Genomic DNA, 56133 nt, shown 5'->3' on the forward strand with positions numbered 1-56133 from the left:
CGGCGCCTACGACCTGCCGTGGCCGGCGTCGGCCATCGGCGGCATGCTCCCCATCGAGCGGAGCGCGGCCCAGCTCGCCGCCTTCGTCGACCGGGTACGCACCGCGACCGGCGCGGCGAAGGTCGACCTCATCGGCCACTCCCAGGGCAACTTCATCGGCAATTACTTCGTCAAACGGCTCGCGGGCTCCGGCAAGGTGGACAAGATGGTCGGGCTGGCCCCGCCGTGGCTCGGCTCCAACGCCGGCGGCATGGCGGACCTCAACGAGTTCGGCACGCGGCTGGGTCTCGGCCCGCTACTCGACGCGGTGGCCGGGTCGCCGTGCATGGCCTGCCGCCAGGTGCTGCAAGGCTCCGAGTTCGTCCGTGCGCTGAACGCGGACGGCGTCTATCACCCCGACGTGACCTACACCAACATCGCGACCGCGCTGGACGAACTGGTGGTCCCGTACACCGCCGGACTGGTCACCGGGCCACGAGTGACGAATATCGTGGTTCAGGACGGGTGCGCGGCGGACTACTCTGGGCATACGGGCATAGCGGGCAGTCAGAGGGCCGCGACCTACGTGCTCAACGCGCTCGATCCCGCGCATCAACGCCCGGTGCCCTGCGGTTTCGTCGACCCGTACGCGGGGTAGGCGGCCGAAGTCGTACGTGTGCGGCGGAGACCGGCCGGCGGACGGTTTGTTCGCTGAGGGCAAAACCCGGCCGGAAACGAATCCCGCGACGCCCACGTTATGAGTGAATGACCGTGCTGTCGCCGGTCGGCAATAGGGTGGACCGGCGGCGGTGGCATCCCCCGCCAACTAGAGTGGAGGCGGGGGCCGCAACCCCCGGGCTTCATGGCAGGCTGACGCCCACGGTTGTTGTACACAGCACACTGCGGCGTCTGTTGCCAGAATGTCGGAGCAGGAGAGTGAGGGAGCGATGTTCGAGAGGTTCACCGACCGCGCGAGGCGTGTCGTTGTCCTGGCCCAGGAAGAGGCCCGGATGCTCAACCACAACTACATCGGCACCGAGCACATCCTGCTGGGGCTGATTCACGAGGGTGAGGGCGTCGCGGCCAAGTCGCTGGAGTCGCTCGGCATTTCGCTGGAAGGCGTGCGCAGCCAGGTGGAGGAGATCATCGGCCAGGGCCAGCAGGCCCCGTCCGGGCACATCCCGTTCACCCCGCGCGCCAAGAAGGTGCTGGAGCTGAGCCTTCGCGAGGCGCTGCAGCTCGGTCACAACTACATCGGCACCGAGCACATCCTGCTCGGCCTCATCCGTGAGGGCGAGGGCGTGGCGGCGCAGGTGCTGGTGAAGCTGGGCGCCGATCTCAACCGGGTGCGCCAGCAGGTCATCCAGTTGCTGTCCGGGTACCAGGGCAAGGAGCCGGTGGAATCCGGTTCGCGCGGCGAGGCAGGCACCCCGTCCACCTCGCTGGTGCTCGACCAGTTCGGTCGCAACCTGACGCAGGCAGCGCTGGAGGGCAAGCTCGACCCGGTCATCGGCCGCTCGAAGGAGATCGAGCGCGTCATGCAGGTGCTCAGCCGCCGTACCAAGAACAACCCGGTGCTGATCGGCGAGCCCGGCGTCGGCAAGACCGCCGTCGTCGAGGGGCTCGCGCAGGCCATCGTCAACGGCGAGGTCCCCGAGACGCTGAAGGACAAGCAGCTCTACACCCTCGACCTGGGTTCTCTGGTCGCGGGCAGCCGCTACCGCGGTGACTTCGAAGAGCGCCTGAAGAAGGTGCTCAAGGAGATCAACACCCGCGGCGACATCATCCTGTTCATCGACGAGCTGCACACGCTGGTCGGTGCGGGCGCCGCCGAGGGCGCCATCGACGCGGCCTCGATCCTGAAGCCGAAGCTGGCCCGCGGCGAGCTGCAGACCATCGGCGCGACCACCCTCGACGAGTACCGCAAGTACATCGAGAAGGACGCCGCCCTGGAGCGCCGGTTCCAGCCGGTGCAGGTGGGCGAGCCGACCGTCGAGCACACCATCAATATCCTCAAGGGCCTGCGCGACCGCTACGAGGCGCACCACCGCGTCTCCATCACCGACGGCGCGCTGGTGGCTGCCGCCACCTTGGCCGACCGCTACATCAACGACCGGTTCCTGCCGGACAAGGCGATCGACCTGATCGACGAGGCGGGCGCGCGGATGCGCATCCGCCGGATGACCGCGCCGCCGGACCTGCGCGAATTCGACGACAAGATCGCCGAGGCGCGCCGGGAGAAGGAGTCCGCGATCGACGCGCAGGACTTCGAGAAGGCCGCGCGGCTGCGCGACAAGGAGAAGCAGCTCGTCGCCAAGCGGGCGGAGCGGGAGAAGCAGTGGCGCTCCGGCGACCTGGACGTCGTGGCCGAGGTCGACGACGAGCAGATCGCCGAGGTGCTGGCGAACTGGACCGGTATCCCGGTGTTCAAGCTCACCGAGGAGGAGACCACCCGTCTGCTCCGCATGGAGGACGAGCTGCACAAGCGGATCATCGGCCAAGAGGACGCGGTCAAGGCCGTCTCCAAGGCCATCCGCCGCACCCGTGCGGGCCTGAAGGACCCGAAGCGCCCGTCCGGCTCGTTCATCTTCGCCGGCCCGTCCGGCGTCGGTAAGACCGAGCTGTCCAAGGCGCTGGCGAACTTCCTGTTCGGCGACGACGACGCGCTCATCCAGATCGACATGGGCGAGTTCCACGACCGCTTCACCGCCTCGCGGCTGTTCGGTGCCCCTCCGGGCTATGTCGGCTACGAGGAGGGCGGTCAGCTCACCGAGAAGGTGCGCCGCAAGCCGTTCTCGGTCGTGCTGTTCGACGAGATCGAGAAGGCCCACCAGGAGATCTACAACACCCTGTTGCAGGTGCTGGAGGACGGCCGCCTCACCGACGGCCAGGGCCGGACCGTGGACTTCAAGAACACGGTGCTGATCTTCACCTCGAACCTCGGCACCTCGGACATCTCGAAGGCCGTCGGCCTGGGCTTCTCGCAGTCCAACAACGAGGGCTCGAACTACGAGCGGATGAAGCTCAAGGTCAACGACGAGCTGAAGAAGCACTTCCGCCCCGAGTTCCTCAACCGCATCGACGACGTGATCGTCTTCCACCAGCTCACCAACGAGCAGATCGTCGAGATGGTGGACCTGATGATCGGCCGCGTCGCCACGCAGCTGAAGAACAAGGACATGGCGATCGAGCTCACCCCGAACGCCAAGAACCTGCTGGCCAAGCGTGGTTTCGATCCCGTGCTCGGTGCCCGGCCGCTGCGCCGCACCATCCAGCGCGAGATCGAGGACCAGCTGTCGGAGAAGATCCTCTTCGGCGAGATCGGTCCGGGCCAGACCATTCAGGTCGACGTCGAGGGCTGGGACGGCGAGGGCTCCGGCGAGGACGCCAAGTTCACCTTCACCGGCAAGGCGAAGCTGACCAAGGCGCAGTCCGAAGAGAAGCCCGAAGTCGTGCTGACCGGCGCGGCGGAAGGCTCCACCGAGGCTGCCTCGGGCGAGTAAGTCGCAATCGAAAAGCCCGTGCCCACCGTATGGCGGTGGGCACGGGCTTTTTGGTGTTCCCGTAGCAGCTCGGGTCAGCAACCCCGCGCGGCGAAATGGGCGAGGATCGGTGCGAAGTCGTTGGCGAGTTCGCCGGGCACGATCACCTCGTCGATGCCGTACTTCTCCCGGCGGTGCTCGAGGATCTCGGCGGCGGCCGACGGCTCCGCCGGAAGCATGCCCGCCGCGCCCGCGGCGCTCAGTTCGTCGGCGTTCCGTCCGAGCTTCGTCGCCGTCCAGAGCGGGAGCCGCTGCCCGATGCCGACCACCTGATGGGAGAAGCGCAGAGTGCGGTCGGTGCCGTCACGCGCGGTGCGGACCAGGTCGGCCAACGCGGACTCGGTGGCGGCAGGCCCTGCGGCGAGCAGGATACGGTCGGCGAATTCCGCCGCGGTCGCCAGCATTCTGGGGCCGTTGGCGGCGATCACGACCGGTGGCGCGGGAGTCACTCCAGCACGTACGGCGGCGATGGTGGCGACCAGATGCGCGCGGCGTTGCGCGGCCGAGCCCCAGGAGGCTCCGAGCCACTGCGCTTCGGCGGCCGCGTCCGGTCGTCCCGAGCCGATCCCGAGTTCGAAGCGCCCGTCCGACAGCAGTTGCAGGGCCGCGGTCTCCCTGACGGTGGCGGCGGGGGTGCGCAGCGGCGCGGCGAGGACGTTGGGGCGCAATCGAATGCTCGTGGTGACGGCAGCCGCCGCGGCGAGGGCCGGGAACGGTGAGGGAGTGAACCGGGTGTCGGGCAGCAGAAGGGTCCGGTAACCCTGCTGTTCGCCGGCGGCCGCCTCGCGCGCCCAGTCGGCTCCCGAGCGCGGGGTGAGGACGATTCCGAAGGTCATGGTCATGGGTGGGGTCTCCCGATCGTGAAAGGCCGGCGCTCGCGCGACGCCGGTGGCGGACGGCAGGCTGGTCGGCTAGCGCTTGCCGCTGTGCCGCGGTTCGCTCAGGACGGCGAGCCTGCTGCGGTACTGCTCCTCGGTGATCTCGCCGCGGGCGTACGCGGTGCGCAACGCGCCGACACCGCTCGCATGTCCGATGAACCGCCGCCGGACGAGCACCACCAGTACCGTCACGGCGGTCAGCCAGAACAGCAGAGGAAGGATCCAGAAGAACGGCCAGGGGTGCCACGCCCCGTCGTAGGCGTCGGCCAGGAAACTCACGGCTTCGGGTCGAGTGAAAATGTTCATGCGAAAAGACTGCGCCGAGGGGCGAGTCGGGGGCATCGGTCGCGCGTCGTCACTCGGAATACGCTCGGATACGTACGCTCGAACTGCTGTCCGCTCCTGGCGCAGTGATTTACCAGTTATTTGCTAAAGAGCGTTATACCTGGAAAATGCGGTTCGCTGCAGAATTGCCATGGGTCGATATCCTTCCGTCGGCGTGCCGACGCCCTACCAATTCCGGCCTCGTTCGCGTCCTGCCGAACACCGCGAGGCGGAAGAACAGCGGACGTGGAGCGCGAGGTGCCCATCCAGGAAATCATTGATGAATAAACTTGGTCGGCGCGTGCGGCCGCCCTCGCCGACCGGCCCTCTTCCGGTTGTCCCGATTCGGAGTGTTCAGTGCGGCGGCGACACCGCAGGCAAGACCATGGCGAAAGGGGCTCGACGAGCAATTCCCACGGCCGCGCCGGTGCGCTGATGTTCCTCACTGCCAGCCCGGGCGGACCAGCCCGGATTCGTAGGCCAGCACCACCAACTGGGTGCGGTCCCTGGCGTGCAGTTTGGTGAGAATCCGGCTGACGTGGGTGCGGGCGGTCGCGGGACTCATGTAGAGGCGTTCGCCGATTTCGGCATTGGTCAGCCCCTCGGCGACCAGTGTCATCACTTCGCGTTCGCGGTCGGTGAGTTCGGCCAGGGTGGCGGGTGGCGGGGTTTTGGCGCGTGCGGAGAACTCCGCGATCAGTCTGCGGGTCACGCCGGGGGAGAGCAAAGCGTCGCCCGCGGCGACGACGCGGACGGCTCGAACGAGATCGGCCGGTTCGGTGTGCTTGACCAGGAATCCGGTCGCGCCGGAGCGCATGGCCTCGAAGACGTACTCGTCGAGCTCGAAGGTGGTCAGCACGACCACGCGTACCTCGGTCAGCCGTGGGTCCTCGGCGATCATGCGGGTGGCGGCCAAACCGTCCAGGATGGGCATGCGGATGTCCATCAAGACCACGTCGGGGCGCAACTCGCGGGCCATCCGCACGGCCTGCTCGCCGTTGTCCGCCTCGCCGACCACCTCGATGCCGTCCTGGGCGTCCAGCAGCGCGACGAAACCGCCGCGCACCAGCGCCTGGTCATCGGCCACCAGCACCCGGATGCCGCCGCAGGGAGTGGTCGCCGTGCTCGGCCGGGCCGGATCGTCGTGGTCGTGCATCGGGTCTCCTCCGCCGTGGGGCCGCCTCGATCCCGTCAGTGCCGCGCGCGACCGGCCGAAGTGCTGGGGCGTCCGGTCGTATCGGCGGCTCGGCCCGGAGTCGTACGCGACTCGGCTTCGCTCGGACCGGACGTGCCGGGGGCGGCCGAGCGTGAGGTCCCGGCACCTGTCGGCGACGTTTGCGGCCCCTCCGCCTCCGGTCCGGCTGCCGATGCCGCCGCGCCGCGTAGCCGGGCGCTGGCCGGCGCGGCCTCCCGGTCCGTCGCCTCCACAGCCGCGTCGTTCCGGCTCCGGGCGTCTGACGCCGGGGTGTTCCGGGCTTGCGCGTTCGACGCTGCGGTGTTCTGGGCTTGCCCTGGTGAGGCCGGATTGTTTCGACCCTGCGCTGGTGATGCCGGGTTGTTTGTGCCCCGGGCTGCTGCCGGGTTCTGCTGGGCCTGCGCGTTCGATTCCGGGATCGTTCCGGCCTCCGTTGATGCTCCCGGGTTGTGCTGAAGCCGCGCGTTCGATGCCGCGTGGTTTCCGGCCTGCGCTGGTGCTGCCGGGGTGCTACGAGCCTGGACTCCTGACGCCGCGTCGGTCTCGGTCGGCGCTGCGGGTGGAACCGAGGCGGTCTCGGTAGCGCCGGGTTCCGGTGTCCGCGTGGGCAGCCGGGCCGCCACCCGGAACCCGCCGCTGGGGCGGGGGCCCGCGGTGAGGGCGCCACCGAGGGCGTGGGTGCGCTCGCGCATGCCGATGATGCCGTTGCCGCCGCCGGTGCCGGAGCGGGTGGGGGCGCTGGTCGGGCGGCTGTTGTCGACGGTGATGTCGACCGAGTCCGGGGTGTAGCGCACGGTCACGGTGGCCTCGGCGCCGGGTGCGTGGCGCAGCACGTTGGTGAGCGACTCCTGGATGATCCGCGCCGCCGCCACGTCGATCATGCTGGGCAGTTGCTGCGGCGTGCCGAGCACTCGCGTGCCGACGGTCAGCCCGGTGGTACGAGGGCGCTGCAACAAGTCGTCCAAGTCGCTGATGCTCGGCGCGGGCGCGCGCGGTGCAGGCGGCGGCTCGGGCTCTGCCGTCCGGCGCCCGGTCTCCTCCGCGTCGACCACGGGCGACTGCTCACCGGGGTCGGTGGGCTCGCTGCCGGAGCGGATCGTGTGCAGGAGCGCGTGTACCTCGGCGAGGGCGTCGCGACTGGCGTTCTTGATCGCCGTGAGCGCCGTCTCCGCCTGTTCCGGGCGTTTGTCGAGCAGTTCCAGCGCCACCGAGGACTGCACGTTGATCATCGAAAGGCTGTGGGCGAGCACGTCGTGCAGTTCGCGGGCGATAGCGAGCCGTTCTTCGCTGGCACGCCGCTCGCGCTGCGCTTCCTCGTCCCGGCGCGCGGCGTCGGCGCGCTGCCTGCGCGCGATCACTACGGCCTTGCGCTGCCGGATGCCCTCGGCCGCCAGCAGCAGCACCGACAGCCACGCCATCAGCGCGAAGACCTGCCACAGGTCGGCGGGGCGGCCCAGCAGCGCGGGCAGCGGCCAGACCAGCGCCAGATACCCGAGCGGGACGAGCGGATAGGTCCACCACCGCGATCCGCGGCTCGCGGCGGTCAGGAAGGCGACGACCAGGGAGACGAAGATCGGGCCGTACCCGTAGCCGCGCAGGAAGTACGCGATACACACGGCGAGCACGACGACCAGCACCGCCACGGGCTGCGCGCGCCGCCGGATCAATGCCACCGGCCCGGCCAGCAACAGCAGGTAACCGAGCGCGTCGAGGGAGTGCACTCCGGTCTGCCGCATATTCGCAAACGTGCCTCCGACCACTTGAACCGCGGCGACGACGAGTGCGACGCCCCAGTCCCAGCCGACCGAACCCCGATCCGTAATCCCTGCCACCCGCACCCACGTAGCCTATGCGGCCCGGCCGTGATTCGACGTCCGCATGGGAACGTATTTCGCCGCAATAGCGTCGATTCCGAGGTTCGCGGTCGGTTCGGTCTCGCCGAAGCGACCCCCGCTCCAGCTGATTCGGCGGCGTCCGCGCAGCTGCCAGCGAGGGTCGTCGTTCCAGCTACGTATGCCGATCGTCGCCCGGCGACGGATGTCGGCACCGGGGCGGCGGCGGATTCTCGAGGCATGACAGATTCGATCGTGGTCACCCGAGGGTTGACCAAGCGCTATGGGGAGCACACCGCTGTCGACGATGTGAGCATGAGCGTCGCGGCAGGCGAGATCTACGGTTTCCTCGGCCCGAACGGCGCGGGCAAGACCACCACTCTGCGCATGCTGGCCGGTTTGATCCGTCCGAGCGAAGGCACGGCAACGGTCGCGGGGCATCGCCCCGGCGATCCCGCGGTGGTCCGCCGGATCGGCGTGCTCATCGAGGGCCCCGGCTTCTACCCTTATCTTTCCGGCCGCGACAACCTGCGCGTGCTCGCTGAGTACCGCGGGTTCGGGCGACCGGAGGTCGAGGACGCGCTCGAGCGGGTCGGGCTCGCGAGTCGCGCCGAGGACAAGTACCGGACGTATTCGCTGGGTATGAAACAGCGCCTCGGCGTGGGCGCCGCTCTGCTCGGCGACCCGGACCTGCTCGTTCTGGACGAGCCGACGAATGGCCTCGACCCCGCCGGTATGGCCGAAATGCGGGAGCTCATCACGACCTCGGCCGCCGAGGGCCGCACGGTGCTGCTGTCGAGCCACATGCTCAGCGAAGTGCAGGCGGTCTGCGATCGGGTGGGCGTGATCGCCCAGGGCAGGCTGCTCGCCGAAGCGACCGTCGCGGAGTTGCGCGGGAACTCGTCGCTGCTGTTGCGGGCCGAGCCCGCGGAGGTGGCCTTGCCCGCGGTGCGGCGGCTGGTCGGTGAACGGTCGGCGCTGCTGACCGCGAACGGCATCCGGATCGATTCGGACACCGTTACCGCGCCCGCCGTGGCGCGTGCGGTCGTGGCGGCGGGCGCGGATCTGCTGGAGCTGCGGGCCGACGAGAAGTCCCTGGAGGAAGTGTTCTTCGAGATGACGCGATGGGAGGCCGCACGATGAACGGCAGCGCGATCCGCGATCTGGTCGCGAGCACGAGGGCCGAATTGCTGCGGCTGCGGAAGTGGCCGGCCTTCTGGATCGTTCTGGGCTCGTGGATTCTGCTGAATCTCACCTTCGCCTATCTGTTCAACTACCTGGCCTACACGTCCGGGGAATCGAGCCGGATGTCCAACGGACTGCCGCGCGAGGCACTGCTGCAGCAGATGCTGCCCGCCGCGGTGCCCGAAGTGTTCACCCAAGGCATGGCCATGTTCGGTGGCGCGCTGATGCTGATCCTCGGCGCGCTGACCGTCGGCAGTGGATACGGCTGGGGCACCTGGAAGACCGTATTCACCCAGGGGCCTTCACGCACGCAAGCGGTCGCCGCGGTGGTGGTGAGTCTCGGGGCCGTGGTGGTGGCGTTGGTGTGCGCGGCGTTCGTCGCCGACCTCTCGGTGGCCGCGCTGATCGCGGCGTCCCAGTCGCAGCCGCTCACTTTGCCCACGCCGGACCGATCACTGCTCGGAATCCTCACCGGAGTCGCCATTCTGGGCATGTGGACGCTGGCGGGGGCGCTGATCGGCGCGATCGCCCGTGGGCCCGCGCTGGCAGTGGGCCTCGGGCTGGTCTGGGTGCTGGTGGTGGAGAACCTGCTGCGCGGCGTCGCGGGCATCTTCACGCCGATCGAGGTGTTCACCGATCATTTGCCCGGCACGGCCGCCGGATCGCTGGCGGGGGCGATGCGCACCGTGGACGGATCCGCCACGCCCGGTGTGTTGCACGTGCTCTCGCGGACCGAATCGCTGGTCGTGCTGCTCGTCTACCTGACGCTGTTCGCGGGCGGCACGATCTGGCTGATGCGCCAACGCGATCTGGCGTGAATCACCACGCGGGGCGGCGAAGCCGTCGGCAGGCGTCAGCCACCGGCGGTTTCGTTCTTCGCAACTCGACGGTCGTTCTCACCTCTGCGCGAGCACTGTTTCGGCGATCACCCGGAGCGCGTGGGTGATCTGTGCGGAGGTCAGGCCGCGCTCGCGTTGCTGTCGATAGACCTCGGCCGCCAGTGGTGCGAGGAGCGGGTCGACCAGCGCATCCGGTTCGCGAATTCCCGCCGCCGCCACCAAAGCTCGCACATGCGCGTACCAGAATCCGTAGGCCCCGGTCACGAAACGTGCGCCGCCGATCTCCGCGCCGAGCACCAGATGAGCGTGCGACTCGAGCAATTCGACCATCGCGGCGTAGAACGCGGCCAGCCTCTGGGCGGGGGAAGCTCCGGGGCCGAGCGGTGGAGGACCGGAAAGCAGTTTCGCTTGTAGCGCTCGCTCGTGTTCGTCGAGCAGGGCCACCGCGACCGAGTTGGTGTCCGGATAGCGCCGGTACAGGGTGCCGCGGCCGACGCCCGCGGCCTTCGCGATGTCGTCCATCGTCACCGTGCGCGGGTCCCGGGTGGCGAACAACTCGGCGGCGGCGGCGAGCACTTTGGCTCGGTTGCGCGCCGCGTCCGCGCGTTCCGGGGCCGCCGACCGGCCCGGACCGACGTCGGCGAGCAGGTCGGATCGGGGTTGCATGTCGTGACTGTAGCCGATCGTGCAATAACTGGACAAGATGTCCACTTGACTCGTATCGTGGGCCCTGCCTGAATCGGACATGTTGTCCACTTATTGGAGGTTGACCATGAGCACGCTGTTGCACCTCGACGCCAGCGCCCGGCGGCAGTCGATCAGCCGGGTATTGAGCGCCGCATTCGCGGACGCCTGGCGCGCGGGGCATCCGGACGGCGACTACCGCTACCGCGACCTCGCCGCCGAGCCGGTCCCGTTCATCGGCGAGGCGTGGACCGAGCTGTGTGACGCCGTCCTCGCCCTGCCGAGCACGGATCCGGCACAGCTCGGTGCGTTGGTGCGCACCCCCGAGCAGGCCGCCGCATGGAAGGTGGTCGAGCCGTTGCTGACCGAGTTGCTCGCGGCGGATGTGATCCTGATCGGCACCCCCATGTACAACTACTCGGTCCCCGCCTCGCTGAAAGCGTGGCTGGACCAGGTGACTTTCCCGCGCATGTCGCTGGGCCACCGTCGGTTCGTCGTGACGAGCGCGCGCGGCGGCGCTTACTCGCCCGGCGCTCCGAAAGCGGCCTACGACTACCAGGAGCGCTTCCTGCGTGACTTCTTCGCCGGCCATTTCGCCGTATCGGACGCCGTTTTCGTGCACGCGGAACTCGCCAATTCCCGCCAGGACCCGGCGCTGGCGCACCTGCGTGCCGAGCACGACGCGTCCTACACCCGCGCTTTGTCCGCCGTCAGCGCGCTGGCCGGGGAGTACTGACATGAACTGGGTAGTCCTCGCCGCCGCCGGATTGGTGGAGATCGCCTGGTCGCAGAGCATCAAGCCGACCGAGAATTTCACCAGGATCGTCCCCACCCTGGTCTGTTTCGTGCTCGGCGCGACCGCGGTCTACCTGCTGTCGCGCGCCATGCAGACGTTGCCGGTCGGCACTGCCTACGCGGTGTTCACCGGCATCGGCGCGCTCGGCGCGATCACCCTCGGCATCGCCCTCCACAAGGACCCGCTCGGCGTCGGCCGCTTGCTGGCGCTCGCGTTGATCCTCGGCGGCATCGTGCTGGCCAGGATCACGAATCCGGAGTAGCGCTCGGCCGCGCGGATTCGCTTGAGCGTCCGCGGTTTACCGCCGAGCTGCCCAGCGTGTCCGAGCGCCGCGCCGCGGCGAACGCGATCGGTGAACCGGTGGGCCGGGTCGAGTCGGCCGGGGTAGGTTCGTCCTGAATCGTCAAACGATCATCGGCGAAAGGACCGTGATGCCCACACGTACCGCGCGTACTGACTGGACCGGCACCCTGCAGGAGGGTTCGGGACAGGTCGAACTGGCCAGCTCTGGGGTCGGTAAGTACGACGTGTCGTTTCCCAAGCGTTCCGCCGAGGAGGCCGACGGCACGACCAGCCCGGAAGAGCTGATCGCGGCCGCGCACTCCTCCTGCTACGCGATGGCGCTGTCGGCGCAGATCGGCAACGCGGGCGGCACCCCGGAGAACCTGGACGTCACCGCCGACGTGACCCTCGGCCCCGACCCGGCGGGCGGCTTCCGGATCACCGGAATCAAGCTGACCGTCCGCGGGCGGGTCTCGGGCATCGACGCCGACGCCTTCCAGGCCGCCGCCGAGGCCGCCAAGGCGGGCTGCCCGGTCAGCAAGGCCCTCGCCGGCGTCGACCACATCACTCTCGACGCGGCTCTCGCGTAGCGCGCCGGGTGCCCCGCACCCGCCACGGGCGCGGGGCACGAAGCGTGTGCGGGATCAGCGCTTGCGGAAATAGCGGCGCGCGGGGCGGGCGTAGAGCGCGGGAATAGCGATCAGCACCGCGAGGACGTGGACGGTGCGCAGGGCGGCGACCAGCAGCGACGCGGGTGTGGCATCCCGGAAGAGGTCGCGCAGTTCGTTCGCCGACATGGCCGCGGCGAGCGGCTCGATGATCAGCGACAACAGGCCGAAGACACCGATACCGACGGTGAGCAGCAGGCGGGCCCAACGGTCCCCGTGGGTCATGCGCACCGCGACAGCGAGCACCAGTAGATAGATCGCGGTGCGTAGCCCCAGCCCGGTCGCGACGCCGGCCGGGTCGGCCGTGAGGGCCCGCGCGATCGCCTCGGCGATGCCCGCGACCAAAGCCACGACCAGTGCGACGAACGCGACACGGACGGCGGGCGGTGGTCCAGCGGGGTGGACGCGCGATGGCGCGGGCCAGACGGAAAAGGCAGTGCCGGTCATGGGACCGACACTGCCTCAGCGCTTCCGGAGGGGAATCACTCCGCGGTAGCGGCCGCGACCCGTACCGGAGTATCGGTGCGTGTCGCGAACTCGGTGAGTGCCGCGAAACCGAGGGCCAGGCAGGCCCACAGGGTCGCGGTCTCGGCCAGCGACGCCACCCGGAACTGCCACAGCAAAGTGGCCGGGAAGTCCGCGCTGACCTCGTTCACCCCGGGCAGCAGGACGTAGCCGAGCGCGGTCACCAGGACGAACGCCGCTAGACCACCGATCAACCGGAACGTGGGAAGTTGTGCGCGCAGCGCCGTGAACACGGCCACCGCCGCGCCGACGGCCACGAGGCCGAGCACCACCGCGGCCACCCACAGCAGGGTGCGCTCGTTGATGGTGTCCGGGTCGCCCACCGCCGGTGGGTTGGCCGGGTACTTGAAGAAGGGCACCGCGACGATCGCGGCCCAGCCCGCCACGCCGAGCGTCAAGGCGAGCCGTGGCCCGGTCAGCGTGGTGTAGCGCCGCGCGAAATGCGCGACCGAGGCGTAGATGGCGCCGAGCGCGAGCCCGGCCAGCCCGAGTGCGAGAAATTGCCCGAACTTCTGTCCGCCGCGGCTCACCAACGGTTCTTCCCCGTCACCGTGGGAATGTCCGCCCGCCGATTCGGCATGCTCGCCGTGCGAGTGCCCGCTGGGCGATTCGGCTTGTTCGCTGTGCGCGTGTTCGGCGCCGGAGCGGGCTTCCTCGATGGCGATGGCGGCGTCCACTTCGGGTTCGCCGACGAAGTATCCGACTGTGGCGGCCAGCAGTCCGGCGATCAGACCGGCCAGCAGGCCGCGCAGCAGCAGGGTTCGGAGCGAACCGATCAGTGGCACGGAAGCCCCAGCAGGTGGCGTCCGTCGTGCATCAGCTCATGCAGGTACATCCCGCTGCGCGAGATGACGCCCTGGTCGAAACCGACCAGGTACAGCGTGAGCAGTGCGAGAAGAACGACACCGACCGTGACCAGCACGGTGGCCAGGGAATCGGTTGCCCGGCTGGGTGAATGCGCGATGGCCATTCGAGTCCTCCTTGGGATACGCGTCCCGTCGGGTGGTGGCGCGACGGTGCCGGTGTCTGGCTTTCCGGCACCGGACTCGGTGCGTGGAACACAGTGGCGCGACCGCTCCGGAATCTCACCGGAATTACCGCGTCACCCTCGCGTTTGTCCTTCGAACTGTGACACCTGCACGGCCCCGGCGTCAACCGGGTCCGGCACGGGCGTACCACGGCGCCGGGCGAGTCGCCGGGCAGGCGGGCCTGCCCGGCGGTAGGTCACCGGCTCAATTCGCGGGCTTCGCGTCGACGTCGAGCACGACCTCGAACTCGAGCAGGGAAGCACCCGTTGAGACCGGCTTCTGCCGCTCGCCCGCGTGCGCCTCGCGCGCGGGCCCGTCCCGCCAAGCCGCGAAGGACTCTTCCGAATCCCATTGGGTCACCACGAAATAGCGCTTCTCGCCGGCCACCGGGCGCAGCAGCTGGAAGCCGAGGAAGCCGGGGGAATTCTCGACCGCGTGCGCACGGTGGGCGAACCGCTTCTCCAGCTCGGGACCCGCGCCCTCGGGAACCTCGATCGCGTTGATCTTCACAACAGCCATGCGTCCAAGCTAGCGGCTGCTGCCGAGCAGACGCTCGGTGACTCGTATTGTCGAGGCGATGTTGTACGACGAAGGCGGAGCAGGCGCGCCGATCCTGTTGCTGCACGGACTGATGGGCAGCGCGCGCACGTGGCGCGATCAGCTGGGCTGGCTGCGCGAATACGGCCACGTCTACACCTTCGACGCCGCCGGGCACGGCAGGCCGGCGCCCGAGCGGCTGACGACCGAGGCCTTCGTCGCCGATCTGGCCGCGGGCACCGCCGCGATCGCCGAACCGATGGTGGTGATCGGGCATTCGATGGGCGCGCTGCACGGTTGGGTGTTCGCCGCGACCCACCCCGAGCGGGTGCGCGCGCTCGTGATCGAGGACATCGCGCCGGACTTCACCGGCCGCACCGCCGCGCACTGGGCCGCGATGATCGAGGCCTGGCCGCAGCCGTTTCCCGACGACGAGGCGGTGCTGTCCTTCTTCGGACCGGTCGCCGGGCGGTATTTCCTGAATTCGTTCGAGCGCGGCCCGGACGGATACCGGCTGCACGGCTCGGTCGCCACCTTCCGCGATATCTCCGAGGAGTGGGGAACGCGCGACTTCTGGCGGCACTGGCACGCGGTGCGGGTCCCCGCCCTGCTGCTGGAGGGCGAGCACAGCATCACCCCGCCGGGGCAGATGCGGCGGATGGCCGCCGCCCACCCTGGCGCCGACTACGTCCTGGTCCCTGGTGCGGGCCACCTCGTCCACGACGACCAACCCGAGCGCTATCGCGCAGAGGTCGAGCACTTCCTGCGGCGGGTGCTGGGCAGCTAGGCAATCCGGCGATTCCGTCGGGACCCGAGCCGATCCCGGTTCAGCCGAGCGCCTCCGGATGCCCGCCCTCGCCCGCCAAGGCGAACAAGCCTTCGGGCGTCTGCTCGATCAGACCGTCCACCAGCAGCGAATCCAGCGCGCGGTCGCGCTGCCCCGGGTCGCGGGTCCAGGCCAGATCGAGGCGCATCCGCTCCACCGGCCCGCTGGCGTGACGCAGCACGTCCAGCAGGCGCCCGCGCGCTTGGCGGTCGGTGCCCTCGTACTTCTGGGTGCGGCGGACGACGTCGCTGACCGGACGGCCCGCGGCCACCCACGCGCAGCTCGGCAACGGGCAGCGCGAGCAATCCGGAGTGCGGGCAGTGCACACGGTCGCGCCGAGTTCCATCAGGGCGGCGGAGAACACCGCCGCGCGATCGATCTGAAGCGGGAGCAGCGCTTCGGTCTCGAGGAGGTCCCGCGACGACGGGTTGCGCGCTTCCGCGCGCCCGTGCACCGCCCTGGCAACCACCCGGCGGACATTCGTGTCCACCACCGGTACCCGCTGACCGTAGGCGAAACAGGCGACGGCGCGCGCGGTGTAGGCCCCGATCCCGGGCAGCCCGAGCAGCACCTCCACGTCGGCGGGCACCTCGTCACCGTGCTCGGCCGCCAGCACCCTGGCGCACTCGTGCAGCCGCAGCGCGCGCCGCGGATAGCCGAGCTTGCCCCAGGCGCGCAGCACTTCGGCCTGCGACGAGGCGGCCATCGCCGAGGGGACCGGCCAGCGCGCCACCCACTCCCGCCAGATGGGTTCCACCCGCACGACCGGCGTCTGCTGCAGCATGATCTCGCTCATCAGAATCTGCCACGCGGTGACGCCGTCGCGGCGCCACGGCAGATCGCGCGCGGTCGCTCCGTACCAGTCCAGCAACGTGTCCGCGTCGATGCCCTTCGGTGCGCCGTTCCGCACTGTCCTCACTGTCCCCGTCCTACGGCCGCCAGGCGGTATTTGCCCACCCGTAACCGACCTAACTCGCTGGTAGCGCAACCATCCTGCACAATGGTCGGTATGCCGGATTCCAACCCGATCAGTGCCTGGAAGTCCCTGCGTGAAGGCAACGACCGCTTCGTCAGTGGTGCGCTGCTGCATCCTAGCCAGGGTGCCGCGGACCGGGCCAAGCTTGTCAGCGGCCAGCATCCGCACGCGATCTTGTTCGGTTGCGGTGACTCCCGAGTCGCCGCCGAATTGATCTTCGACCAAGGTCTCGGCGACATGTTCGTGGTGCGCACCGCGGGCCATGTGGTCGACAGCTCGGTGCTCGGCTCGATCGAGTACGGGGTGCAGGTGCTCAACGTGCCGCTCATCGTAGTGCTCGGGCACGACAGCTGCGGAGCCGTGAAGGCCACCATCGACGCGCTCGACGGCGGCGAGGTCCCCGGCGGGTTCATCCGCAGTGTGGTCGAGCGGGTCACCCCGTCCATCCTGGTCGGACGCCGCGAAGGACTGTCCACCGTCGACGAGATCGAGGCCAGGCACGTGGTGGAGACCAGCCGGCTGCTCATGCAGCGGTCGATGATCATCTCGCAGGCGGTCGCGACCGGCGCGTGCGCCATCGCCTCCGTGACCTACAAGCTGGCCGAGGGCAAAGTGCAGCTGCACCGGGTGGTCGGCAACATCGGCGAGGAGGCCTGAGGCCGCGATCGGCCCAGCGTGCCGGCGGAATGTACTCGCCGCCCGCAGGTGCGGGCGGCCGACACGCCGTGCCCCTGAGACGATGCGCCCGACCCTGCCCTTACCGTTGAGGCGTGCTGGAACCGAATGGACCGCTGCCACCGGAGATCTACTGGCGTCGACGCGTGTTCGCCATCGGGATCATGGTGGTCGCCCTGGCGCTGCTGATCTGGGTCGTGCTCGCGGTCGCCCGCGGCGGCGACTCGCCCGGTGACGCCCGGGCCGCCGCATCCAGCACCACGGTCGCGGCCAAGCCCGCCGACGCGGCGGCCAAGCCGTCCGGCGAGTCCGGCGCGCCGAAATCCTCCGCGGCGGCCACCGGCGTCGCGGCGGGTCCATGCCCGGACCAATCGCTGGCGATCAAGGTGACCGTCGAGCAGCCCACCTACAAGACGGGTGAGCAGCCGGTGTTCGGGATCGTCATCACCAACATCTCGGCGGTGCCGTGCACCCGCGACATGGGCTCCGGACTGCAGCAGGTTTCGGTGCACACGCTCGACGGCCAGCGGCGCCTGTGGTCGAGCACCGACTGCTATCCGGACGGCCAGCCCGACGTCCGCACGATGAGCCGCGGTGAGCAGGCGGCGTTCACGGTGACCTGGTCGGGCACCACGTCCCAGCCCAGCTGCGCGGGCGAACGCGTCCAAGTTCCCCCGGGGGCGTACAGCGTCGTCGCGCAACTCGGGTCGGTGCGCAGCATGGCCGAACCGTTCAACATCGCGTAGGACGCGGCGGTCAGCTGGCGGCCTCTTCGGGGGCAGCGCGTAGCTTGCGCAGGCCCGCTATGCGGATGGCGGAGCGGAGGTCGGTGACCTCGTGGATCTTCATGGTGCTTTTCACCGGCGCGAGACCGGGCGGGACCAGGGCGGTGGTGAAGCCGAGACGTTCGGCCTCGGCCAGCCTGCGGTTGAGGCCGGTCACTTTGCGGACCTCGCCCGCGAGCCCGACCTCGCCGAGGATCACCCAGCCCGGCGGAATCGGGACGTCGGACTCGGCGCTGGCGATGGCGAGCGCGATGGCGAGGTCGGCGGACGGCTCGATCAGGCGCATGCCGCCGACCGTCGCGGCGTAGACGTCGCTCTTGCCGAGAAACACCCTGCCCCGGCTCTGCAGGACGGCCAGGACCATGGCGACCCGGTTGTAGTCCAGGCCGCTCACCGCGCGGCGCGGCTGCGGGATCTCGGTCTTCACGGTCAGGCCCTGTACCTCGCCGACCAGCGGGCGCTTGCCGTCCATCGCGACGGTCACCGCCGTGCCCGGCACGGAATCCGTCCGATGGTGCAGGAACAGGCCGGACGGGTCGTCGACGCAGGCGATGCCGTCCTCGTGCAACTCGAAACATCCCACCTCGTCGGCGCTGCCGAAGCGGTTCTTGATGCCGCGCACCATGCGCAGTGTGGAGTTCTTGTCGCCTTCGAACTGCAGCACCACGTCGACCAGGTGCTCGAGCGTGCGCGGCCCCGCGACATTGCCGTCCTTGGTGACGTGCCCGACCAGCAGCACCGCGATCCCGCTCGCCTTGGCCAGCGAGGTCAGCGCGGCGGTCACCTCTCGGACCTGAGTGACGCCGCCGATCACGCCGTCCACCGCCGGGGCCAGCATCGTCTGCACCGAGTCGACCACCAGCAGCGTCGGCCGCACCTGCTCGACGTGCCCGAGCACGATCGACAGGTCCGATTCCGCGGCCAGATAGACCCGGTCGTGCACCGCGCCGGTGCGATCGGCCCGCAACCGGACCTGCCCCGCCGACTCCTCGGCGGTGACGTACAACGACTTCTCCTCGCGCTGGGCGGCCCAGCGATGCGCCACCTCGAGCAGCAGCGTCGACTTGCCTACCCCGGGCTCGCCGGACAGCAACACCACCGAGCCGGGCACCACCCCGCCGCCGAGCACCCGGTCCAGCTCGCTGACGCCGGTCGGCCGCGCCCGGGTGATCTTGGAATCGATCTGTGAGATCGGTGCGGCAGCGGTACTGGGCAACATCGCCTTCCGCCCGGGAGCCCCGACCGCCCCCGCCCCGGCGACTACCTCGTCGACGGTGCCCCAGGCCCCGCACTCAGGGCACTTGCCCACCCACTTGGCGACCTCATGGGAACAGGCGGAGCAGCGAAAGGTCGGCTTGGTCTTTGCCACAGGGGCACCATACGCATCACCCCCGACAATCTGGTTTTCCCGCACCTACGGCGCGAACACGCCGCGCCGCAGGTGCGGGAAATCGAACACCGCTCAGTGACCGCCGGTGTGCTCGGCTTCGGCCGGGCCGGACTTGTCGGACTCGTGGCGCTCGGTGTGCTGTCCGGCGTCGACCGGGACCTGGACCTGCACGGTGCCGTTCTGCTTGAAGTTGAACGAGACGTTGTAGGTGAGGCCCGGGGTGACGTCCCGGGTGAGGCCGGTGATCTCGATCAGGATGGGGTTGGCCTCCGGGTCGTCGGAGGCGGCCGGGGAGCCGTGCTCGCCCGCGCCGTGCGAATCGGCGGTGGTGGTCGGCGCGGCGGAGCGCGACGCGGAGGTGGGCGCGGCGGCGCTCGTGGTCGGCGCGGCGCTGGTGGTGGACGCGGCTTCGCGCTTGACCGGCTGGCCGGCCGCGACGACGGTCTGCTGCGGGGCGAGCTCGACGACGGACTTACCAGAGGCCGGGGTGATCTTGACGGTGCCGAGGTCGGTGGTGATGCTGGTCAGCTCGTCCTTGACGGATTCGCCGTTGTTGATGATGGACAGCGCGATGAGCGCCTTGCCGCCCTTGGCGTTGTTGTACGCGCCGCCTTCGGTCGGGTACACGATGTGCACATTGCGCAGCGCGATGCGGCCGACGTCGGCGTGGTTGCCGTTCACGGCGGCGACCTGCTCCGCGGTCTGCGAGATCTGGCCCGCGCCGCACCCGGACAGCGCGAGCGCCGCTCCGGCGGCGAGTGCGGCAACCGTCACCATGCGACGTCGCGCCCCCTTCGGGGCGGTCACAGCTTTCAGGGCAGTCACGGGTTGTCCCTCCATGTCGACCGGGCTCTGGCTCCGCGCGGGAGCGTAGTAACTAGGCAGCGTAGTAGTTCCCTCGGCGGACCGGGCGCGGGGGCTGTGTGGAACGCGGGCGCCCGCGTCCGATGCGCGCCAGGGACGTGCCGCGGGGCACTGGACACCCGTGCCGACACCCGCCGGTTCGGTAACGGTTCGGTCGAGCTTCGGAGGTTGCCGCGAAGGTGCCGGCGCGCGGGCGGCGAGCGGCGCGGAACAAGCCGGGAGATAACCCCTTCTGGCACAACGTAATGCACACCGCCTGGCATCTGTCAAGCCCCACGGTCGCCTCGTTGTGGCCCTGACCTGCACAGTTGATCGCGCCGTTATCGAGTCGCATGTTAAACTGTGAACATCGAAAGGGGCACGGGACACATGATTTTTAAGGTCGGAGACACCGTCGTTTACCCCCACCACGGAGCGGCGCTGATCGAAGCAATCGAGACTCGCACCATCAAGGGTGAGCAAAAAGAGTATCTGGTCCTGAAGGTCGCCCAAGGCGATCTCACTGTTCGGGTTCCCGCGGAGAACGCCGAATACGTCGGCGTGCGTGACGTCGTGGGTCAGGAGGGTCTCGATCGGGTCTTCCAGGTGCTTCGCGCGCCGCATACGGAGGAGCCGACCAACTGGTCCCGCCGCTACAAGGCCAACCTGGAGAAGCTCGCCTCCGGCGATGTGAACAAGGTGGCCGAGGTCGTCCGCGATCTGTGGCGCCGGGAACAGGACCGCGGCCTGTCCGCGGGTGAGAAGCGCATGCTCGCCAAGGCCCGGCAGATTCTTGTCGGTGAGCTCGCGCTGGCCGAAGGCACCGATGACGGCAAGGCCGAGACCCTGCTCGACGAGGTCCTCGCAGCGGCTTCCTGACCGTGAACAAATTCGACAACGGTGTCCGTTCCACCGACGGACCCGTCGTTGCTCTGGTGCCTGCCGCCGGTCGTGGCGTGCGTCTGGGTGAATCCACACCCAAGGCGTTCGTCCCGGTCGGCGGCACGCCCATGGTCCGGCTCGCCGTCGAAGGCTTGATCGCCTCCGGCGCGGTCGACCGGATCATCGTGATGGTTCCCACCGAACTCGTCGACAGCGCCGTTGCCCTGCTGCCGCCCACGAGTTCGGTTCAGGTGGTCGTCGGCGGCGCCGAACGCATCGACTCGGTGCGGGCGGGTATCGCCGCGGCGCCCGACGCCGCCTTCTTCCTGGTGCACGATGCCGCCCGAGCCCTCACGCCGCCCGAACTCATCGCTCGGGTCGCGGCGGAACTGCGCGCGGGCCGTCCCGCGGTGGTTCCGGGACTCCCGGTGGCCGACACCATCAAGTCCGTCGACGCGGCCGGTGCGGTGACCGGTACTCCGGACCGCGCGCGGTTGCGCGCCATCCAGACGCCGCAGGGTTTCGCGGCCGATCTGCTGCGCTCCGCCTACGCGCCCGAGGGCATCCAGGCCACCGACGACGCGGGGCTGGTCGAGCGGCTCGGCGTCGCGGTCCACACCATTCCCGGCGATCCGCTGGCCTTCAAGATCACCACCCCGCTCGACCTCCGGCTCGCGGGCGCGGTGCTCGACGGCGCGGGCCTGGGACAGGCGGTGGCGCCGTGACCATGCGCGTCGGCATCGGCAGTGACGTCCATCCGGTCGAAGCGGGCAGGCCCTGCTGGATGGCCGGTCTGCTGTTCGACGGCGACGACGGCTGCGCCGGTCACTCGGACGGCGACGTCGCCGCGCACGCGTTGTGCGACGCGCTGCTGTCCGCGGCGGGTCTCGGCGATGTCGGCGCGGTCTTCGGCACCGGGCGCCCGGAATGGGCGGGCGTCTCCGGCGCGGCGATGCTGAAGGAAGTGCGCAGGCTACTGGACGAAGCGGGCTTCGAAGTGGTCAACGCCGCGGTGCAGGTGATCGGCAACCGACCCAAGATCGGGCCCCGGCGCGCCGAAGCGCAGCAGGTGCTCGGCGAGCTGCTCGCGGCCCCGGTCTCGGTGTCCGGCACCACCACCGACGGGCTCGGCCTCACCGGTCGCGGCGAGGGTGTCGCCGCCGTGGCGACGGCACTGCTGCAAGCCTGTCGTTGATCCAGCTCCGACGGACCCGAGCCGGTCCGTGAACGACCTTATACACCAGCTAGGATCGACTGCCGTGACGCTGCGCCTCTTTGACACCGACACGCGGACCGTGCGCGATTTCGCACCCTTGGTCCCCGGCCGTGCCTCGGTGTACCTCTGTGGCGCCACCGTGCAGGGTCAGCCGCACATCGGCCATGTGCGCAGCGGAGTCGCGTTCGACGTGCTGCGACGCTGGCTGCTGGCGCACGACTTCGACGTCTGGTTCATCCGCAACGTCACCGATATCGAGGACAAGATCCTCACCAAGGCCGCCGAGGCGGACCGCCCGTGGTGGGAGTGGGCCGCCACGCACGAGCGCGCCTTCGATCGCGCCTACGAACAGCTCGGTGTGCTGCCGCCGTCCGCGGAGCCGCGCGCGACCGGCCACATCACCCAGATGGTCGAGATGATGCAGCGGCTGATCGATCGCGGGCACGCCTACGCCTCGGCGGGCAACGTCTACTTCGACGTCGTCAGCTACCCCGATTACGGCAAGCTGTCCGGGCACCGGCTCGACGACGTGCACCAGGGCGAGAGCGCGGGTGAGGGCAAACGCGATCCGCGCGACTTCACCCTGTGGAAAGCGGCCAAGCCGGGCGAGCCGACCTGGCCGTCGCCGTGGGGTCCCGGCCGCCCGGGGTGGCACCTGGAGTGCTCCGCGATGGCCGGGTTCTACCTCGGCGCCGAATTCGACATCCATTGCGGCGGTATGGATCTCGTGTTCCCGCACCACGAGAACGAGATCGCCCAGTCGAAGGGGGCCGGTGACGGCTTCGCCAGGTACTGGCTGCACAACGGCTGGGTGACCATGGGCGGGGAGAAGATGTCCAAGTCGTTGGGCAACGTGCTCTCCGTGCCGAACGTGCTCGAGCAGGTGCGCGCCGTCGAGCTGCGGTTCTATCTGGGCAGCGCGCACTACCGCTCGATGCTGGAGTACTCGGACAAGGCGCTGCACGATGCGGCGCAGTCCTACCAGCGCATCGAGGCGTTCGTGAACCGCGTGATGGACCGAGCCGGTGAGATTCCGGTGGGCAAGTGGACCGACGCGTTCGCCGCCGCCCTCGACGACGATCTCGCGGTGCCGAAGGCGCTGGCGGAGATTCATCGCGTAGTGCACGAGGGCAACAAGGCGTTGGAGGCCGGCGCGATCGACTCGGCGCGTGACTCGGCCGGTCAGGTGCGGGCCATGCTCGCCGTTCTCGGGGTCGACCCGCTGGACCCGCACTGGTACGCCCCGAGCGATTCCTCGGCCGCGCTCGGCGCCCTCGACGTGCTGGTGCGCGCGGAACTCGACCGCCGCCAGGAAGCGCGCGCCACGAAGGACTGGGCGACCGCCGACGCCGTGCGCGATCGCCTGCAGTCGGCGGGCATCGAGGTCACCGACACCGCCAACGGTCCCGAATGGGCGCTCGGCGCTCCGCAATCCGGAAAGGCCCAGTGATGGCAGGCAATTCGCAGCGCCGCGGTGCGGTACGCAAGAGCGGCACCAAGAAGGGCGCCGTGGTCGGCTCCGGCGGCAAGCGCAGGCGCGGATTGGAGGGGCGCGGCGCCACCCCGCCCGCCGAGATGCGGACCAAGCATCCCGCCGCCAAGCGCGCGGCCGCGAAAGCCAAGGCCGCGCAAGCTCACACGACCCCGCGCGGCGGCGCGGGCCGCCCCGCCGGCCGGAAGGCCGACGACGGTCCGGAACTGGTGCTCGGGCGCAATCCGGTGGTCGAGTGCCTGCGCGCGGGCGTGCCCGCGACGGCGCTCTACGTCGCGGTCGGCACCGAGAACGACGAGCGGTTGACCGAGAGCGTGCGGCTCGCCGCGGACACCGGCATCTCCATCCTGGAGGTCCCGCGCACCGACCTGGACCGGTTGAGCGCCAACGGATTGCATCAGGGCGTCGCGCTTCAGGTGCCGCCGTATCGCTACGCCCACCCGGACGACCTGCTGGATCGGGCACGCGGTTCCGCGCAGCCCGCCCTGCTGGTCGCGCTGGACAACATCTCCGACCCGCGCAACCTCGGCGCGGTGGTGCGTTCGGTGGCGGCCTTCGGCGGCCACGGCGTCCTGATTCCGCAGCGGCGCAGCGCGAGCGTCACCGCGGTGGCCTGGCGTACCAGCGCGGGCGCCGCCGCGCGGCTTCCGGTCGCCCGCGCGACGAATCTCACACGCACTCTGAAGGATTGGGCTTCCCAGGGCGTACAGATCGTCGGCTTGGACGCCGGAGGCAACACCTCGCTGGACGATTTCGACGGCCGCGAGCCCACCGTGATCGTGGTCGGTTCGGAGGGCAAAGGGCTGTCCCGCCTGGTCCGGGAGTCCTGCGACGCCATCCTGTCGATTCCGATGGCGGGGCCGGTGGAATCGCTGAACGCGTCGGTGGCCGCCGGTGTGGTGCTCTCCGAAGTCGCCCGCCAGCGCCGCGCCTGAGCGTCTCGTACGCCTAAAAACCCGGAGAGGCGGCCCCGCCCAGTAGAATTCGGCTGGTGGTGATACCCAATCAGCCCATTGGCGCGCCGGTCGAGCATCCGAACGCGACGGCGGTGTTGTTTCTCGGCGCGGCGAGCGTCCTCTGCTGCGGGGTGCTCGGGCCGGTGGCGTGGGCGCTGGGGCGGCGTGCGCTCGACCAGATCGAGGAATCCGGCGGCGCGTACGGTGGCCGGGCCCAGGTGCTGGTCGGCTACGTCCTCGGCGTCGTCGGCACCGTCCTGATGATCATCTTCGCCGTGCTGTTCCTGTTGATCCTGATCGGCGGTAATGCTTGAGCGATGCCGAGGGCCGCGCAGGGCCGCCGTACCGGCGGGGCCTAGTCCAGACTCGGCCGCTCACGCTCCGCGGCATCCCAGGCGGGCCACTCCGAGCTGACGCTGCCCGACCAGCTGGGCTGCCTGCGATCCCGGAACGCGGCCATGGCCTCGCCGCCGTCGATGCTCTTGCTCGCGTGCTGATTGAGTTCGCTTTCCCATTGGCCGACCACGGCCGGGCTCATCCCCAGCCCTTCCCAGAGCAGCCGCTTGGACAGTGCCACCGGTAGCGGCGCCGAGCCGTTCGCGATGTCGTGCGCGACGGCCAGCGCGGTGGGTAGCACCTCGCCCGCGGGCAGTGAGCCGTTGGCCAGGCCCATCGCCTTCGCCTCGTCACCGTCGAACGTGCGACCGGTCAGCATGATGTCGGCGGCGTTGGCCATGCCGACGAGCCTGGGTAGCGTCCAGTGCGCGTAGCCGTCGGCGAGGACGCCGCGGCGCACCTGATTCAGCCCGTACACCGCGTCGCGCGCCAGATACCGCAGGTCGCACTGCAGTGCCAGGGCCAGGCCGATGCCGACCGCGTGGCCGTTCACGGCGGCGATCACCGGTTTGCGCACCCGCCAGGGCGGGGGGTCGATGGTGGCGCTGACCTCGCCCACCCGGTTGGATAGGTCCGCGCCCGCGCAGAACGCGGGCGGGGTGCCGGTGACGACCACGGCGCGAATGGCGTCTTCCGCATCGCAGCGCTGCAACGCCGCGCCCAATTCGGCGGCCATCGTGGGCGTGAAGGCGTTCTGCTGGGCGGGCCGGTTGAGCGTGAGCACGGCGACGCCTCGTGAGACATCGACGTGCAGTTCCGAACTCATGCCACAGGATGTTAGCCGACGGACGCGGAGCTGACCCGGGGCCGAAAGTCCTCCGCTATCCGCGCAGCACCTTGCGCCCGATGGCGTACTTGTGCACCTCGGTCGGCCCGTCGTAGAGCCGGAAGGCGCGCATGTCCCGGAAAATCATCTCGACGACCGTCTCGTCGCTGATGCCGATGCCGCCGAGCACCTGCACGCAGCGGTCGGCGACCTTGAACAGTTCCTCGGATACGAACGACTTGGCGATCGAACTCTCGTGCCGCGCCTTCTCGCCGTTGTCCATCAGCCAGCACGCGTGCCAGATGGTCAGCCTGCACTGGTGCAGCGCGATCTCGTTGTCGGCGAGCATGAACGACACACCCTCGTGTTCGCCGATCGGTTTGCCGAACGCGGTGCGGGTGCGCGCGTGCTCGATCGCGATGCTCTGGGCGCGTTCGGCGGCGCCGAGCCAGCGCATGCAGTGGGTCAGGCGGGCCGGGGCGAGCCGGAGCTGGGCATAGCGCAGCGCCTGGCCCGCCTCGCCCAGCAGCGCCTCCCTGGGCAGCACCAGATTGTCGAAGCGGACCACACCGTGCCCGGCGACGTAGTTGCGGTCCATCGTGTTCATGGTGCGTTCGATGACGATGCCGGGCTGGTCGCCCTCGGCCAGGAACAGCGTGGGGCCCTCGGGTAGGTGCGGGTTGGCGGCCAGGCGAGCCATGATGATCCAGGTCTTCGCGCCGTTCGCGCCGGTGATCAGCCATTTGCGGCCGTTGATGGTGAAGTTCTCGCCGTCGAAGGTCGCCGCGGTGGCCAGCTGGGCCGGGTCGGAGCCTGCGCCGTCGGGCTCGGTCATGGCGAAGACCGAACGCTGGTGGCCCGCGACCACGGGGGCCAGGTAGCGCTGGACCTGGTCGGGGTCGGCCACCTTGGACAGCAGGAACATGTTGCCCTCGTCGGGCGCCGCGCAGTTCATGGCGACCGGGCCGAGCGTGGACCAGCCCGCCGCCTCGTAGATCACCGCCTGCTCGATGTGGGTCAGGCCGCGCCCGCCGAGCGATTCGGGCGCCTGCACGGTGAGCAGCTTCTCGGCGCGGGCGAGTTCGACGAGTTCCTGCCGCAACTCGTCGGTCGGGCCGTGCGCGGTCAGGCGGGGGTCCCGCTCGTAGGGGACGATCTTGTCGATGACGAAGCGGCGTACTCGGTCGCGTTCGGCGGCGAGGTCGGCGGGAATCGCGAAGTCGATCATCGTTGGTCACCATTCGTTCGGGGGCGCGATGGGTCGAGCATACGAAAGCATCCAGCGACGACTGAAGGCGACTGCCATCAATGGTGTCCCGTTTCTGGGGTTGCGCTCTGAGCTGCGCTGATAATCGCTGGGATGTGGTCTCGGACCGGTGCAAGAACTCACCATTGCCGCCGTCTCTCCCAGCTGCCGATCACGCGGGCAGCGGTGGGCGCGTCGGAGGACAGGCAGGCGGTATCCGAGCGGCATCAGTCCGAGAATGGCGGCTCGAAATGGGCCGATGGACATGGCGGATCGCCGCTTTCGGGCGGCGCCGCCGGGAGGCGCCGCGATGCGCCGCGATGCGCCAGAAGGTGCCGGGAGGTGCCGGGAGGCACTGCGATGCGCCGGGAGGCGCTGCTATGCGCCGGGAGGTGCCGCAAGAGTCGCGATGCGCCAGAAGGTGTCGTGAGGTGCCGCGATGCGCCAGAAGATGTCGGGAGGCGCTGCGATGCGCCGGGGAGCGCGGGATGGGCAGCGGAACCGAGTTCGAGAGGCGCAGCGGATCTCAGCGGGCGCGGGCGAGGCGGCGGTTGCGGCTGCCGAGCACGCGGCAGGCGAGGTAGATCAGGAACGAGATGGTCGTCACGAAGGTCGAAACGGGGACGCCCGGCGCGAGCGAAAGCAGGATGCCGCCGACAGCGGCGACTTCCGCGAACACCACCGCGAGCGCCGTCGCGCGGACCGGGTCCGCGGTGAGCTGGGCGGCCGCGGCGGCCGGGGTGATCAGCAAGGCGAGGACCAGCAGTGCGCCGACGATCTGCACGCCGAACGCCGCCGTGATGCCGAGCAGCACGGCGAACACGATGGACAGCGCCCGCACCGGAACACCGCGCGCCACGGCCACTTCTGGATCGGAACTGGCGAACAGCAGCGGCCGGTAGACGACCGCGAGCACCGCGATGACCGCGGCGGTGCAGACGGCGAGCAGGCCGAGGCCGTTGTTGCCGACGCTGACCACCTGGCCGGTCAACAGCGAGAATTTCGATCCCGCGCGGTCGGGACCCAGCCACAGGAACAGCACCGAGAGACCCAGCCCGAACGAGAGCACCACGGCGATCACCGAATCGCGCTCGCGTGCCCGGGTGCCGAGCAGGCCGAACAACACCGCCGCGACCACCGACCCCGCGATGGCCCCCAGACCGACCCCCACACCCGCCAGCAGCGCGGCGGCGGCGCCGGTCAGGGACAACTCGCTGGTGCCGTGCACGGCGAACGACATCTGCCTGCTGATGATGAGCGGGCCGATCACTCCCGACAGCAGCCCGAGCAGGGCAGCGGCGACCAGCGCCTGCTGGACGAATCCGTAGGACAGCAGGTTCGCGGTGGTGCCGAAGTCGAGCATCTTGCCGAGGACGCCGGAGAGCTTGTCGGTCACGAGCGCACTCCACTCTCGTCCGGGTCGGCGGCCGACGGGGTCGTGTGGTCGCCGTTGCCGTCCGCAGCAGGCGCGTGGTGCGCCGAGGCTGACGCGACCGAGGTCTTGGCGTGGCCGGGAACCGTGCGGCCCGGCGCTACGTCATCGGTTGCCGCATTGCGGGCGGCAACGTCGCCGTTAGGGCCATCGGGTGCCGCGTGAGGCGGTGGTTTCGCGGCGGTCGACCGGCCCGGTGTCGATTCGGCAGCGGCGGAGCCGTTCGATGCCGGTTCGCCGGTTCTCGGATCGTTCGATGGCGAGGTGCCGGTCGCGGTGTGATGGTCCGACGACCGGACGGAAGCCGGGTGCGCAGCGGGCATGATGCTCGGTCGTTGAGCGGGGGGAGCGCCGTTGGTCATCGGGTCGGGGGCTGCCGACGGTCGGTCGGTTGCTTGTGAGTCGGGCCCGGTCGTGTGGCCCGTCTTCATCGACTCGTCCGCTTCGCTCGATATCGCTGACCCATCCGGCGCGGTGTCGCCGTGCGCGAATTCGTCGCCCGCCGGGCCGTGACAGTGCCCGCCCGCGGTGCCGAGCGCGTCCATCGTGTCGCCGGTGCCGACGACCACCAGACGCCCGCGTACCCGCAGGACGTCCACCTGGGTGCGGTACAGCTCCGACAGCACCGCCGAGGTCATCACCTGCTCCGGCGTGCCGATCCGGAATCTGCCGTCGACCAGGTAGAGCACTCGATCCACCAGGGGCAGAATCGGATTGATCTCGTGCGTCACGAAGAGCACGGCGGTGTCGTGGGTGCGCCTGCGGCGATCGATCAGTTCGGCGACCAGGCGCTGATTCGCCAGGTCGAGGCTGAGCAACGGCTCGTCGCACAGCAGCACCTTCGGATCGCCGACGAGTGCCTGGGCCACCCGCAGGCGTTGCTGCTCGCCGCCGGACATCGATTCCAGCGGCGCGTGGGCGAAGCGCTCCGCTCCGACGTCGGCGATGGCCGCGGCCACCTTGCGCTTGCGCTCGGCGCGGGAGCGCAGACCGAGCCCCCAGCGATGGCCGTCGACGCCGAGCCCGACGAGATCGACGCCGCGCAACTGCACCCCGGCGTCGATCGTCTTCTGCTGCGGCACGTAGCCGATGTCGTGATTGCCCGCGCGCGCGGGCGAGCCCGCGATCCGCGCCGTGCCGGAACTCAAGCCGACCTGGCCCAGCAGCACCTTCAGCAGCGAGGTCTTGCCCGATCCGTTCGGCCCGAGTATCGCGACGAATTCGCCCGGCGCGACGGTGAGATCCAGTCCGTCCCAGAGGGTTCGGTCGCCGAATGAGAGGCGGGCGGCCTCCAGCCGCACCGCGGCCGAGTCGTCGTCGCTGGTCGGTCGCCGCCGGTCCACCCCGTCGGTGTGCTCGGTCAGCGCGGCTCCCTCGGTCATCTGCTCAGCCCAGCGCGGCGGCCAGCGCCTGCGCGTTCTTGGTCTGCCACTGAATGTAATCCACGCCGTCGGGCAGGGTCTCGGTCACCTCGACGATGGAGACGCCCGCGTTCTGCGCGGTGGCGCGCAGGTCTTTGGTGATCTTGTCCTCGGTCTGCACGTTGTAGATCAGCGCGCGGACCCGCTTGCCGCTGAGTAGGTCCTGGGTGGCCGCGACGGCCGCGGGCGCCGGGTCGGTCTCCTGCTCGATCGCTTCCTGGAACGCGTGCGGAGTGAGGTCCTCGGCGCCTGCGGCGGCCACGAGGTAGTGCGCGAGGGGTTCGGTCTGCAGCACCGGCGTCTTGGGATGGTCGGCGGCGAGCTTGCCGGTGATGTCGGTGACGGCGGCGAGCCGGGCCTTGAACGTCGCGGCGCGCTCGGCATAGGCCGCGGCCTTGCCCGGGTCCAGTTCGGCGAGCTGGGCGGCGATCCGGTCGGCGACCACGTCGACGGTGCGCACGTCGTACCAGACGTGCTCGTTGTCGTCACTCTGGTCGGCCCGCACGGAGAACGCGTCCACGGTGCGCTTGTTCGTGCCCGCCACCGCCTTCTCCGCGAACTGGTCGTAGCCGCCGCCGTTGTAGACCACGAGGTCGGCATCGCTGAGCGCGGCCGACTCGACGGCGGAGGTCTCGTGCGAGTGCGGATCGGCGGACGGATCGGTGATCAAGGACCGGACGGCGGCGTCGGGGCCCGCGACGGCGGCGGCGATATCGCCCCAGACGTCGGTGGAGGCCACCACGGTGGGCCGTCCGTCGTCGTTCGATCCGCCGCAGGCGGTCAGCGTCAGGGCGGAGACGACGACCCCCACGGTGATGCCTGCGCAGGTTCTCGCAAATCCGGTTCTCACGTGGGGGTACTCCTGGCAGTGCTCTAGATCATAATGGAAATCGTTCCCGTTAACTCTAGCAGGGGACGTCGACCCGCGGGCCGAGACGCCCCTGGAAAGAGCGGAATGCGAAGGGCCCGGGAACGATTTCTCGTTCGCGGGCCCTCGGCTGGATGCGCGGTGTCAGACCAGCGCGGCCTCCACCGGCTGCCCGAGCAGCTGGGCGCAGCGCAACAGGCCGAGATGGCTGTAGGCCTGCGGGTGGTTGCCCAGCGAGCGCTCGGCCACCGGGTCGTACTCCTCGCTGAGCAGCCCGGTCGGGCCCGCCACGTCGACCAGCTGGGCGAACAGCGCCTCGGCGTCGGAGCGCTTCCCGATCAGCAGGTACGCCTCGACCAGCCATGCCGCGCACAGGTGGAATCCGCCCTCGCCGCCGGGCAGCCCGTCGTCGTGGTGGTAGCGGTACACCGTCGAGCCGCTGCGCAGCTCGGCTTCGGTCGCCACGACGGTCGCCGCGAAGCGCGGGTCGGATGGGTCGATCAGGCCGCTCAAACCGATGTGCAGCGTCGCCGCGTCCAGGTCGGTGCCGTCGTAGGCCGCAGTGTAGGACTGCACCTCGTCGTTCCAGCCCTTGGCCTTCACCTCGTCGGCGATGGTGTCGCGCAGCACCGACCAGGCCGGATCGACTTCGCGGTCGAACTTCTGCGCCAGCGTCAGCGCCCGGTCGACGGTCAGCCAGCCCATCACCTTCGAGTACACGTGGTGGCGAGGGTTGCCGCGGATCTCCCAGATGCCGTGGTCGGGCTCCTGCCAACGCCGCTGCACCGCCGCGACCATGGCGCAGACCAGCTCCCAGTCGGCGTCGGGCAGCACGCCCGCCGGGTCGGTGATGCCGCGCAGCTCCCTGGCGTGCGCCAGGGTGGCGATGAGGTCGACGATCGGGCCGAAGACGTCCAGCTGCACCTGCATGTTGGCCGCGTTGCCGACGCGCACCGGGCGTGAGCCCGCGTAGCCGGGCAGCTGGTCGATCGAGGCCTCCGGCGGCAGCGTCTCGCCGTACAGCGTGTACAGCGGGTGCAGGCGCTCGGGGCCGGGCAGCGTCTCCAGTACCCGGTGCACCCAGCCGAGGTAGTTCTCGGCCTCGGTGAGCGAGCCCAGCGAGACGAGTGCCTGCGCGGTCAGCGCCGCGTCGCGCAGCCAGCAGTAGCGGTAGTCCCAGTTGCGCACGCCGCCGATGTCCTCGGGCAGCGACGTGGTCGCGGCCGCGAGGATCGAACCGGATGGCGCGTGCACCAGGCCGCGCAGGGTGAGCGCGGAGCGCTTCATCAGATCCGGCTTGAGCGGGGGCAGCGTGAGCGTCGTGGCCCACTCCGACCAGTACCGCTCCGCCGCCCGCCGCCGCTCCGTCTCACTGGTCGGAGCCGGATCCAGATCGGCGGTGCCGCAGCGCAACTCCAGCACGACGGGACCCTTGGACGGATCGACCACGGCCCGGGCGGATTCGTGGGTTCCGTCCGAGACGATCTCCCAGTGCACGCCGGGGGAGCGCAGCACGATCGGGTCGTTGGTGCCGTACACCCGCAGCCCGCCCTCCTGTGCCTCGAGGTTCACCGGCACCTGGCCGAACTCCGGCCGGGGGGCGAAGGTGATCACGGCCTTCGCGTCGCCGGTGATCACCCGGGTGAGGTCGGTGCGGGTGGGCGCCACATCGTGCGGCAGGTAGTCGGTGACCTGCAACTTTGCCCAGCGGGTTTCGACGGTCATCGTGCCGTCGACGTAGCGCTGCGAGAGCGGCAGGCCCGGCCGTTCGGGCTCGATGGTGAAGTGGCCGCCCTGGGGGCCGCCGAGCAGGTGCGCGAACACCGCGGCGGAGTCCGGTTCGGGGTGGCAGAACCACGTCACCGTGGCATCCGGGGTGAGCAGCGCGACCGAGCGCGGGCTGGCCAGCATGGTCAGCCGCTCGATGCGCGGCGCGCTCGCGCCCGCCAGCCAGGTCCGGCGCTCCTCCAGCAGGTAGGCCAGCGCGCGGGCCACGGCCTCCGTGCTGTCCACCCGGAACTTGGCCAGGCTCTCGCCGTCGCCGACCTTGATGCCGACATCGGGACCCGACAGCACCCGGAACGCCTTCTCGTCGGTGACGTCGTCACCGAAGAACACCGCGGCCGAGGCCCCCGCCTGATGCCGGACGGTGTCCAGAGCGGTGCCCTTGTCGGTCTGCACCACGGCCAGTTCGATGACCGCCTTGCCCTCGGTGACCTGCACGCCGAACCAGCAGGCCGGGCCGAGCCGGACCTGCGACAGCGCGCGATGGCCGATCTCCGGGCTGGCGTTGCGCACGTGCAGCGCGACGCTGGCCGGCTTGATCTCCACGGTGACGCCCGGATTGTCCGAGGCGACCTGGTTCAGGGCGGTCTGCACCTCTTGGAGCAGATGCTTGGCGTCGTTGTCGATCGCGTGCACGAAGCCCACGTCGAATTCCGAGCCGTGGCTGCCGATCAGTTGCACCTCGACCGGCAGGCGCGACAGCGCCGCGAGATCTCGCAGCGCGCGGCCGGAGATCACGGCGGCGGTGGTCCCGGTCAGGCCGGCGAGGGCTCGTAACGCGCTCACCGATTCCCGATGGGGAAAGGCTTTGGCCGGGTCGGACACGATGGGCGCGAGTGTCCCGTCGTAGTCCGATGCGACCAGCAGCCGGGGCACGCGCGCGACCGTCGACAGTGCACGGCGAAGTTCCAGTGGCAGATCCTGTGCGCTCACGCATCCAACCTAGTGATCGGAGGAGTTTTTTCAGGGGGCGGGCAAAACAATACTGGGTTGAATTTGCCGCACAGCAACACACCGGTCCGCGTGCGCACCATAACGCACGAGCTGAACCGGTGTCCGGTAGATCTGCCCAGCTGACGCCAACGGGATCCGAATAGGTGAGCTTCGTCGCAGCACAGGGGCCATCCGAGCCCGGCGCGGTGACCGGGCGCCGAAATCGCTCGCGGTGCGCTGAGAGATCCGCCTAGAGCTTACTGGTTGCGCTCGCCCAGCAGCAGGTCGACGGTCAGTTCCAGGCGTTCGGTGACGTCGGTGGCCGACGCGCGCCGGGTCAGCCAGGCGACCAGATTCGACAGCCACACGTCGCTGATCACGCGGGCGATGGCCAGCTGGCGCTCGGTGGGCTCACCGTCGTTCATGGCGCGGGCGAAGACGCGATCCATCACCTTGCCGACGCGGTCCACCTCGGCGGCGGCCGAGGCGTCGGCGAACATGAACGCCCTGGTCATGGCCTCGGTGAGGAGCGGGTCGCGCTGCATCATCCGGGTGATCTGGGTGAGCAGCAGATGCATGCGCTCCTGGGGAGACTGCCCGGCAAGCGGCTTGCGTTTGCCCTCGATCTGCTCGAACTCGCGCGACAGCGCCGAGACCAGCAGGTGCACCTTCGACGGAAAGTAGCGGTACAGCGTGCCGACGGCGACGTCGGCGCGTTCGGCCACCGCGCGCATCTGGACCGCGTCGTAACCGCCCTTGGACGCGAGCGCCAAGGTCGCGTCCAGGATCCGCTTGCGTCGTTCGCGCTGCGCCGCCGAGCTCAGCTCGTCCTCGCTGAGCGTGGTGACCGTGGCCGCGGGCCGGGCCGCGCTCGGGTCGGCTGGCTGCGATCGGGACGGACTGGCCATTGATGAAAGTCCTTTCCGGAAACGTCGTTTCGTCGGCTGCGTGCGCGCTGTGGCCGCGGCGGTGATGGTCTCTTGACTTCCGCCCGGCTAGGATATTAGAACATGTTCTAGGTGTGGGAGTCACGCCGGAAAGGCGGTATGGAGTGTGACCATCGCCACCACTGACGAGCATAAAGCCGTCCAGGAGTCGATGCGCGGATGGGCGGCGTCGGTCCGTCCAATTGCAACAATGCGGACCGGTGCGGCCGACTTCTGGCGCGCCTACTGGCCCGCGCTGGCCGAGATCGGGATCTTCCGGGTCGCGGTGGCCGAGGACGCGGGCGGTGCGGGCGGGTCGGTCGCCGATCTGGCGGTGCTGGTGGAGCAGGCGGCGCACGACCTGGTCGGCGGCCCCGTGCTCGCAACGGCTTTGGCCAATCTGATCACCGCCGGGCAGCTCGACGAGGACCTGCCGTGCGGGGTCGCGCTCGACTTCGTCGTCGGCTCGACGGTGAGCGTACCCGCCGCAAGCGATGGCGTGTTGCTCACGGGTACCTGGGATTCCGTGCTCGGCGCCGCCCCGGGAACCGCCGTGCTGCTGCCGATCGACCACCCCCGGGGGCAGCGCTGGTGTCTGGTGTCACCCGATGCCGCCGGCCTGCGGGTGGAGGCGCTCGCGCCACTGGACCCGAGCACGCCGCTGGCGCGGGTGCACTGCGCCGACCTGCGCGTGCCCGCCGAACGCGTCTTCGTCGCGCCGCACGCCGCAGGGGATCTGCTCGTCGCGCTGGTCGTCGCCGAACTGTCCGGCCTCGCGGGCTGGTGCCTGGAGACCGCGGTCGAGTACGCCAAGGTGCGCGAGCAGTTCGGCCGCAAGATCGGTTCGTTCCAAGCGGTCAAGCACATCTGCGCCTGGATGCTGTGCCGCACCGAACTCATCCGCGCCGTGGCGGCCGATACCGCCGCCGCCGTGGACGACGGCGGCGGCGAGCTGCCGATCGCCGCCGCCATCGCGGCCGCGATCGCCCTGGACGCCGCGGTCGAGACCGCCAAGGACTGCATCCAGGTGCTCGGCGGTATCGGCTTCACCTGGGAACACGACGCGCACCTGTATCTGCGCCGGGCGACGGCGCTGCGCCAGCTGCTCGGCGGTTCGGCGCGCTGGCGGGCCAGGGTCACCGAGCTGACTCGCCGGGGCCTGCGGCGCACCACCGGCGCCGACCGGGTCTTCGCCGAGGAGGGCGTGGCCGCCGTGAACGGCGACAGCGCCCACGAGCTGGCGGCCGAAGTCGCGCGGATCGCGGCACTGCCCGCCGAGCGGCAGCGCGCCGCGCTGGTCGAGGCAGGCCTGGTCATGCCGCACTGGCCGCGGCCCTACGGGCGCGCCGCGGACCCGATGACCGGCCTGATGATCTCCGAGGAACTGCGCCGCGCCGGGCTCACCGCGCCGGACCTGGCGATCGGCGGCTGGGCGATCCCGACGCTGTTGCAGCACGGGACGCCGGAGCAGATCGAACGCTTCGCCTGGCCGACCTTGCACGGCGAGGTGGTCTGGTGCCAGCTGTTCAGCGAGCCGGAAGCGGGCTCCGACCTGGCAGCGCTGCGCACCACCGCGAAGAAGGCGGACGGCGGCTGGGTGCTGCGCGGTCAGAAGGTGTGGACTTCGCTGGGCGACAAAGCGAATTGGGCGATCTGCCTGGCGCGCACCGATCCGGACGCGCCCAAACACCGGGGCATCACGTACTTCTTGGTCGACATGCGCAGCGCCGGACTCGAGGTGCGCCCGCTGGTGCAGATCACCGGGGAGGCGCGTTTCAGTGAGGTCTTCCTCGACGACGTGTTCGTCCCGGACGACTGCGTGGTCGGCGCGCTGAACAATGGATGGAAGATCGCCCGTTCCACCCTCTCCACGGAGCGGGTGGCGATGGGCGGCAATGGCATCGGGCCCGTGCTCGAAGAGCTGATCGCGAAATCACCCGCCGCAGGGCCCGGCGCGGAACTGGTGAACGACCGGCTGGGCGGCTTCGTCGCGGAGGCGATCGCCGGCCTGCTGCTCGAGCAACGAGCCGCGGTGAAGATGCTGGCGGGAGGGGATCCCGGCGCGCAGAGCAGCGTGCGCAAGCTGGTCGGCGTGCGCCACCGCCAGGCGGTCGCCGAATTCGCCGCGGAGGCGGCGGGCCCGCTCGGCGCGCAGGACTCCGAGGTGACCAAGGAGTTCCTGCTCACGCGCTGTCTGTCGATCGCGGGCGGCACCGAGCAGATCCTGCTCACCGTGGCCGGTGAACGGATTCTCGGACTGCCCCGTGACGCGGACAACTAGCCCTACAGTCGATCGGGAGACAAGCGTGGACTTCACCAGGGACGAGGGCCAGGACGCGGTGGCCGAGGTCGTCGTGAGCTTGCTGGAGCGCGAACCGGCGCGCGACATGAGGTTGTGGCCGAAGCTGGCCGACTCCGGCCTGCTCGTCGTCGCGCTGCCGGAGCGGTACGGCGGAGACGGGATGGGGTTGCTGGAGGTTTCGGCGCTGCTCACCGAGCTGGCCACCGACGCAGTGGCGGTGCCCGCGCTGCCGACGCTGGGCTTCGGCGTGCTGCCGGTGGTCGCCTGCGCGCCGGAGCGCGTGCAGGAGCTCGTGTTGCCCGGCGTGGCCGAAGGCGCCGTGCTCACCGCGGCGCTGAGCGAACCGGCGGCACCTTTCACCGTCAAGCCGGAGACGACCGCGATCGTCGACGGCGGCACGGTGCGCGTCACGGGCCACAAGGTGGCCGTGCCGTACGCCGAGGAGGCGAGCTGGCTGCTGGTACCGACCAACGCGGGCATCGCGGTCGTGGACGCCCAGGCCGACGGGCTCACCCGCACGCCGACGCCGGTCTCCGGTGGCATCCCGGAGTACACGGTCCGGCTGGACCAGGTGGAGATCCCCGCCGACCAGCTGTGGCCGGTCGGGCTCGCCGACCTGCACCGGCTGGCGCTCGCCTCCATCGGTTCAGTAGCCGATGGATTGCTCAAGGGTGCGATCACGCTCACCGCAGAGCATCTGCGCACCCGGCACCAGTTCGGCAGGCCGCTGGCGGAATTCCAGGCGGTGGCCCAGCAGATCGCGGATCTGTACGTCGTCTCGCGGACCTTGCACGTCGCCGCGGTCTCCGCGAACTGGGCTCTGGCCCAGGACGATTCGAGCCAGGAGCATCGCGAGCGCACCGACGACGACCTGGAGATCCTGGCCTACACGGTCGCCGGGGAATTGCCCGCAGCCATGCAGAAGTGCCATCACCTGCACGGCGGACTCGGCGTCGACGTGACCCACCCGATGCACCGCTACTACTCACAAGCCAAGGACATCGCTCGCTGGCTCGGCGGCGCGTCGTTCCGGCTCGACCGATTGGGGGCCAGATGTTCATCGACCTGACCATCGAGCAACGCCGGTTGCGCGACGAACTGCGCGCCTACTTCGCCGATCTCGTGACTCCCGAGGAGGAGGCCGAGATGGCGGTGAACCGGCACGGCGACGCGTACCGCGCTGTGGTGCGCCGGATGGGCCGCGACGGCTGGCTCGGCGTCGGCTGGCCCAAGGAATACGGTGGCCAGGGCTTCGGGCCGGTCGAGCAGCAGATCTTCTTCAACGAGGCGGTCCGGGCCGACGTCCCGCTGCCGCTGGTGACGCTGCTGACCGTCGGCCCTACCTTGCAGCAGTTCGGCACCGACGAGCAGAAGCAGCGGTTTCTGCCCGGAATCCTCTCCGGGGACGTCCATTTCGCGATCGGCTACTCCGAGCCGGACGCGGGCACCGATCTGGCCGCACTGCGCACCTCGGCGGTGCGCGACGATTCCGGGGACTGGATCGTCAACGGCCAGAAGATCTTCACCACGGGCGCGCACGAGGCCGACTTCGTCTGGCTGGCCTGCCGCACCGGCTCGACCGAATCGCGCCACCGCGGCATCACGATCCTGATCGTGGACACCACCGATCCAGGCTACTCGTGGACGCCGATCATCACCTGCGACGGCGCCCACCACACCAACGCGACCTATTTCGACAACGTGCGCGTCCCGGCGAACATGCTGGTCGGCGAGGAGAACCGGGGCTGGAAGCTGATTACGACGCAGCTCAACCACGAGCGGGTGAGCCTGGGTCCGTCCGGCAAGATCGAACAGCTCTACGACCGGGTGCGCGACTGGGCGCAGCCACGCGGCGTGCTCGCCGAACTGGACGTGCGCCGGGCGCTGGGCCGCATCCACGCCATGGTGCGGCTGAACGAGCTGTTGAACTGGCAGGTGGCCGCGACCGCGGACGGCGACCAGGCCCAGGTGATCGCCGACGCGTCCGCCACCAAGGTCTACTCCACCGAATCGCTCCAGGAGGCGGGCAGGCTCGCCGAGGAGATCATCGGCCGCTACGGCGACCCGGCCGACCCGGCCACCGGCGAGCTGCTGACCTGGCTGGACCGCAGGACAAAACAGAACCTCGTGGTCACCTTCGGCGGCGGCGTCAACGAGGTGATGCGCGAGCTGGTCGCCTCGTCCGGACTGCGGCTGCCACGAGTACCCCGATAACGAGTGAAGGAGCCGCGCGTGCCGGAAACCACTACTCCGGAAGCGATTGTCGCCGCAGCCGAGGCCATCAAGGCGGCGGGTGCGAGCGCGCCCCGTTTCGGGCGCGATCCGGTGAACCAGCCGATGATCAACAACTGGGTCGAGGCGCTGGGCGACGCCAACCCGATCTACGTCGACGAGGCGGCGGCGCGCGCGGCGGGACATCCCGGCATCGTCGCGCCGCCCGCCATGGCCCAGGTGTGGACCATGTTCGGGCTCAACGGTTCCCGGCCAGCCGACGACCCGATGGGCGCGGCCACGGAGCTGCTCGACGCCGCGGGCTACACCTCCGTGGTCGCCACGGATTGTCAGCAGACCTACCACCGCTACCTCAACGTCGGCGAGCAGGTCTCGGTCACCGGCACGCTGTCGGATATCCGCGGCCCGAAGCGCACCGCGCTGGGCGAGGGGTGGTTCGTCACCTTCCAGACCAGCTGGCGGGTCGGCGACGAGGTGGTCGCCGAGATGCTGTTCCGCCTGCTGAAATTCGCGCCCGGCACCGCGGCGCCGAAATCCGCCGCAGGCGAGCGGGTCAAACCGCTGGTCTCCTGGGACACCGAATTCTTCTGGGCGGGAACCAAAGCCGGTGAGCTGCGCATCCAGCGGCTGCCGGACGGATCGCTGCGGCATCCGCCGATTCCGGCCATCTGGCAGGACAAGTCGAAACCGACCGACTACATCGTCGCCTCCGGGCGCGGCACCGTGTTCAGTTACGTCGTGCATCACGCGCCGAAGGTGCCGGGACGGCAGCTGCCGTTCGTGGTGGCGCTGGTCGAATTGGAGGAAGGCGTGCGCATGCTCGGTGAACTGCGCGGCATCGACCCCGCCGAGGTGCGGGTCGGCCTGCCGGTGGAGGTGGGCTTCGAGAAGCTCGACGACGAGGCGGTCCTGCCGGTCTGGGAGGTGGTCTCATGACCGCGACCGTCGAACCGGATGCCGTGCGCGTCGGCACGGTGCTGCCCGAACTGGTGATCCACGCCGATCCGACGTTCGTGATCAGCACCGCGCTGGCCACCAGAGACTTCCAGGACGTGCACCACGACCGGGACAAGGCCGTCGCCCGCGGTTCGAAGGACATCTTCGTCAACATCCTCACCGACACCGGCTTGGTGCAGCGGTTCGTCACCGATTGGGCGGGGCCGGGCGCCGTCGTCAAGTCGATCGGGCTGCGCTTGGGCGTGCCGCTGTACGCGGGGGACACCCTGACGCTCAGCGGCACGGTGACCGCGCTGGAGGGCGACGACATCCACATCGCCGTGGTCGGCGCGGACAGCCTCGGCGACCACATCACGGCCACGGCCGTCATCGCGTTACGGAGGGCCGATGCCTGAGCAGACTCTGTCCGGCCGCGCCGCCGTCGTCGGCATCGGCGCCACCGACTTCTCCAAGGACTCCGGGCGCAGCGAATTGCGTCTGGCCGCCGAGGCGGTCACCGCCGCGCTGGCCGACGCGGGACTGACGCCCGCCGACGTGGACGGCCTGACCACGTTCACCATGGACACCAACACCCAGGCCGCCGTCGCCAGGGCGGTCGGCATCCCGCAGCTGAAGTTCTTCAGCCACATCGGTTACGGCGGCGGCGCGGCGTGCGCCACCGTTCAGCAGGCCGCCATGGCGGTGGCCACCGGCGTCGCCGACGTGGTCGTGGCCTATCGCGCGTTCAACGAGCGGTCGGTGTCGCGGTTCGGGCAGTTCTCCACGGCATTGGCGACCGCGCCCACCTCGTCGGGCATCGACGCGGGCTGGTCCTATCCGCAGGGGCTCGGGACGCCGGCCGCGCAGGTCGCGATGGTCGCCCGGCGCTACATGCACGTCTACGGGGCCACCAGCGAGGACTTCGGCCAGGTGGCCGTGGCCGACCGCAAGCATGCCGCGGTGAACCCGGCCGCCTTCTTCTACGGCAAGCCGATCACCTTGGAGGAGCACCAGAACTCCCGCTGGATCGCCGAGCCGCTGCATCTGCTGGACTGCTGCCAGGAGTCCGACGGCGGGGTCGCGATCGTGGTCACCAGCGTGGAGCGGGCGCGCGATCTGCCGCAGCGTCCCGCCGTGATCGCCGCGGCCGCACAGGGTTCCGGCGCGGACCAGTACGTGATGACCAGCTACTACCGCGACGCCATGACCGGTCTTCCGGAGATGGGGCTGGTCGGCGAGCAGCTGTGGGCGCAGAGCGGATTGCGTCCGGCGGACATGCAGGCAGCCATCCTCTACGACCACTTCACCCCGTTCGTCCTGATGCAATTGGAGGAGCTGGGGTTCTGCGGCCGGGGCGAGGCGAAGGACTTCATCGCAGGCGGCGCCATCGAGGTCGGCGGCCGCCTGCCGCTCAACACGCACGGCGGTCAGCTCGGTGAGGCGTACATCCACGGGATGAACGGCATCGCCGAGGCGGTGCGCCAGATCCGGGGCACCTCGGTCAACCCGGTCGCCGATCTGACCAACATCCTGGTCACGGCGGGCACCGGCGTCCCCACCTCCGGCTTGGTGCTCACCACCGGTTGAGCCGGTCGACCTCGCCTGCCGCTGACGGAGTGCCGCAACGGCGTCGGGGCGTAGGTTGGGGCCGGTGGTGGACCGGCATCTGGTGGACGTGCACGTGTTGCTACTGCGCGGCGCGGAGGTGTTGCTGAGCAGGCGGCGCAGCGCGGACGAGTTCGACGGGTTGTGGCACCTGCCGGCCGGGAAGCTGGAGGCGGGGGAGTCGGCGCTCGCCGCGGCGGTCCGCGAAGCCCGCGAGGAGGCCGGCGTGGTGATCGACCCGGCGGATCTGCGGCACGTCCACTCCGCGCACGTCGTCGACATCGGGCGGGAAGCGCGCGTCGGATTGTTCTTCGAGACTCGCCGCTGGTCGGGCGAACCGGTCAATCGAGAGCCCGACAAGTCGTATGAACTGCGCTGGTTCCCTCTGGCGCAGCTGCCGGAAGCGCTCATCCCGTATCCGGCCGCCGGTATCCACGGCTACCTCACCGGCGTGACCTACAGCCAGCGCGGCTGGCCGAGCTGAGCGAGGTGGTCACGTGTTCAGGTGTGTGGCGAGGACGCGGGCCAGTTGCCGCACGCTCTCGTTCGTGCCGGGGCGCAGGGCGGTGCGGTTGCCCGCGAAGCGGTCGAAGACGGCTCCCTCGATGACGGCGACGAAGTCCTCCGCCCTGGTCTGCGGGTCGGGCGCGCCGATGGCGTGAAAGAGGTCCCGCGCACGGTCGACGGAGAACAGGCTGTGCACCAGCCGGGGACGCAGATCGGGATCGTCCAGCAGGTCGACGAGCAAGGCATGGCGGGCGATCAGGTGCGCGCGCCGATCGGCCAGCAGCCGGTCGAGCCAGGTGGCGATGGCCTCCGCGACCGAGTGCGGTGCGGCGGCGCCGGTCGGCGCGAGCGCGGCGGCGGCGAAATCCTCGCGGGATCGGGCGGTGATCCGGTCCACGATGGCCTCGATGAGCGCGCGTTTGGTGCGGAAGTAGTACGAGGTCGAGCCCGCGGGCAGTGCCAGTTCCGTGTCCAGCGCGCGATGGGTGAGCGCGCGCAGGCCCCTGGTCGCGATCAATTCGATGGCCGTGTCGACGAGGAGCACGCGCCGGTCGCCTGTGGACATGATCACCCTTCCTGGCCGCCGCGCGGCCGGATCCTCTACAAATGTAGAGGACCAGGAGGTGGCATGGAAACCGATCTCATCCAGTGGGATTCCGACCAGGCGCGGGCGGCGGCGCGATTGCGTGAGTTGGTCGATCGGCGCGGCAGGCTGGTGCGGCGTCATCGGGGCGTCTATCTGCACGGCAGGCCAGGGCGCGGCAAAACCATGCTCATGAACCGGTTCTTCACCGAGGTGGCCTCGGAACGTAAGCGGCGCTACCACTTCCATCAGTTCTTCGCCGAGTTGCACGCCGCGGCGCACGCGTCCGGCTCGATCGATGCCGCGGTGGACGCGCTGCTCGGCGATGCCCGGCTGATCTGCTTCGACGAGTTCCACGTGCACGACATCGGCGACGCGATGCTGATCTCCCGGCTGCTGGACGCGCTGTTCGCCCGTCGCCTCGCGCTGGTGGTGACCTCCAACTATGCGCCGGCCGGGCTGCTGCCGAATCCGCTGTTCCACGATCGGTTCTTGCCGGCGATCGACCGGATTCTGGCGCACATGGACGTGGTGCCGGTCGACGGCGCGATCGACTATCGCCGCCTCGGCGCTCGCGCTGCTCGCACCGGGTTCGCCGCCGGGCGATACATCGTGGCGCCCCCTATGCGGAAGGCACGCTCGGCGGTCGCTGCCGGCGCGCGGAAAACTGATGCGCCACAACGTGACAACGAACAGTCGGCCGAAATATCTCTGGGAGCCCGGAGATTGCACGCTATTGCCGCAGACGGCGGCGCTCTCGTCATCGACTTCGCCGCATTGTGCGGAGTCCCAACTTCCGCGACGGATTATGTTGCGCTGGCCCAACGATTTCCACGGTGGGAAATCCGGGAAGTGCCACCGCTGTATGAAGTTCCGCCCGACTGGGCGATGCGTTTCGTGAACGTGGTCGATGTTCTCTACGACACCGATCGGGAGCTCACCGTCGTCGCGTCCGCGCCGCTCGACTCCCTGGTACGGGAGATCGGCGAAGTGCCGGATATCTCACGTTTGGCGAGCCGGCTTTGTGAATTGTCCCAGTCTTCGCCCGCTATGGCCCGGTAGTCGCCGCCGCGACGGACGACCGGTCGACTTCCCGTACAGCTGCGGTTTAAGAGGAGGGACTCCGAAGTATTCCATTCCATCCCGAGCGGACCGTCCGGCATGTAACTATGTGGCTGTTTTGTGCAGTACTCAGATTTGGTGGTAACCAGTGGCCCGGGCGCGAGCGCCGATATCGCGCGTGATCGTCCTGATCACGCTGCTGGCTTTTGCCGCCATCGCCCTGCACGGATACATCCCAGGAATTTCCGAGACCGAGTCGCGCGGGCACGTTCCGTCCGCCTTGTCGGTCGCGCTCATGCCGGTACTACTCACCGTGTCGATCGTGATCCTGCTGGCCGGGGTGATCGCCAGTCAGCACCGTTTGCCGCTTGCCATGCCCGAGCCGGAGCGGGAGGACGAGCGCACGCAGTGGCGTCTCGGGCGGGTCGGCCTCGCGCTGCTCGGGGCCCTGGCGCTGCTCGGAGTGCTGTTCGCGGCCGCGGTGGCGATCTACTTCCTCGGCGCGAGCAGGCCGAGTGAGCCCGCGCGCCCGGCAGCGCCCGCCACCACCACGGGCACGCCGCCGGAGCACGGCACACCGCCGACCGCCGAATACGACCCGAAGTCGGCGGAGCTGACCGGCACGGCGCTGGTATTGGCCGGAATAGCGGCCGCGGGCTTGGTGACGGTGGCGATGAGCGGTTTGGTCGTCGTCGCGGTGTCGACCCGCCGCAAGCCCGCCCCGGAGCCCGCGCAAACGGCCGCTGCGGCGCCCACCGTGGCGGACTCGCTGGCCCGCGCGGCCGAGATGGGCCTGGCCGCGATGAACGCCCCCGGCCAGGACCCGCGCACCGCGATCATCGCCTGCTACGTCGCGATGGAGCGCGGGCTCGCCTCCGACCGCGCCGCCGCACCGCTCGCCTCCGACACCCCGATGGAAGTGCTGGCCCGCGCGTTCGAACGCGGCGCGCTGCACGACGCGTCCGCCCGCGAGCTGGTCGCCCTCTTCGAGGAGGCCAGGTTCAGCCCGCACGCCATGCTCGAATGGCAGCGCATGCGGGCCGAGCAACTGCTGCGCATCGTGCTCGCCGACCTGCAAGGGGAGGTGCCCGCATGACCGGACGGGCGAGAGAGGTCCTCGCGTGAACCGGATGGGGGTGGTGATCACCGGCGTGGTCGTCATCGGGCTGATCGAGCTGGTCGCGGTCGAGCGCGCCCGCGGGCTGCTGCTGGTCGTCGCCGGGATCCCGGTGGCTGTGGCGCTGATCTGGCTGGTCTGGTCGCTGTTCGAGCGCGCCGAGGGCGGAGACGACGAGATCGAGGACATGGAGAACGGGCCGGCGGAGATGCTGCAGCACTGGCACGCCAGGGCGCAGATGCTCGCCGACCGCGCGGACGGCAGCCGTGCCGATTGGGACCGGCACCTGCGTCCGCTGCTGGCCAAGGAGTTCGAACTGTCCAGCGGACAGCGGGTGGCGAAGAACCGTAGAGCGGTCGAGGCCGCGGGTATCCACCAGTTCGGGCCCGAGTTGTGGCGCTGGGTGGACCCGGCCAACTCGGCCCTTCGTGATCAGGCCGGCAGGGCACCGGGACGTGCGGCGCTGGACGAGATCCTGAGCCGCCTGCAGAGAATGTGAAATGGGTTGAGGCAAGTGCGGGTACACACATGACCATGCCGATGGACGTGACCATCCAGCGCAGCGAGGCCGTGCTCCGGGAGCTGTCCCGGGTCGTGGTCGGCAAGCAGGACGAGTTGCAGTTGATCATGATCGCGGTGCTGTCCGGTGGGCACGTGCTGATCGAGGACTTACCCGGCCTCGGCAAGACGCTCATCGCGCGATCGTTCGCGGCCGCGCTCGGGCTGCAATTCAACCGCGTGCAGTTCACCCCCGACCTGCTGCCCGCCGACCTGCTGGGGTCCACGATCTACGACATGTCCTCCGGCCGGTTCACCTTCCGCCGCGGGCCGGTGTTCACCAACCTGCTGCTGGCCGACGAGGTGAACCGCACCCCGCCCAAGACGCAGGCCGCGCTGCTGGAGGCGATGGCGGAAGGACAGGTCAGCATCGACGGCGAGACGTTCCTGCTGCCGCAACCGTTCGTTGTGCTGGCCACCGACAATCCGATCGAATACGAGGGCACCTACCCGCTGCCGGAAGCCCAGCTCGACCGGTTCGCCGTCCAGCTCCGGCTGGGTTACCTGTCCGAGCGCGACGAGACGCAGATGATCCGCCGCAGGCTCGAGCGCGGGGCGCAGCAGCCGCAGGTCAATCAGGTGGTGGACGCCAACGGGCTGCTGGAGATGCGGCAATCCGTCGAGTATGTGACCGTGCACCCCGACGTGGTGAGCTACGTCGTCGCGCTCGCGGCGGCCACCAGGGGGCACCCTCAGGTCGAGGTCGGCGCGAGCCCGCGCGCGGAACTCGATCTGGTGCAGATGTCCCGGGCTCGGGCGCTGCTGCTCGGCCGCGACTATGTCATCCCAGAGGATGTGAAGGCGCTGGCGATCCCGGCCATGGCGCACCGGATCACGCTGCGGCCGGAAATGTGGGTGCGCCGCATCCGCGGCGAGGACGTCATCACCGAACTGCTGCGCCGTCTGCCGGTCCCGCGCGCCACCGTGACATGAGGCACCGCGACGCCAGCTCCGCGGTCGACGCCGAATTGCGGTGGCGGCCCGCACCGCTGGTCTTCATGCTCGCGGGATGCGCGGCGGCAGCCCTGGTGCTCGCGGTGGTCCTCGGCAGGTGGCAGCTGCTGGTGTTCGCCGCGCCGTTGCTCGGTGTGCTGGCCACCGCGCCGTTGCAGCAATCCTCGACGCGGATCCAAGTCGACGGCGGCGGCACGCTGCGCTGCTTCGAGACCGAGGAAGTGACGATGACCGTCGCCGCCTTCGTCGAGAAGGGCCACGCGCTGCTGCGCCTGAAACCGCAGAGCTCGCCGGGGCTGGGGATGCAGGTGGATGAGGCCAGCGACTCCGGCGTCGCGCCCGCCGGGTTGCGCCTGGCTCTCTCGGCGAGCCGGTGGGGGCGCTACCCCGTTTCGGTGCGGGTGTCGGCGCTGAGCCCCGCCGGGCTCGCGGTCGCCACCGCGGTTCTGCCCGCGGGCCAGTTGTTCGTGTATCCGATCACCGATCCGCAGCGGATGCGCCTGCCGCGCACCGAACTTCCCGAGCGGCTCGGCACCCACCTGACCCGCAGGCACGGTCCCGGCGTCGAGTACGCCGACATCCGCGCATACGCGCCCGGTGATCAGCTGCGCATCGTGAACTGGCCGGTCAGCGCGCGACGGGGGCGGCTGTATGTCACCGAGCGGCTGACCAACCGTTCCGCGGACGTCGTGGTGCTGGTGGACACCTCCCAGCAGGCGCCGGGACCGGCGACCGATTCGCTGGAGCTGTCGGTGCGCGGCGCGGCGCAGGTGGTGCAGTCGACCTTGCAGGCGGGCGACCGGACGGCGGTGGTCTGCCTCGGCCAGGCGCCGCGCTGGCTGCGGCCGGACATCGGACGCCGCCAGTTCTACCGCATCGTGGACACCGTGCTCGACGTCGGCGACGAGCACATCTCCACCACCGGCACCCTAGCGCCGCACGCGGCGGTGCCGCTCGGCGCGATCGTGGTGGCGTTCTCCACGCTGCTGGACACGCAATTCGCGCTCGCGCTGATCGACCTGCGCAAGCGCGGGCACGTGGTGGTCGTGGTGGACGTCCTGCGCGGCGCGCCGTTTCGGGAGGACCTCGACCCGATCCTGGCCAAGATGTGGCAGCTCGAGCGCGCGGCCATGTACCGGGACATGGGCACCGTCGGCGTCGACATCGTGGCGTGGCCGGAAGACGCGCGCCTGGACCAGATCATGCGGGCGCTGCCCGAGCATCGCAGGACCGTACGGGTGCGCCGATGACCAGATTTCTCGCCGTTCTCTCCGGGGCGCTGCTGGCGGCGTCGGTGGCGCTGCTGGAGCCGTGGGCCGGCATTCCGGCCCTGGTCTTCGTCGCGCTCGGCTGGTGGTTGCGGCCGTCGGCGGTCTGCGCGGTGCTGCTCGCGCTCGGCGTGCTCGCCGTTGCCGAGCCTGGCGTGCTCGCCTGCGCCGCAACGGGATTGGTGGCCACGACCTATCTGCTCAACGCCGCGACGGTGACCGCCCCGCACGGAGTGGTGCCGACCACGATCCCGTCGGTGGCCGGGGCGGTCGGCTTCGCGGCGGTCGCCGTCGCCGCGGCCCTTGTCCCGGTGCGCCTGGCCTGGGCTCCGCTGGCCGCACCGGTGCTCGTGCTGGTGCTGTACGCCTTGGTGATCCAGGGCGCCGCCGCCCGGCGCGGGCGTGGTGACCGGGAACTCCGGAAGTGATTCATTCAGACCGGCAGCCAAGTGATCGCAGAGGGCACCCTCGATTCTGCCGTGGCTCTCGCCTCCTCAGCCGAACGGTGAGTCCCGGAATCAGGCCAGAATGACGCATCGTCGCGGTGGAGGCCATGGAACGAGACGTAGTAGGCATGTCCGTCCGCATCGAGGAATGGCTCCTCGCCCACCGCGAGTGTGCCCTCTTCTCGGGCCACCTCGTACCAGAAGTCGTAGTCGAGACGGATGACGAACACCGGCATGGGGACAGCGTCGGCATACAGCCACGAACCTGTGGCTACGATCTCTCGGCCGTTCATGATGACCAGTGACACCTACTGGCGGGCGCTCTGACGGTCTGCATGTCCACGTCTGCGATTGCCGGCAGCGCTGCTGAGTCGAGTCCGGCCCTCGGCGTCGCGGACTCGAGCCGAGATGTCATACGCACATCTTAGTTGGCTGAAGTGCGGCGATGTCGGATACGAACGGCGAAGGCAGCACGCTCGGTGCGCGTACCGTTCGGTAGTGCGAGGGGTGGGTCGACGGCCGGAGGTCGCCCCTACCGAGGCTGCGCACGCGTTACCGAGGAGCTGAACAACCGCGGGAGGTGCTATGACGTTCGCCGAGTTCGATCGGGTGCACGCCTTGCTCATGACCTTTTGCGCGTGGCGTCGGGCGCCCGTTCGGGTAGCACTGTCGGCTCGGGTCCGGAGCGGCACGTGGTGACCTTGGACCGGTTGGCGAACGTCCTGAGTGGCTACGGGATCCGATTGCGGTTGGGTTCGGTTCCCCGGTCCACCCCACTGCGCAGCGTGGTGATCCACGGGACCGATCAGGAGCCCATGGAAACGGGCGACGTGCTGCTGGGGATCGGGGCACGCTCGGTGCCGGAGGTGGTGGAATGGGCGGTCTCGGCGCGTGCGGTGGTCGCGCTTCTGCGTGGCGGCGCGGAGACCGAGACCGAGCCGGATGCCGAGGGCGTGGCGGTGCTGGTGGTCGATCCCGCGGTGGCCTGGAGCGAGCTGGCCGCGGTGGTCTACGGGTTGGTGCTGGAAGGGCGTGAGACCGAGGCCGGTCGCGGCCCGACCGACTTGTTCGCCTTGGCCGACAGTCTGGCCGAGGCTGTCGGGGGTGCGGTGACGATCGAGGACCGGCAGTCGCGCGTGCTGGCGTATTCGAAGCCGAAGCAGCACCTCGATCCCGCCCGCGTCGAGACGATCCTGAATAGGGAGGTGCCGCCGTGGTTGCGGGCACTCTTCGACGCGCGCGGTGTCTTCGCCCACTTGGCGGCCTCGGACGAGCCGTTGTTCGTGCCCGCGCAGGCGGAACGCGGTGTGACGGGGCGAATGGTCGTGGCCGTGCGCGTGGGCAGGCAACTGCTGGGTTCGGTATGGGTTTCGTGCCCGGCGCCGTTGCGTGGGGCTCGCCGCGCGGCCTTGGCCGACGGTGCGCGCACGGTGGCCCTGCACTTGTTGCGGTCGCGGGCCAGCGCGGACCTGGAACGGCAGGTGGAATCCGACCTGGTCATCCGGTTGCTGGAGGGCGCGGCGGACGCGGCGACGGTGGCCAGCAGACTGGGGTTGGCGCCGGAGGGCCTACGCGTGCTCGCGCTGCGGGCGCGCAGCGCGGACGAGCGTCACGCGGCGCTGCTGTTGATCTTCGAGCGAGCGACGACCGGATTCGGCTGGTCCCGTTCGACCCGCAGCGCCTTGGTCGGCGACACCGTCTACACCGTGCTGCCCGCCGATCCCGCTGCGACGGCACGACGCTGGGTCGGCGACTTGGAAGCCGCACTGCCCGCGCGGATGACGGTGTCGGCCGGGGTCAGCGGTGTCGCGATGGCCACGGAATTGGCGGCGGCGCGCCGAGAGGCCGACGAGTGCCTGGCGCTGCACGAGGCCCGGCCGGCCGCTTCCCCGCCCCCCGCCTACGACGAGTCGTGGGACGAGATTCTGCTACAGCGGTTGCGCACCGCGGGGCTCGCCGGACGCGCCCCGGAGCGGGGGCCGGTGGCGGAATTGCGGCGCCACGACCGAGCGCACTCCACCCGGTACGTGGCGACGCTGCGCGCGTGGTTGCAGGCGCAAGGCGATCCCGCCCGGGCGGGCACCCAACTCGGCGTGCACGAGAACACCGTCCGCAACCGGCTGCGCAAGATGGCGGAGGTGACCGACCTCGGCTTGGACGATCCCCGCAAGCGTCTCGCCATGATGATCGAGCTCGCCGTCGCCGACACCGTCTGATCCCGCTGCGCTGTGCCATCGCCACAAATCTGCGCCGTCCGATTGTCGGATCAGCGCAACCGATCGTCTCCACGGCCACGCCACCATGGTGTCGAGCCACGAAGGAGGGATCGGAGTGAGGAACATTCAGGTACGCGACGTGATGCAGAGACCGGTCATCACCGTGCGGCGCGAGAATACGGCACGCGAGGCAGCGCTGCTGCTCGCCGGATCGGGCTACGCGGCACTGCCCGTTCTCGACGAGCACGACCGCCTCGTCGGGATGCTCACCAGCGGCGATCTGTTGCGGTCCGGAGAACTCGACGACGCGGTGGGTGCGGTGATGACCACGCCCGCGGTGTCACTGCCCCACAACGCGGCACCGGCCGAGGTGATGAGCAGGCTGGCGACACACGGACTGCGTAGTCTGCCGGTCGTCGACGCCGAGCAGCGCGTGGTCGGCATGTTCAGCCGCGGCGACGCGCTGCGGATCTTGCTCACCCCGGATGACGCGCTCGCGGCCGATGCGCAAAGCCTGCTCGATCAATACCGCGGCGCGCGGCGCTGGCAGGTCAGCGTCGAGGACGGCGACGCCACCATCTCCGGCCGGTTCGCCGACGAATCCGAACGACGCATCGCCATCGCCTTGGCCCGCACCGTGCCGGGCATCCGCACCGCGAGCATCGCGCGGACACCCGCAGTAGCCGAGCATTGACCAACCACCCACCAGCCCTGGAGTCGACGATGACCCACGCAGACCTCGTCTCACGCGCAAGCCTCACCGAACACCTACCCGCGTTGCGCGCCGCATTGATTCAGCAACGCAGCTTCCGCCTGCAACAGCTGGCCGAACTCGAAGCCGAAATCGAACGCGTGCGTGCACCCGCCGACGCGGCTGACGCGGCCAGACGCGAGGTCGACAGCAAACTGGCCGCGGCAGCGCGGCAAGCGCTCGCGGACATCGAGGCAGCTCTCATGCTCATCGCCACCGGGCGTTACGGCCGCTGCCGCCGCTGTAACGCCGAGATCTCGGTTCGCCTGCTGCGCACCATTCCCACCACACAGTGGTGCTTGCGGTGCCATCGGCATCTCTCTTCCACCGACGGATCCCGCGTCGTGCGCGGTCAGCGGCCTGGGCAACCCTCCCGAGCGCCGCGACGCGGACGGCCGGCGAAACGAGAGAAGCTGGCCTTCCGTTGACCGGCTGATGCCCTCGTCCGGCACCGGGGCCGCCCGCTCGCCCGCGACGGCACCCTCGGCGGCGTTCGGGCGAGTGCTGTCGGACGCGCCCCTGCCGGACCGCTCGGTGAAGCTGTGTAGTGATTCCTCAGGCGGAACGGAACCGCAGCTCGACGTCGCCGAGGACCGGTGCGTCGTCGCGTTCGACCACGGTCGCGGCGATGGTGAGCACGTCGTCCTGACGCCAGATCCGGGTGCGGATCGTCTCGCCCGGGTACAGCACCCCGGCGAAGCGGGCGCGGAAACCGGTGACGCGGCTCGTGTCGGAGTCGAGCACGGTGTCGGTCACGGTCTTGCAGACGATGCCGTAGGTGCACAACCCGTGCAGGATCGGTGCGGGAAACCCGGCGGCGCGGGCGAATTCGGGGTCGGAGTGCAGCGGGTTGCGGTCGCCGGACATCCGGTAGAGCAGCGCCTGCTGCGGCAGCGTAGGCGTGGTGACGTCGAAATCCGGGGAGCGATCGGGTAATTCGGCCTTGGTGCTCGGTCCGCGCTCGCCGCCGAAACCGCCCTCGCCCTTGGCGAAGATGGAGGAGCGCTCGGTCCACAGCGGCGCTCCGTCGGAGCCGGTGACGGTGTGCTCCTGCACGATGACCGCGGCCGAACCCTTGTCCCAGATCTCGGCGATCCGGCTGACCTTGGTCGCCTTGCCCGCCGCCGGGATCGGCCGGTGCACCTCGACCTCCTGATGACCGTGCACCACCTTCGCCAGGTCGATCTCGACGCCGGGGAAGCTCACCCTGGGCGGCTCGGTCTCATGCACGGTCGCCGCGACGGTGGCGAAGGTGGGCAGCACCTGCGGTTCCCGATCGTCCAGATAGCGCAACTCGGACGCGTCGGTCCAGCGCGTGCCCGCGCCGAGGCCCAGCTGATAGAGCTGCACGTCCGAGGGGGTCCAGGCGAACTCCCGGCTCGGCAGTTCCGCGCCGAGCGCGATCTTCGGGTCGATGGGCATCAGTTCTCCTTGTGCATGGTTGTGGATCGATCCGGCCTGCCCGCGCCGCGAGCGAGGCCGCGCAGGAACTCGGCACCGCCGGGGTTCGATCCTGCGCGTCCGGGCATCGGCCCGCCAGTGCGTCGTCCGTTCCGCGGGATCGTTGCGCGGCTATTCACCGGCCGGTGGAGGGATCGCGGTGCGGGCCGTTCCGGATACTGCCCGCGAGCCGTGGTTCGCACCGCGATCTCGTCTCACGCCCCCACGGTGGCGGCGGCGGGCTGGTGCTTCTTGCGCTCGACGATGTCAAGCACGGCGAGGTAGCCGAAGGCGATCGCGGGGCCGATGGTGGCGCCGGGCCCGGCATAGGTGTGGCCCATCACCGGTGTGGAGCAGTTTCCGGAGGCGTACAACCCCTCGATGACGCTGCCGTCCTCGCGCAGCACCCGCCCGGCGGTGTCGGCCACCAGCCCGCCCTTGGTGCCCAGATCGCCCGGCACGATCTTGGCGGCGTAGTACGGGCCCTCCACCAGCGCGGCCAGGCACGGGTTGGGCCGCACGGTCGGATCGCCGTAGTACCGGTCGTAGTGGCTGTCGCCGCGGCCGAAGTCCTCGTCCTTCCCGGTCTCGGCGAAGTTGTTGAACCGGGTGACGGTCGCGGCCAGCTCGTCGGCGGGCACGCCGATCTTGCCAGCCAACTCCTCGATGCTGTCGGCCTTGACGATGAAGTCGTTTTCCATCCACCGGGATGGAAAACGCTGACCGGGCTGTAGCCCGGCGAAGATGTAGCGGTTCCGGTAGCGCTGGTCGAACACCAGCCACGCGGGGATGTTCTCGCCCGGCCCCTCACCCTGCCCGTACTCGCCGCCGTACATGGTGTGCACCGCCTCGACGTAAGGAGCGGACTCATTTCCGAATCGCTTGCCGTCGGCGTTCACCATGATGCTGCCGGGCAGATTCCGTTCGGCCAGCGCGAACCACGGTTTGCCGCCCTTGAAGATGGTCGGCCCCCACCAAGCGTCCTCCATGAAACCGATGGCCGCGCCCGCCGCCATGCCCGCTTGGATGCCGTCGCCGGTATTGGCGGCCGCGCCGGTAGTCCACTCGGTGGTGATGGGCTGGCGCTGGTATTTGGTGCGCATTTCCGCGTTGTGCTCGAAACCGCCGCTGCCGAGGACGACGCCGTAGCGGGCGGTGAAGGTGACCGGTTCGCCCTCGTGCAGCGCTTGGACGCCGGTGACAACGCCATCGGTGACGACGAGGTCGGTCATCGGGGTGTTCAGCAGAAGCGGCACGTTCGCGTCCATGAGCCCCTTGCGCATGCCCGCGATGATCGCCTGCCCCATGCCGACGATGTGTTTGCGAGTGAACTTGGCCCAGTAGGTGCGCGCGCCGACGCGCATCGCCCGGAGCATGCCCTTCGGATGACGCCGGATCAGATTGAGCCGGACGAAGTCGGCCTGCATGACCACCACGTTCAGCGGAGCCTTCGCGTACGGCGGCTCCAGGTTGAACCGCTCCTCGCCGAGGATCTTCGTGTCGAACGGCCTGGGCTCGCACGAGCGCCCCTCGGGCCGCCCGCCCGGCGCCTCCGGATGGTAGTCGGAGTATCCCGGCACCCAGGTCATCTTCAGCGGCGAGTGATCGAGCACGAAGTCCAGCGCTTCGGCGCCGCGGTCGATGTAGGTGTCGATCCGTTCGGCGGGCACGACGTCACCGATGATGCTGTGCAGGTAGGTCCGCGCGTCCTCGCGGTCGTCGGGCCGACCGGACGCGCGCAGCGCCTTGTTGCCCGGGATCCACACGCCGCCGCCGGAGCGCGCGGTCGACCCGCCGTAGTGCGCGGCCTTCTCGATGACCACCACGCTCAGGCCGTTGTGGGCCGCGGTGAGGGCGGCGGTCATGCCGGCGGCGCCGCTGCCGACCACCACCACGTCGTATTCCCGATCAGTCATGTAGAACACGTTATAGAATGGACGCGCCATTGGTCTATGTTGTGTGGCAGAAGACTTGCTCGACGTTCCGTTTGTCGAGGAAACTTGTTTCAGTTTCAGACCGGAGTTAAGAACATGGGCCTCGAATGGGACCTGGCCACCGACGTTGTCGTGGTCGGATACGGCGCCGCGGGTGCGGCGGCCGCGCTGGAAGCGACCGCGGCGGGCGCGCAGGTGCTGGTGCTCGAACGCTTCGCCGGAGGCGGGACGTCGGCGCTGTCCGGCGGGATCATCTACGCGGGCGGCGGCACTTCGGTGCAGCGTGCGGCCGGGGTGGACGACAGCCCGGAGGCCATGTACGCCTATCTCGAGCGCGAAGTCGGCGACGCGGTCGCCCCGGAGACGCTGCGCCGGTTCGTCGACGAGAGCCCGGAACTGATCGAGTGGCTGAAGGCGCACGGAGTCCCATTCGAAGCATCGCTGTGCCCGTACAAGACGTCCTACCCCAACGACCGCTACTACCTGTACTACTCCGGCAGCGAGATCTCCGGCGCGTTCCGCGACATCCCGGCCGCTCAGCGCGGGCATCGGGTGAAGGGCAGGGGAACGTCGGGCAAGAAGCTCACCGGCCCGCTCGCCGCCGCGGCGTCCCGCGCGGGCGTCCGGGTGGAAACCCTCACCCGGGTAACCCGTTTGATCACCGACGGCGCCGGCGCGGTGATCGGCGTGGAATGCCACACGCTGCGCGACGCGCCCGGCCGGGTCCGGGACCGCTACACCGGCATGGCGAAGATCGCGGCCAAGCCAGGCATCTACTATCCGCCGCTGCGACGGTCGCTGGAACAGCGGCTGGATGGGCTGGAACGCCGGTACGGCAGGACGATCCGGGTGCTCGCGCGGCGCGGGGTGGTGCTGAGCGCGGGCGGGTTCATCGCCAATCGCGACATGGTGCGGCAGTACGCGCCAGCGTTCCACGGTGGTCTCGCCCTCGGCACCACCGCCGACGACGGCAGCGGCATCCTGATGGCACAGCAGGTCGGCGCGGCGGTGGATCACATGGACAATGTCTCCGCGTGGCGCTTCCTGCTGCCGCCCAGTGCGTTCACCGGCGCGCTGCTGGTGGACGCCGGCGGACGGCGGGTCATCGACGAGACGCGCTACGGCGCGGCGGTCGGCAACGCGCTGATCACCGAACACGGCGGCAAGGGCTGGCTCCTGGCCGACGAGCCGCTGATGCGCACGGCCATCGGGCAGATCGGCAAGCAGGGCGCCTGGTTCCAGCGCGGGCAGTTCGAGACCATGCGGCGCACCGCCGTTCGCGGCGCGACGCTGGAAGAAGCCGCCGCCAAGGCGGGCATTGATCCCGCCGGGCTGCGCGCGACGGTCGACGCGCACAACACCGCGATCGAGACCGGCGCCCCCGATCCGGTCGGCAAGCCCGCCGAGTTCACCAATCCGGTGCGCACCGGCCCGTTCTGGCTGTTGGATGTGGGCATCAAACCGAGCCTGACCAATCCGTGCCCCATGCTCACCCTCGGCGGCGTCGTCGTGGACGAGCGCACCGGCGCGGTCAAGACGGCTGAGGGCGCCGACATTCCCGGACTCTTCGCCGCCGGGCGCACCGCGATCGGCGTCTGCTCCAGGTCCTATGTCAGCGGGCTGTCGCTGTCGGACTGCATCTTCTCCGGCCGCAGGGCAGGCCGGTCCGCCGCGGGCGAGCAGGTCTCGGCGCTCGATAAAGCAACGGAAGGAAACTAGCGTGCTGTCCGACGCGGTACGAATCGAACTGGCCGACGAACTCGAGCGCGCGGAGCGCGAACGGGTGGCGATCGATCCGCTGATCGCCCGCCACCCCGACATCGACGTGGTCGACGCCTACGAGATCCAGCTGATCAACATCCGGCGCAGGCTCGACGGGGGCGCGCGCGTGGTCGGGCACAAAGTGGGACTGTCCTCCGAGGCCATGCAGCGGATGATGGGCGTGGACGAGCCCGACTACGGGCACCTGCTCGCGGAAATGGAAGTTTACGAGGATGTTCCGGTCGAGGCGGGCCGCTACTTGTTTCCCCGGGTGGAGGTGGAGGTCGGGTTCGTGCTCGGCGCCGACCTGCCCGGCGCGGAATGCACCGAAGCGGACGTGCTCGCCGCCACGG

Annotated in this window: 56 protein-coding genes and 1 pseudogene (2 of these 57 running past the window's edge); 34 read left to right on the forward strand and 23 right to left on the reverse strand. The window is 69.8% G+C overall.

All coding sequences use genetic code 11. The features are described 5' to 3' along the window. Both NNI01S_RS23005 and NNI01S_RS23010 read left to right on the forward strand, forming a co-directional pair. Window positions 1-637, forward strand: partial view of an esterase/lipase family protein gene (locus NNI01S_RS23005; protein ID WP_063022207.1) — the 3' portion only. It extends 305 nt beyond the left edge of the window; 637 of the gene's 942 nt are visible here — the last part of the coding sequence; its start codon lies off the left edge, out of view; the stop codon is at window positions 635-637. 289 nt (window positions 638-926) lie between these two features. Beyond that, the gene (locus tag NNI01S_RS23010; protein WP_063022208.1) at window positions 927-3482 is read left to right on the forward strand and encodes an ATP-dependent Clp protease ATP-binding subunit; all 2556 of its coding nucleotides are present in this window, start codon (window positions 927-929) and stop codon (window positions 3480-3482) included. Between the two features lie 74 nt (window positions 3483-3556). Here NNI01S_RS23010 and NNI01S_RS23015 read toward each other — a convergent pair whose 3' ends face one another. The 4 genes from NNI01S_RS23015 to NNI01S_RS23030 all read right to left on the reverse strand — a co-directional run bounded on the left by NNI01S_RS23015 (window position 3557) and on the right by NNI01S_RS23030 (window position 7654). Beyond that, window positions 3557-4363, reverse strand: coding sequence for an LLM class flavin-dependent oxidoreductase (locus NNI01S_RS23015; RefSeq protein ID WP_063917619.1), 807 nt, complete (start codon window positions 4361-4363; stop codon window positions 3557-3559). A 69-nt stretch (window positions 4364-4432) separates the two neighbouring features. Then, on the reverse strand, window positions 4433-4705 hold the full coding sequence (locus NNI01S_RS23020) for an SHOCT domain-containing protein (protein WP_063022209.1): 273 nt from the start codon (window positions 4703-4705) through the stop codon (window positions 4433-4435). 460 nt (window positions 4706-5165) lie between these two features. Beyond that, window positions 5166-5879, reverse strand: a complete 714-nt coding sequence (locus tag NNI01S_RS23025) for a response regulator (RefSeq protein ID WP_063022210.1) — start codon at window positions 5877-5879, stop codon at window positions 5166-5168. A gap of 35 nt (window positions 5880-5914) precedes the next feature. Further along, window positions 5915-7654 carry a histidine kinase gene (locus tag NNI01S_RS23030; protein ID WP_084489216.1) on the reverse strand — a complete coding sequence of 580 codons (1740 nt, stop codon included), beginning with the start codon at window positions 7652-7654 and terminating at the stop codon, window positions 5915-5917. Between the two features lie 336 nt (window positions 7655-7990). Between NNI01S_RS23030 and NNI01S_RS23035 the strand changes: the two genes are divergently transcribed. Both NNI01S_RS23035 and NNI01S_RS23040 read left to right on the forward strand, forming a co-directional pair. Next, a complete protein-coding gene (locus NNI01S_RS23035) occupies window positions 7991-8893 on the forward strand; it encodes an ABC transporter ATP-binding protein (protein ID WP_063022212.1) in 903 nt (300 codons plus the stop codon). Further along, window positions 8890-9753, forward strand: a complete 864-nt coding sequence (locus NNI01S_RS23040; protein WP_063022213.1) for an ABC transporter permease — start codon at window positions 8890-8892, stop codon at window positions 9751-9753. The genes NNI01S_RS23035 and NNI01S_RS23040 overlap by 4 nt, the downstream gene beginning before the upstream one ends. 78 nt (window positions 9754-9831) lie before the next feature. On the opposite strand, the gene NNI01S_RS23045 is transcribed toward NNI01S_RS23040, so the two are convergent. Beyond that, on the reverse strand, window positions 9832-10440 hold the full coding sequence (locus NNI01S_RS23045; RefSeq protein WP_063022304.1) for a TetR/AcrR family transcriptional regulator: 609 nt from the start codon (window positions 10438-10440) through the stop codon (window positions 9832-9834). Between the two features lie 106 nt (window positions 10441-10546). Between NNI01S_RS23045 and NNI01S_RS23050 the strand changes: the two genes are divergently transcribed. The 3 genes from NNI01S_RS23050 (at window position 10547) to NNI01S_RS23060 (ending at window position 12126) form a co-directional block, all read left to right on the forward strand. Further along, the gene (locus tag NNI01S_RS23050; RefSeq protein WP_063022214.1) at window positions 10547-11194 is read left to right on the forward strand and encodes an FMN-dependent NADH-azoreductase; all 648 of its coding nucleotides are present in this window, start codon (window positions 10547-10549) and stop codon (window positions 11192-11194) included. Between the two features lies 1 nt (window position 11195). Further along, complete coding sequence (locus NNI01S_RS23055) at window positions 11196-11516, forward strand: DMT family transporter (protein WP_063022215.1); 321 nt, start codon at window positions 11196-11198, stop codon at window positions 11514-11516. Between the two features lie 169 nt (window positions 11517-11685). Then, window positions 11686-12126 (forward strand): OsmC family peroxiredoxin, encoded by a 441-nt coding sequence (locus NNI01S_RS23060; protein WP_063022216.1) that lies wholly within the window; start codon window positions 11686-11688, stop codon window positions 12124-12126. A 54-nt stretch (window positions 12127-12180) separates the two neighbouring features. Here NNI01S_RS23060 and NNI01S_RS23065 read toward each other — a convergent pair whose 3' ends face one another. The 4 genes from NNI01S_RS23065 to mhuD form a co-directional block, all read right to left on the reverse strand. Further along, window positions 12181-12651, reverse strand: coding sequence for a hypothetical protein (locus tag NNI01S_RS23065; protein WP_063022217.1), 471 nt, complete (start codon window positions 12649-12651; stop codon window positions 12181-12183). 35 nt (window positions 12652-12686) lie between these two features. Then, entirely contained in the window at window positions 12687-13514 is an 828-nt protein-coding gene (locus NNI01S_RS23070; protein ID WP_063022218.1) for a CbtA family protein, read from the reverse strand. Beyond that, window positions 13505-13699: a CbtB domain-containing protein gene (locus tag NNI01S_RS23075; protein ID WP_039794710.1), complete on the reverse strand. Its 195-nt coding sequence runs from the start codon at window positions 13697-13699 to the stop codon at window positions 13505-13507. Before NNI01S_RS23075 ends, NNI01S_RS23070 begins: the two co-directional genes overlap by 10 nt. Before the next feature lie 262 nt (window positions 13700-13961). After that, window positions 13962-14276, reverse strand: a complete 315-nt coding sequence (gene mhuD / locus NNI01S_RS23080) for a mycobilin-forming heme oxygenase MhuD (protein ID WP_039794711.1) — start codon at window positions 14274-14276, stop codon at window positions 13962-13964. Between the two features lie 58 nt (window positions 14277-14334). Here mhuD and NNI01S_RS23085 point away from each other — a divergent pair, with 58 nt between their 5' ends. Next, window positions 14335-15081 carry an alpha/beta fold hydrolase gene (locus tag NNI01S_RS23085; RefSeq protein WP_063022219.1) on the forward strand — a complete coding sequence of 249 codons (747 nt, stop codon included), beginning with the start codon at window positions 14335-14337 and terminating at the stop codon, window positions 15079-15081. A 40-nt stretch (window positions 15082-15121) separates the two neighbouring features. Here NNI01S_RS23085 and NNI01S_RS23090 read toward each other — a convergent pair whose 3' ends face one another. Next, complete coding sequence (locus NNI01S_RS23090) at window positions 15122-16039, reverse strand: HhH-GPD family protein (protein WP_281180677.1); 918 nt, start codon at window positions 16037-16039, stop codon at window positions 15122-15124. 90 nt (window positions 16040-16129) lie between these two features. Here NNI01S_RS23090 and NNI01S_RS23095 point away from each other — a divergent pair, with 90 nt between their 5' ends. Together NNI01S_RS23095 and NNI01S_RS23100 are read left to right on the forward strand one after the other, a co-directional pair. Next, a complete protein-coding gene (locus NNI01S_RS23095; RefSeq protein WP_063022306.1) occupies window positions 16130-16753 on the forward strand; it encodes a carbonic anhydrase in 624 nt (207 codons plus the stop codon). A gap of 113 nt (window positions 16754-16866) precedes the next feature. Beyond that, window positions 16867-17517 (forward strand): hypothetical protein, encoded by a 651-nt coding sequence (locus NNI01S_RS23100; protein ID WP_063022220.1) that lies wholly within the window; start codon window positions 16867-16869, stop codon window positions 17515-17517. A 10-nt stretch (window positions 17518-17527) separates the two neighbouring features. On the opposite strand, the gene radA is transcribed toward NNI01S_RS23100, so the two are convergent. After that, window positions 17528-18925 carry a DNA repair protein RadA gene (radA, locus tag NNI01S_RS23105; protein WP_063022221.1) on the reverse strand — a complete coding sequence of 466 codons (1398 nt, stop codon included), beginning with the start codon at window positions 18923-18925 and terminating at the stop codon, window positions 17528-17530. A gap of 93 nt (window positions 18926-19018) precedes the next feature. Beyond that, on the reverse strand, window positions 19019-19771 hold the full coding sequence (locus NNI01S_RS23110) for a copper chaperone PCu(A)C domain-containing protein (protein ID WP_369689675.1): 753 nt from the start codon (window positions 19769-19771) through the stop codon (window positions 19019-19021). A gap of 408 nt (window positions 19772-20179) precedes the next feature. Between NNI01S_RS23110 and carD the strand changes: the two genes are divergently transcribed. The 6 genes from carD to NNI01S_RS23140 all read left to right on the forward strand — a co-directional run bounded on the left by carD (window position 20180) and on the right by NNI01S_RS23140 (window position 24649). After that, entirely contained in the window at window positions 20180-20668 is a 489-nt protein-coding gene (carD, locus tag NNI01S_RS23115) for an RNA polymerase-binding transcription factor CarD (RefSeq protein WP_011206964.1), read from the forward strand. 2 nt (window positions 20669-20670) lie between these two features. Further along, window positions 20671-21396 (forward strand): 2-C-methyl-D-erythritol 4-phosphate cytidylyltransferase, encoded by a 726-nt coding sequence (gene ispD / locus NNI01S_RS23120; protein WP_063022223.1) that lies wholly within the window; start codon window positions 20671-20673, stop codon window positions 21394-21396. Between the two features lie 2 nt (window positions 21397-21398). After that, window positions 21399-21866 carry a 2-C-methyl-D-erythritol 2,4-cyclodiphosphate synthase gene (gene ispF / locus NNI01S_RS23125; RefSeq protein ID WP_063022307.1) on the forward strand — a complete coding sequence of 156 codons (468 nt, stop codon included), beginning with the start codon at window positions 21399-21401 and terminating at the stop codon, window positions 21864-21866. Between the two features lie 64 nt (window positions 21867-21930). Further along, a complete protein-coding gene (cysS, locus tag NNI01S_RS23130) occupies window positions 21931-23337 on the forward strand; it encodes a cysteine--tRNA ligase (RefSeq protein ID WP_063022224.1) in 1407 nt (468 codons plus the stop codon). Then, entirely contained in the window at window positions 23337-24314 is a 978-nt protein-coding gene (gene rlmB, locus NNI01S_RS23135) for a 23S rRNA (guanosine(2251)-2'-O)-methyltransferase RlmB (RefSeq protein WP_063022225.1), read from the forward strand. Before cysS ends, rlmB begins: the two co-directional genes overlap by 1 nt. 56 nt (window positions 24315-24370) lie before the next feature. Further along, window positions 24371-24649 carry a hypothetical protein gene (locus NNI01S_RS23140; protein ID WP_063022226.1) on the forward strand — a complete coding sequence of 93 codons (279 nt, stop codon included), beginning with the start codon at window positions 24371-24373 and terminating at the stop codon, window positions 24647-24649. Between the two features lie 41 nt (window positions 24650-24690). On the opposite strand, the gene NNI01S_RS23145 is transcribed toward NNI01S_RS23140, so the two are convergent. From NNI01S_RS23145 to kstR, 7 genes and pseudogenes are all read right to left on the reverse strand, one after another. After that, the gene (locus NNI01S_RS23145; RefSeq protein ID WP_063022227.1) at window positions 24691-25497 is read right to left on the reverse strand and encodes an enoyl-CoA hydratase/isomerase family protein; all 807 of its coding nucleotides are present in this window, start codon (window positions 25495-25497) and stop codon (window positions 24691-24693) included. 55 nt (window positions 25498-25552) lie between these two features. Beyond that, window positions 25553-26725, reverse strand: coding sequence for an acyl-CoA dehydrogenase family protein (locus tag NNI01S_RS23150; RefSeq protein ID WP_063022228.1), 1173 nt, complete (start codon window positions 26723-26725; stop codon window positions 25553-25555). Window positions 26726-27269: 544 nt separating this feature from the next. Beyond that, window positions 27270-28139: a metal ABC transporter permease gene (locus NNI01S_RS23155; protein WP_063022229.1), complete on the reverse strand. Its 870-nt coding sequence runs from the start codon at window positions 28137-28139 to the stop codon at window positions 27270-27272. Between the two features lie 554 nt (window positions 28140-28693). Beyond that, window positions 28694-29557, reverse strand: a pseudogene (locus NNI01S_RS23160) (metal ABC transporter ATP-binding protein); the annotation flags it as partial. Between the two features lie 4 nt (window positions 29558-29561). Further along, complete coding sequence (locus NNI01S_RS23165; protein WP_063022230.1) at window positions 29562-30446, reverse strand: metal ABC transporter solute-binding protein, Zn/Mn family; 885 nt, start codon at window positions 30444-30446, stop codon at window positions 29562-29564. 162 nt (window positions 30447-30608) lie between these two features. Then, window positions 30609-33182: a trehalose-phosphatase gene (otsB, locus tag NNI01S_RS23170; protein WP_063022231.1), complete on the reverse strand. Its 2574-nt coding sequence runs from the start codon at window positions 33180-33182 to the stop codon at window positions 30609-30611. Between the two features lie 257 nt (window positions 33183-33439). Further along, on the reverse strand, window positions 33440-34090 hold the full coding sequence (gene kstR, locus NNI01S_RS23175; protein ID WP_043686038.1) for a cholesterol catabolism transcriptional regulator KstR: 651 nt from the start codon (window positions 34088-34090) through the stop codon (window positions 33440-33442). A 145-nt stretch (window positions 34091-34235) separates the two neighbouring features. Between kstR and NNI01S_RS23180 the strand changes: the two genes are divergently transcribed. From NNI01S_RS23180 to NNI01S_RS23210, 7 genes are all read left to right on the forward strand, one after another. Further along, entirely contained in the window at window positions 34236-36389 is a 2154-nt protein-coding gene (locus NNI01S_RS23180; protein WP_063022232.1) for an acyl-CoA dehydrogenase family protein, read from the forward strand. A 25-nt stretch (window positions 36390-36414) separates the two neighbouring features. Then, window positions 36415-37479, forward strand: a complete 1065-nt coding sequence (locus tag NNI01S_RS23185; RefSeq protein WP_063022233.1) for an acyl-CoA dehydrogenase family protein — start codon at window positions 36415-36417, stop codon at window positions 37477-37479. Then, entirely contained in the window at window positions 37464-38624 is a 1161-nt protein-coding gene (locus tag NNI01S_RS23190; protein WP_063022234.1) for an acyl-CoA dehydrogenase family protein, read from the forward strand. The genes NNI01S_RS23185 and NNI01S_RS23190 overlap by 16 nt, the downstream gene beginning before the upstream one ends. A gap of 18 nt (window positions 38625-38642) precedes the next feature. After that, on the forward strand, window positions 38643-39578 hold the full coding sequence (locus NNI01S_RS23195; RefSeq protein ID WP_063022308.1) for a bifunctional MaoC family dehydratase N-terminal/OB-fold nucleic acid binding domain-containing protein: 936 nt from the start codon (window positions 38643-38645) through the stop codon (window positions 39576-39578). Beyond that, window positions 39575-39994, forward strand: a complete 420-nt coding sequence (locus NNI01S_RS23200; protein ID WP_063022235.1) for a MaoC family dehydratase — start codon at window positions 39575-39577, stop codon at window positions 39992-39994. Before NNI01S_RS23195 ends, NNI01S_RS23200 begins: the two co-directional genes overlap by 4 nt. Next, complete coding sequence (locus NNI01S_RS23205) at window positions 39987-41165, forward strand: lipid-transfer protein (protein WP_063022236.1); 1179 nt, start codon at window positions 39987-39989, stop codon at window positions 41163-41165. Before NNI01S_RS23200 ends, NNI01S_RS23205 begins: the two co-directional genes overlap by 8 nt. 64 nt (window positions 41166-41229) lie before the next feature. Beyond that, complete coding sequence (locus tag NNI01S_RS23210) at window positions 41230-41667, forward strand: NUDIX hydrolase (protein ID WP_063022237.1); 438 nt, start codon at window positions 41230-41232, stop codon at window positions 41665-41667. Between the two features lie 9 nt (window positions 41668-41676). On the opposite strand, the gene NNI01S_RS23215 is transcribed toward NNI01S_RS23210, so the two are convergent. Beyond that, a complete protein-coding gene (locus tag NNI01S_RS23215; RefSeq protein ID WP_245676334.1) occupies window positions 41677-42207 on the reverse strand; it encodes a TetR/AcrR family transcriptional regulator in 531 nt (176 codons plus the stop codon). Here NNI01S_RS23215 and zapE point away from each other — a divergent pair. The 6 genes from zapE to NNI01S_RS23245 all read left to right on the forward strand — a co-directional run bounded on the left by zapE (window position 42172) and on the right by NNI01S_RS23245 (window position 47660). Continuing rightward, window positions 42172-43335, forward strand: coding sequence for a cell division protein ZapE (gene zapE / locus NNI01S_RS23220; protein WP_245676335.1), 1164 nt, complete (start codon window positions 42172-42174; stop codon window positions 43333-43335). The two genes, NNI01S_RS23215 and zapE, sit on opposite strands and share 36 nt — an antisense overlap. Before the next feature lie 178 nt (window positions 43336-43513). Further along, window positions 43514-44431 carry a DUF4129 domain-containing protein gene (locus NNI01S_RS23225; RefSeq protein ID WP_063022239.1) on the forward strand — a complete coding sequence of 306 codons (918 nt, stop codon included), beginning with the start codon at window positions 43514-43516 and terminating at the stop codon, window positions 44429-44431. A gap of 34 nt (window positions 44432-44465) precedes the next feature. Then, window positions 44466-44951, forward strand: a complete 486-nt coding sequence (locus NNI01S_RS23230) for a hypothetical protein (protein ID WP_063022240.1) — start codon at window positions 44466-44468, stop codon at window positions 44949-44951. Between the two features lie 29 nt (window positions 44952-44980). After that, the gene (locus NNI01S_RS23235; protein ID WP_063022241.1) at window positions 44981-45943 is read left to right on the forward strand and encodes an AAA family ATPase; all 963 of its coding nucleotides are present in this window, start codon (window positions 44981-44983) and stop codon (window positions 45941-45943) included. After that, window positions 45940-47214 (forward strand): DUF58 domain-containing protein, encoded by a 1275-nt coding sequence (locus NNI01S_RS23240; protein ID WP_063022242.1) that lies wholly within the window; start codon window positions 45940-45942, stop codon window positions 47212-47214. Before NNI01S_RS23235 ends, NNI01S_RS23240 begins: the two co-directional genes overlap by 4 nt. After that, on the forward strand, window positions 47211-47660 hold the full coding sequence (locus NNI01S_RS23245; RefSeq protein ID WP_063022243.1) for a hypothetical protein: 450 nt from the start codon (window positions 47211-47213) through the stop codon (window positions 47658-47660). Before NNI01S_RS23240 ends, NNI01S_RS23245 begins: the two co-directional genes overlap by 4 nt. 5 nt (window positions 47661-47665) lie before the next feature. Here the strand turns inward: NNI01S_RS23245 and NNI01S_RS23250 are convergent, their stop codons facing one another. After that, a complete protein-coding gene (locus tag NNI01S_RS23250; RefSeq protein WP_157114929.1) occupies window positions 47666-47971 on the reverse strand; it encodes a hypothetical protein in 306 nt (101 codons plus the stop codon). A gap of 399 nt (window positions 47972-48370) precedes the next feature. Between NNI01S_RS23250 and NNI01S_RS23255 the strand changes: the two genes are divergently transcribed. From NNI01S_RS23255 to NNI01S_RS23265, 3 genes are all read left to right on the forward strand, one after another. Beyond that, window positions 48371-49894 carry a PucR family transcriptional regulator gene (locus NNI01S_RS23255; RefSeq protein WP_063022310.1) on the forward strand — a complete coding sequence of 508 codons (1524 nt, stop codon included), beginning with the start codon at window positions 48371-48373 and terminating at the stop codon, window positions 49892-49894. A gap of 124 nt (window positions 49895-50018) precedes the next feature. After that, a complete protein-coding gene (locus tag NNI01S_RS23260) occupies window positions 50019-50588 on the forward strand; it encodes a CBS domain-containing protein (RefSeq protein ID WP_439956142.1) in 570 nt (189 codons plus the stop codon). A gap of 29 nt (window positions 50589-50617) precedes the next feature. After that, a complete protein-coding gene (locus NNI01S_RS23265; RefSeq protein WP_157114930.1) occupies window positions 50618-51073 on the forward strand; it encodes a TraR/DksA family transcriptional regulator in 456 nt (151 codons plus the stop codon). Window positions 51074-51200: 127 nt separating this feature from the next. Here the strand turns inward: NNI01S_RS23265 and chsH3 are convergent, their stop codons facing one another. Further along, complete coding sequence (gene chsH3 / locus NNI01S_RS23270) at window positions 51201-52067, reverse strand: enoyl-CoA hydratase ChsH3 (protein WP_063022247.1); 867 nt, start codon at window positions 52065-52067, stop codon at window positions 51201-51203. Between the two features lie 233 nt (window positions 52068-52300). Then, the gene (gene kstD, locus NNI01S_RS23275; protein ID WP_063022311.1) at window positions 52301-54010 is read right to left on the reverse strand and encodes a 3-oxosteroid 1-dehydrogenase; all 1710 of its coding nucleotides are present in this window, start codon (window positions 54008-54010) and stop codon (window positions 52301-52303) included. Window positions 54011-54115: 105 nt separating this feature from the next. Between kstD and NNI01S_RS23280 the strand changes: the two genes are divergently transcribed. Both NNI01S_RS23280 and NNI01S_RS23285 read left to right on the forward strand, forming a co-directional pair. Next, window positions 54116-55738 carry an FAD-binding protein gene (locus NNI01S_RS23280; protein ID WP_063022248.1) on the forward strand — a complete coding sequence of 541 codons (1623 nt, stop codon included), beginning with the start codon at window positions 54116-54118 and terminating at the stop codon, window positions 55736-55738. Window position 55739: 1 nt separating this feature from the next. Then, window positions 55740-56133, forward strand: partial view of a 2-keto-4-pentenoate hydratase gene (locus NNI01S_RS23285; protein ID WP_063022249.1) — the 5' portion only. It continues 392 nt past the right edge of the window; only the first 394 of its 786 coding nucleotides appear in the window; the start codon lies at window positions 55740-55742; the stop codon falls past the right edge of the window.

The organism is Nocardia niwae NBRC 108934 = DSM 45340, from assembly GCF_001613465.1.
GTDB lineage: Bacteria > Actinomycetota > Actinomycetes > Mycobacteriales > Mycobacteriaceae > Nocardia > Nocardia niwae.

Excerpts from the sequence above, each read along its gene's own strand:
- NNI01S_RS23010 (WP_063022208.1), top strand. The coding sequence starts at position 927 with ATGTTCGAGAGGTTCACCGACCGCGCGAGGCGTGTCGTTGTCCTGGCC.
- NNI01S_RS23015 (WP_063917619.1), bottom strand. The coding sequence starts at position 4,363 with ATGACCATGACCTTCGGAATCGTCCTCACCCCGCGCTCGGGAGCCGAC.
- NNI01S_RS23020 (WP_063022209.1), bottom strand. The coding sequence starts at position 4,705 with ATGAACATTTTCACTCGACCCGAAGCCGTGAGTTTCCTGGCCGACGCC.
- NNI01S_RS23025 (WP_063022210.1), bottom strand. The coding sequence starts at position 5,879 with ATGCACGACCACGACGATCCGGCCCGGCCGAGCACGGCGACCACTCCC.
- NNI01S_RS23030 (WP_084489216.1), bottom strand. The coding sequence starts at position 7,654 with ATGCGGCAGACCGGAGTGCACTCCCTCGACGCGCTCGGTTACCTGCTG.
- NNI01S_RS23035 (WP_063022212.1), top strand. The coding sequence starts at position 7,991 with ATGACAGATTCGATCGTGGTCACCCGAGGGTTGACCAAGCGCTATGGG.
- NNI01S_RS23040 (WP_063022213.1), top strand. The coding sequence starts at position 8,890 with ATGAACGGCAGCGCGATCCGCGATCTGGTCGCGAGCACGAGGGCCGAA.
- NNI01S_RS23045 (WP_063022304.1), bottom strand. The coding sequence starts at position 10,440 with ATGCAACCCCGATCCGACCTGCTCGCCGACGTCGGTCCGGGCCGGTCG.
- NNI01S_RS23050 (WP_063022214.1), top strand. The coding sequence starts at position 10,547 with ATGAGCACGCTGTTGCACCTCGACGCCAGCGCCCGGCGGCAGTCGATC.
- NNI01S_RS23055 (WP_063022215.1), top strand. The coding sequence starts at position 11,196 with ATGAACTGGGTAGTCCTCGCCGCCGCCGGATTGGTGGAGATCGCCTGG.
- NNI01S_RS23060 (WP_063022216.1), top strand. The coding sequence starts at position 11,686 with ATGCCCACACGTACCGCGCGTACTGACTGGACCGGCACCCTGCAGGAG.
- NNI01S_RS23065 (WP_063022217.1), bottom strand. The coding sequence starts at position 12,651 with ATGACCGGCACTGCCTTTTCCGTCTGGCCCGCGCCATCGCGCGTCCAC.
- NNI01S_RS23075 (WP_039794710.1), bottom strand. The coding sequence starts at position 13,699 with ATGGCCATCGCGCATTCACCCAGCCGGGCAACCGATTCCCTGGCCACC.
- mhuD (WP_039794711.1), bottom strand. The coding sequence starts at position 14,276 with ATGGCTGTTGTGAAGATCAACGCGATCGAGGTTCCCGAGGGCGCGGGT.
- NNI01S_RS23085 (WP_063022219.1), top strand. The coding sequence starts at position 14,335 with ATGTTGTACGACGAAGGCGGAGCAGGCGCGCCGATCCTGTTGCTGCAC.
- NNI01S_RS23095 (WP_063022306.1), top strand. The coding sequence starts at position 16,130 with ATGCCGGATTCCAACCCGATCAGTGCCTGGAAGTCCCTGCGTGAAGGC.
- carD (WP_011206964.1), top strand. The coding sequence starts at position 20,180 with ATGATTTTTAAGGTCGGAGACACCGTCGTTTACCCCCACCACGGAGCG.
- ispF (WP_063022307.1), top strand. The coding sequence starts at position 21,399 with ATGCGCGTCGGCATCGGCAGTGACGTCCATCCGGTCGAAGCGGGCAGG.
- rlmB (WP_063022225.1), top strand. The coding sequence starts at position 23,337 with ATGGCAGGCAATTCGCAGCGCCGCGGTGCGGTACGCAAGAGCGGCACC.
- NNI01S_RS23145 (WP_063022227.1), bottom strand. The coding sequence starts at position 25,497 with ATGAGTTCGGAACTGCACGTCGATGTCTCACGAGGCGTCGCCGTGCTC.
- NNI01S_RS23150 (WP_063022228.1), bottom strand. The coding sequence starts at position 26,725 with ATGATCGACTTCGCGATTCCCGCCGACCTCGCCGCCGAACGCGACCGA.
- kstR (WP_043686038.1), bottom strand. The coding sequence starts at position 34,090 with ATGGCCAGTCCGTCCCGATCGCAGCCAGCCGACCCGAGCGCGGCCCGG.
- NNI01S_RS23190 (WP_063022234.1), top strand. The coding sequence starts at position 37,464 with ATGTTCATCGACCTGACCATCGAGCAACGCCGGTTGCGCGACGAACTG.
- NNI01S_RS23200 (WP_063022235.1), top strand. The coding sequence starts at position 39,575 with ATGACCGCGACCGTCGAACCGGATGCCGTGCGCGTCGGCACGGTGCTG.
- NNI01S_RS23205 (WP_063022236.1), top strand. The coding sequence starts at position 39,987 with ATGCCTGAGCAGACTCTGTCCGGCCGCGCCGCCGTCGTCGGCATCGGC.
- zapE (WP_245676335.1), top strand. The coding sequence starts at position 42,172 with ATGGGTGAGCGCGCGCAGGCCCCTGGTCGCGATCAATTCGATGGCCGT.
- NNI01S_RS23230 (WP_063022240.1), top strand. The coding sequence starts at position 44,466 with ATGGGGGTGGTGATCACCGGCGTGGTCGTCATCGGGCTGATCGAGCTG.
- NNI01S_RS23235 (WP_063022241.1), top strand. The coding sequence starts at position 44,981 with ATGACCATGCCGATGGACGTGACCATCCAGCGCAGCGAGGCCGTGCTC.
- NNI01S_RS23240 (WP_063022242.1), top strand. The coding sequence starts at position 45,940 with ATGAGGCACCGCGACGCCAGCTCCGCGGTCGACGCCGAATTGCGGTGG.
- NNI01S_RS23245 (WP_063022243.1), top strand. The coding sequence starts at position 47,211 with ATGACCAGATTTCTCGCCGTTCTCTCCGGGGCGCTGCTGGCGGCGTCG.
- NNI01S_RS23250 (WP_157114929.1), bottom strand. The coding sequence starts at position 47,971 with ATGAACGGCCGAGAGATCGTAGCCACAGGTTCGTGGCTGTATGCCGAC.
- NNI01S_RS23265 (WP_157114930.1), top strand. The coding sequence starts at position 50,618 with ATGACCCACGCAGACCTCGTCTCACGCGCAAGCCTCACCGAACACCTA.
- chsH3 (WP_063022247.1), bottom strand. The coding sequence starts at position 52,067 with ATGCCCATCGACCCGAAGATCGCGCTCGGCGCGGAACTGCCGAGCCGG.
- NNI01S_RS23280 (WP_063022248.1), top strand. The coding sequence starts at position 54,116 with ATGGGCCTCGAATGGGACCTGGCCACCGACGTTGTCGTGGTCGGATAC.